This is a genomic window from Pseudoflavitalea sp. G-6-1-2 (assembly GCF_012927185.1).
Classification (GTDB): Bacteria; Bacteroidota; Bacteroidia; order Chitinophagales; family Chitinophagaceae; genus Pseudobacter.
Map to the genome: position 1 here is coordinate 1,326,439 of NZ_JABBGB010000001.1, position 57,671 is coordinate 1,384,109.

The 57,671-nt window shown below is 46.1% G+C and carries 55 protein-coding genes (2 of these 55 only partly in view); 35 read left to right on the forward strand and 20 right to left on the reverse strand.

Annotated elements, in window-relative coordinates:
* Both HHL16_RS05595 and HHL16_RS05600 read left to right on the forward strand, forming a co-directional pair.
* On the forward strand, positions 1-498 hold the end of the coding sequence (locus HHL16_RS05595; RefSeq protein WP_169424149.1) for a TonB-dependent receptor. Its footprint begins 2,601 nt before the window's first position; only the last 498 of its 3,099 coding nucleotides appear in the window; its start codon lies off the left edge, out of view; its stop codon occupies positions 496-498.
* A 20-nt stretch (positions 499-518) separates the two neighbouring features.
* Positions 519-1,907, forward strand: coding sequence for a RagB/SusD family nutrient uptake outer membrane protein (locus HHL16_RS05600; RefSeq protein WP_169424150.1), 1,389 nt, complete (start codon positions 519-521; stop codon positions 1,905-1,907).
* A 220-nt stretch (positions 1,908-2,127) separates the two neighbouring features.
* Here the strand turns inward: HHL16_RS05600 and HHL16_RS05605 are convergent, their stop codons facing one another.
* The 4 genes from HHL16_RS05605 to HHL16_RS05615 form a co-directional block, all read right to left on the reverse strand.
* Positions 2,128-3,681: an Rne/Rng family ribonuclease gene (locus HHL16_RS05605; protein ID WP_169424151.1), complete on the reverse strand. Its 1,554-nt coding sequence runs from the start codon at positions 3,679-3,681 to the stop codon at positions 2,128-2,130.
* Between the two features lie 175 nt (positions 3,682-3,856).
* Positions 3,857-3,952, reverse strand: coding sequence for an AURKAIP1/COX24 domain-containing protein (locus HHL16_RS24945; RefSeq protein WP_218827573.1), 96 nt, complete (start codon positions 3,950-3,952; stop codon positions 3,857-3,859).
* Positions 3,953-3,993: 41 nt separating this feature from the next.
* Positions 3,994-4,842 carry a tetratricopeptide repeat protein gene (locus HHL16_RS25295; protein WP_169424152.1) on the reverse strand — a complete coding sequence of 283 codons (849 nt, stop codon included), beginning with the start codon at positions 4,840-4,842 and terminating at the stop codon, positions 3,994-3,996.
* A 25-nt stretch (positions 4,843-4,867) separates the two neighbouring features.
* A complete protein-coding gene (locus tag HHL16_RS05615) occupies positions 4,868-5,188 on the reverse strand; it encodes an HU family DNA-binding protein (RefSeq protein WP_169424153.1) in 321 nt (106 codons plus the stop codon).
* Between the two features lie 301 nt (positions 5,189-5,489).
* Here HHL16_RS05615 and mutY point away from each other — a divergent pair, with 301 nt between their 5' ends.
* From mutY to HHL16_RS05650, 7 genes are all read left to right on the forward strand, one after another.
* A complete protein-coding gene (mutY, locus tag HHL16_RS05620; RefSeq protein WP_169424154.1) occupies positions 5,490-6,560 on the forward strand; it encodes an A/G-specific adenine glycosylase in 1,071 nt (356 codons plus the stop codon).
* A 137-nt stretch (positions 6,561-6,697) separates the two neighbouring features.
* A complete protein-coding gene (locus tag HHL16_RS05625) occupies positions 6,698-7,147 on the forward strand; it encodes a single-stranded DNA-binding protein (RefSeq protein ID WP_169424155.1) in 450 nt (149 codons plus the stop codon).
* Between the two features lie 101 nt (positions 7,148-7,248).
* Complete coding sequence (gene gldE, locus HHL16_RS05630; protein ID WP_240965811.1) at positions 7,249-8,598, forward strand: gliding motility-associated protein GldE; 1,350 nt, start codon at positions 7,249-7,251, stop codon at positions 8,596-8,598.
* Positions 8,595-9,176, forward strand: a complete 582-nt coding sequence (gldD, locus tag HHL16_RS05635; protein ID WP_169424156.1) for a gliding motility lipoprotein GldD — start codon at positions 8,595-8,597, stop codon at positions 9,174-9,176. Before gldE ends, gldD begins: the two co-directional genes overlap by 4 nt.
* 68 nt (positions 9,177-9,244) lie before the next feature.
* Positions 9,245-9,844 carry a DUF3109 family protein gene (locus HHL16_RS05640; RefSeq protein ID WP_169424157.1) on the forward strand — a complete coding sequence of 200 codons (600 nt, stop codon included), beginning with the start codon at positions 9,245-9,247 and terminating at the stop codon, positions 9,842-9,844.
* Between the two features lie 5 nt (positions 9,845-9,849).
* Entirely contained in the window at positions 9,850-11,232 is a 1,383-nt protein-coding gene (locus tag HHL16_RS05645; protein ID WP_169424158.1) for a LutB/LldF family L-lactate oxidation iron-sulfur protein, read from the forward strand.
* Positions 11,233-11,421: 189 nt separating this feature from the next.
* Positions 11,422-12,744, forward strand: a complete 1,323-nt coding sequence (locus tag HHL16_RS05650; protein ID WP_169424159.1) for a polysaccharide deacetylase family protein — start codon at positions 11,422-11,424, stop codon at positions 12,742-12,744.
* Here the strand turns inward: HHL16_RS05650 and HHL16_RS05655 are convergent.
* The 3 genes from HHL16_RS05655 to HHL16_RS05665 form a co-directional block, all read right to left on the reverse strand.
* On the reverse strand, positions 12,732-13,676 hold the full coding sequence (locus HHL16_RS05655; protein WP_169424160.1) for an EamA family transporter: 945 nt from the start codon (positions 13,674-13,676) through the stop codon (positions 12,732-12,734). The genes HHL16_RS05650 and HHL16_RS05655 overlap by 13 nt on opposite strands.
* Positions 13,677-13,709: 33 nt before the next feature.
* Entirely contained in the window at positions 13,710-15,230 is a 1,521-nt protein-coding gene (purH, locus tag HHL16_RS05660; RefSeq protein WP_169424161.1) for a bifunctional phosphoribosylaminoimidazolecarboxamide formyltransferase/IMP cyclohydrolase, read from the reverse strand.
* A 120-nt stretch (positions 15,231-15,350) separates the two neighbouring features.
* A complete protein-coding gene (locus HHL16_RS05665; protein ID WP_169424162.1) occupies positions 15,351-17,489 on the reverse strand; it encodes a ComEC/Rec2 family competence protein in 2,139 nt (712 codons plus the stop codon).
* A gap of 695 nt (positions 17,490-18,184) precedes the next feature.
* Between HHL16_RS05665 and HHL16_RS05670 the strand changes: the two genes are divergently transcribed.
* The 4 genes from HHL16_RS05670 to HHL16_RS05685 all read left to right on the forward strand — a co-directional run bounded on the left by HHL16_RS05670 (position 18,185) and on the right by HHL16_RS05685 (position 21,915).
* Positions 18,185-18,697, forward strand: a complete 513-nt coding sequence (locus tag HHL16_RS05670; protein ID WP_169424163.1) for a hypothetical protein — start codon at positions 18,185-18,187, stop codon at positions 18,695-18,697.
* An 806-nt stretch (positions 18,698-19,503) separates the two neighbouring features.
* A complete protein-coding gene (locus tag HHL16_RS05675) occupies positions 19,504-20,220 on the forward strand; it encodes a hypothetical protein (RefSeq protein ID WP_169424164.1) in 717 nt (238 codons plus the stop codon).
* A 218-nt stretch (positions 20,221-20,438) separates the two neighbouring features.
* On the forward strand, positions 20,439-21,269 hold the full coding sequence (locus HHL16_RS05680) for an ATP-binding protein (RefSeq protein WP_169424165.1): 831 nt from the start codon (positions 20,439-20,441) through the stop codon (positions 21,267-21,269).
* A complete protein-coding gene (locus tag HHL16_RS05685) occupies positions 21,259-21,915 on the forward strand; it encodes a response regulator transcription factor (RefSeq protein WP_169424166.1) in 657 nt (218 codons plus the stop codon). Before HHL16_RS05680 ends, HHL16_RS05685 begins: the two co-directional genes overlap by 11 nt.
* Positions 21,916-22,006: 91 nt before the next feature.
* On the opposite strand, the gene carB is transcribed toward HHL16_RS05685, so the two are convergent.
* Entirely contained in the window at positions 22,007-24,829 is a 2,823-nt protein-coding gene (gene carB / locus HHL16_RS05690) for a carbamoyl-phosphate synthase large subunit (protein ID WP_169424167.1), read from the reverse strand.
* A gap of 190 nt (positions 24,830-25,019) precedes the next feature.
* Positions 25,020-25,235 (reverse strand): hypothetical protein, encoded by a 216-nt coding sequence (locus HHL16_RS05695; protein ID WP_169424168.1) that lies wholly within the window; start codon positions 25,233-25,235, stop codon positions 25,020-25,022.
* Between the two features lie 287 nt (positions 25,236-25,522).
* Between HHL16_RS05695 and HHL16_RS05700 the strand changes: the two genes are divergently transcribed.
* The 6 genes from HHL16_RS05700 to HHL16_RS05725 all read left to right on the forward strand — a co-directional run bounded on the left by HHL16_RS05700 (position 25,523) and on the right by HHL16_RS05725 (position 30,585).
* Positions 25,523-27,232 (forward strand): peptidoglycan DD-metalloendopeptidase family protein, encoded by a 1,710-nt coding sequence (locus HHL16_RS05700; RefSeq protein WP_169424169.1) that lies wholly within the window; start codon positions 25,523-25,525, stop codon positions 27,230-27,232.
* Positions 27,233-27,438: 206 nt separating this feature from the next.
* Positions 27,439-27,903, forward strand: a complete 465-nt coding sequence (gene bcp, locus HHL16_RS05705) for a thioredoxin-dependent thiol peroxidase (protein ID WP_346766832.1) — start codon at positions 27,439-27,441, stop codon at positions 27,901-27,903.
* Positions 27,904-28,220: 317 nt separating this feature from the next.
* Positions 28,221-28,598 (forward strand): hypothetical protein, encoded by a 378-nt coding sequence (locus HHL16_RS05710; RefSeq protein WP_169424171.1) that lies wholly within the window; start codon positions 28,221-28,223, stop codon positions 28,596-28,598.
* Positions 28,599-28,603: 5 nt separating this feature from the next.
* Positions 28,604-29,062: a hypothetical protein gene (locus HHL16_RS05715; protein WP_169424172.1), complete on the forward strand. Its 459-nt coding sequence runs from the start codon at positions 28,604-28,606 to the stop codon at positions 29,060-29,062.
* An 11-nt stretch (positions 29,063-29,073) separates the two neighbouring features.
* The gene (locus HHL16_RS05720; RefSeq protein ID WP_169424173.1) at positions 29,074-29,628 is read left to right on the forward strand and encodes a YceI family protein; all 555 of its coding nucleotides are present in this window, start codon (positions 29,074-29,076) and stop codon (positions 29,626-29,628) included.
* Between the two features lie 57 nt (positions 29,629-29,685).
* Positions 29,686-30,585 carry a DUF5777 family beta-barrel protein gene (locus tag HHL16_RS05725; RefSeq protein ID WP_169424174.1) on the forward strand — a complete coding sequence of 300 codons (900 nt, stop codon included), beginning with the start codon at positions 29,686-29,688 and terminating at the stop codon, positions 30,583-30,585.
* Here the strand turns inward: HHL16_RS05725 and HHL16_RS05730 are convergent.
* Positions 30,571-30,948: a hypothetical protein gene (locus HHL16_RS05730; protein ID WP_169424175.1), complete on the reverse strand. Its 378-nt coding sequence runs from the start codon at positions 30,946-30,948 to the stop codon at positions 30,571-30,573. The genes HHL16_RS05725 and HHL16_RS05730 overlap by 15 nt on opposite strands.
* 123 nt (positions 30,949-31,071) lie before the next feature.
* Positions 31,072-31,839 (reverse strand): biotin--[acetyl-CoA-carboxylase] ligase, encoded by a 768-nt coding sequence (locus tag HHL16_RS05735; protein ID WP_240965821.1) that lies wholly within the window; start codon positions 31,837-31,839, stop codon positions 31,072-31,074.
* A 126-nt stretch (positions 31,840-31,965) separates the two neighbouring features.
* On the opposite strand from HHL16_RS05735, the gene rsfS reads away from it, so the two are divergent.
* The 8 genes from rsfS (at position 31,966) to HHL16_RS05775 (ending at position 39,690) form a co-directional block, all read left to right on the forward strand.
* Positions 31,966-32,355: a ribosome silencing factor gene (rsfS, locus tag HHL16_RS05740; protein ID WP_240965825.1), complete on the forward strand. Its 390-nt coding sequence runs from the start codon at positions 31,966-31,968 to the stop codon at positions 32,353-32,355.
* A 131-nt stretch (positions 32,356-32,486) separates the two neighbouring features.
* The gene (ftsH, locus tag HHL16_RS05745) at positions 32,487-34,583 is read left to right on the forward strand and encodes an ATP-dependent zinc metalloprotease FtsH (protein WP_169424178.1); all 2,097 of its coding nucleotides are present in this window, start codon (positions 32,487-32,489) and stop codon (positions 34,581-34,583) included.
* 47 nt (positions 34,584-34,630) lie between these two features.
* Positions 34,631-35,215 carry an LUD domain-containing protein gene (locus HHL16_RS05750; RefSeq protein WP_240965836.1) on the forward strand — a complete coding sequence of 195 codons (585 nt, stop codon included), beginning with the start codon at positions 34,631-34,633 and terminating at the stop codon, positions 35,213-35,215.
* 20 nt (positions 35,216-35,235) lie between these two features.
* Positions 35,236-35,574 carry a gamma-glutamylcyclotransferase family protein gene (locus HHL16_RS05755; protein ID WP_169424180.1) on the forward strand — a complete coding sequence of 113 codons (339 nt, stop codon included), beginning with the start codon at positions 35,236-35,238 and terminating at the stop codon, positions 35,572-35,574.
* 52 nt (positions 35,575-35,626) lie between these two features.
* The gene (locus tag HHL16_RS05760; protein WP_240965837.1) at positions 35,627-36,460 is read left to right on the forward strand and encodes a UDP-2,3-diacylglucosamine diphosphatase; all 834 of its coding nucleotides are present in this window, start codon (positions 35,627-35,629) and stop codon (positions 36,458-36,460) included.
* A 4-nt stretch (positions 36,461-36,464) separates the two neighbouring features.
* Complete coding sequence (locus tag HHL16_RS05765) at positions 36,465-37,298, forward strand: hypothetical protein (protein WP_169424181.1); 834 nt, start codon at positions 36,465-36,467, stop codon at positions 37,296-37,298.
* A gap of 50 nt (positions 37,299-37,348) precedes the next feature.
* Complete coding sequence (locus HHL16_RS05770) at positions 37,349-38,443, forward strand: mechanosensitive ion channel domain-containing protein (protein ID WP_169424182.1); 1,095 nt, start codon at positions 37,349-37,351, stop codon at positions 38,441-38,443.
* Between the two features lie 62 nt (positions 38,444-38,505).
* Entirely contained in the window at positions 38,506-39,690 is a 1,185-nt protein-coding gene (locus HHL16_RS05775; protein WP_169424183.1) for a hypothetical protein, read from the forward strand.
* 16 nt (positions 39,691-39,706) lie between these two features.
* On the opposite strand, the gene HHL16_RS05780 is transcribed toward HHL16_RS05775, so the two are convergent.
* Both HHL16_RS05780 and HHL16_RS24955 read right to left on the reverse strand, forming a co-directional pair.
* Positions 39,707-40,177 carry a thioredoxin family protein gene (locus HHL16_RS05780; protein WP_169424184.1) on the reverse strand — a complete coding sequence of 157 codons (471 nt, stop codon included), beginning with the start codon at positions 40,175-40,177 and terminating at the stop codon, positions 39,707-39,709.
* An 87-nt stretch (positions 40,178-40,264) separates the two neighbouring features.
* On the reverse strand, positions 40,265-41,683 hold the full coding sequence (locus tag HHL16_RS24955; RefSeq protein ID WP_240965839.1) for a MerR family transcriptional regulator: 1,419 nt from the start codon (positions 41,681-41,683) through the stop codon (positions 40,265-40,267).
* A 385-nt stretch (positions 41,684-42,068) separates the two neighbouring features.
* Here HHL16_RS24955 and gyrB point away from each other — a divergent pair, with 385 nt between their 5' ends.
* A complete protein-coding gene (gene gyrB, locus HHL16_RS05790; RefSeq protein WP_169424185.1) occupies positions 42,069-44,048 on the forward strand; it encodes a DNA topoisomerase (ATP-hydrolyzing) subunit B in 1,980 nt (659 codons plus the stop codon).
* A 449-nt stretch (positions 44,049-44,497) separates the two neighbouring features.
* Here gyrB and HHL16_RS05795 read toward each other — a convergent pair whose 3' ends face one another.
* Complete coding sequence (locus HHL16_RS05795) at positions 44,498-46,747, reverse strand: hypothetical protein (RefSeq protein WP_169424186.1); 2,250 nt, start codon at positions 46,745-46,747, stop codon at positions 44,498-44,500.
* A 207-nt stretch (positions 46,748-46,954) separates the two neighbouring features.
* Between HHL16_RS05795 and HHL16_RS05800 the strand changes: the two genes are divergently transcribed.
* The gene (locus HHL16_RS05800) at positions 46,955-47,158 is read left to right on the forward strand and encodes a hypothetical protein (RefSeq protein ID WP_169424187.1); all 204 of its coding nucleotides are present in this window, start codon (positions 46,955-46,957) and stop codon (positions 47,156-47,158) included.
* 278 nt (positions 47,159-47,436) lie between these two features.
* Here HHL16_RS05800 and HHL16_RS05805 read toward each other — a convergent pair whose 3' ends face one another.
* From HHL16_RS05805 to HHL16_RS05830, 6 genes are all read right to left on the reverse strand, one after another.
* Positions 47,437-48,636 carry a DUF1501 domain-containing protein gene (locus HHL16_RS05805; protein WP_169424188.1) on the reverse strand — a complete coding sequence of 400 codons (1,200 nt, stop codon included), beginning with the start codon at positions 48,634-48,636 and terminating at the stop codon, positions 47,437-47,439.
* A gap of 21 nt (positions 48,637-48,657) precedes the next feature.
* Positions 48,658-50,103: a DUF1800 domain-containing protein gene (locus HHL16_RS05810; RefSeq protein WP_169424189.1), complete on the reverse strand. Its 1,446-nt coding sequence runs from the start codon at positions 50,101-50,103 to the stop codon at positions 48,658-48,660.
* Positions 50,104-50,273: 170 nt separating this feature from the next.
* Entirely contained in the window at positions 50,274-50,918 is a 645-nt protein-coding gene (locus HHL16_RS05815; protein ID WP_169424190.1) for a hypothetical protein, read from the reverse strand.
* A 19-nt stretch (positions 50,919-50,937) separates the two neighbouring features.
* Positions 50,938-51,594, reverse strand: a complete 657-nt coding sequence (locus tag HHL16_RS05820; protein ID WP_169424191.1) for a hypothetical protein — start codon at positions 51,592-51,594, stop codon at positions 50,938-50,940.
* Positions 51,595-51,818: 224 nt separating this feature from the next.
* Positions 51,819-53,087, reverse strand: a complete 1,269-nt coding sequence (gene serS / locus HHL16_RS05825; RefSeq protein ID WP_169424192.1) for a serine--tRNA ligase — start codon at positions 53,085-53,087, stop codon at positions 51,819-51,821.
* A gap of 56 nt (positions 53,088-53,143) precedes the next feature.
* Positions 53,144-53,593 carry a GNAT family N-acetyltransferase gene (locus HHL16_RS05830; RefSeq protein WP_169424193.1) on the reverse strand — a complete coding sequence of 150 codons (450 nt, stop codon included), beginning with the start codon at positions 53,591-53,593 and terminating at the stop codon, positions 53,144-53,146.
* Positions 53,594-53,717: 124 nt separating this feature from the next.
* On the opposite strand from HHL16_RS05830, the gene HHL16_RS05835 reads away from it, so the two are divergent.
* From HHL16_RS05835 to HHL16_RS05860, 6 genes are all read left to right on the forward strand, one after another.
* Positions 53,718-54,062: a hypothetical protein gene (locus tag HHL16_RS05835; RefSeq protein ID WP_169424194.1), complete on the forward strand. Its 345-nt coding sequence runs from the start codon at positions 53,718-53,720 to the stop codon at positions 54,060-54,062.
* Positions 54,063-54,085: 23 nt separating this feature from the next.
* Positions 54,086-54,784: a peptidylprolyl isomerase gene (locus tag HHL16_RS05840; protein ID WP_169424195.1), complete on the forward strand. Its 699-nt coding sequence runs from the start codon at positions 54,086-54,088 to the stop codon at positions 54,782-54,784.
* A gap of 13 nt (positions 54,785-54,797) precedes the next feature.
* A complete protein-coding gene (locus tag HHL16_RS05845) occupies positions 54,798-56,543 on the forward strand; it encodes a DUF885 family protein (protein ID WP_240965842.1) in 1,746 nt (581 codons plus the stop codon).
* Positions 56,544-56,582: 39 nt separating this feature from the next.
* Positions 56,583-56,963, forward strand: coding sequence for a glycine cleavage system protein GcvH (gene gcvH / locus HHL16_RS05850; protein ID WP_169424196.1), 381 nt, complete (start codon positions 56,583-56,585; stop codon positions 56,961-56,963).
* 92 nt (positions 56,964-57,055) lie between these two features.
* Positions 57,056-57,604, forward strand: a complete 549-nt coding sequence (locus tag HHL16_RS05855; RefSeq protein WP_169424197.1) for a sigma-70 family RNA polymerase sigma factor — start codon at positions 57,056-57,058, stop codon at positions 57,602-57,604.
* On the forward strand, positions 57,601-57,671 hold the 5' end (the start) of the coding sequence (locus HHL16_RS05860) for an anti-sigma factor (RefSeq protein WP_169424198.1). It continues 730 nt past the right edge of the window; the window shows 71 of its 801 coding nt (coding positions 1-71); it begins with the start codon at positions 57,601-57,603; its stop codon lies off the right edge, out of view. Before HHL16_RS05855 ends, HHL16_RS05860 begins: the two co-directional genes overlap by 4 nt.

A 57,671-nucleotide genomic window follows, 5' to 3' on the forward strand; every position in this document is an offset into this window, starting at 1 on the left:
TTCATTTATGGTATGAGAAACACTTTCAGCTACAAAGGATTTGATCTGGAAGTTCTGTTGCAGGGTGTGCAGGGTAATGATATCTATGCAGGGGCAGGGCCTTATATGTCGCACAACGGTTATGGATACGACAACCAAACAGTGGATCAATTGAATTCCTGGAAACAAAAAGGTCAGGAAACCATGGTGCCAGAAGCAAGGCTTGGTTATAACAATGGTTCCAGCCAGTCCAGCCGTTATATTTCAAGTGGATCTTATCTGCGACTCAAATCAGTAACGTTTGGATACAACATTCCAAAGATCATGCTGAACAGATGGAAGCTCGATCGTATACGCGTATATGTGAGAGGGCAAAACCTGGCTACCATTACCAATTACAAAGGATGGGATCCTGAAGTGAATGCAGACTTCAACGCTACCAATATCAATCAGGGTGTTGACTTCTATTCTGCACCTCAGGCCAGGGCGATCATCTTTGGATTCAACATTGGATTATAAAAGCAATTAACAGCAGAATCATGAAAAAGAATATCATCATATATAGCCTGGCTGCGCTTTCACTTACAATGTTGGCAGCCTGCGAAAAAACACTGAACGTAAATCCGATCAACGATGCGGAAGAAGAGCTCGCGGTGCGCACCAGTGAAGATGTAGAGGCCATCCTGATCGGAGCTTACTCTGACTTGGGAGATGCCGATGTGTATGGCGGAAGCCTGTTTGTTGCAGGAGAATTGCTGGCGGGAAACAGAGAGACCGACTGGACCGGCACCTTTGAAACTTACACAGACATATACAACAAGGATATCAAAACAGTCAATAATGAGGTTACCAATATATGGGGTAACAGTTATCGCGTCGTCAGTGATGTAAATATTGTACTCGCAAATATTAATCTTGTAGCGCCCCTGAAAAAAGCTAAGGTGGAAGGAGAGGCCAAATTCATTCGCGCTTGTTTGTATTTTGATCTCGTGAGGTTGTTCGGCAAAGCATGGCAGGATGGTGATCCTACCAAAAACGACGGAGTACCGCTTGTATTGAAGCCATACAAAACACCGCTGGATGATGAAGATCTCCCTTCACGCGCGCCTGTTTCCGCAGTGTATGAGCAGGTGATCAAGGATCTTACTGATGCAGAGAATCTTCTGGAAGTGCCTGGTGAGGGCGATTACTTTGCCAACAAAATAGCTGCTCAGGCCATGCTGGCGAGAGTTTATCTGCAAAAGGGAGATTATACCAATGCTGCTGCTGCTGCCAACAGGGCTATCGAAACAAATGATGCAGAAGGACCATTTAAACTGATGTCAACGTATGCTGCAGCTTTTCCTATCAATGATAACAGGGCTGCGATTATTGGCAATACTGCGGAAGATATATTTGCCATTCAGGTATCGAATACTGATGGAGTGAATGACTTTTTCACCTATTTATCTTTCAGAGGCAGAGGGGATCTCAATATGACTCAGTTATTCATGGATCAGTTTGAAGCCAACGATGATCGCGCAAAGAGTTATGATAAAGAACGCACCAATGTATTCTATACGCTGAAGTTCAACAATCCATTTGCCAGTGTTCATATCATAAGGTTAGCCGAAGTCTATCTTACAAGGGCAGAGGCCAATTTCAGAAAGGGGCAAAGTTTAGGGGCAGATCCTGTAGATGATATCAATCTTATCAGGGAGCGCGCTAAACTTGATCCACTGGATGCTGCTGATCTTACACTTGATAAAATTTTGCGCGAACGGAAACTGGAACTGGCATTTGAAGGTTTCACACTGCCGGATATTAAGAGAACCATGGGAACAACCGGTTCCTTTGCATGGAATGCCAATGAACTGGTACTTCCCATCCCCGACAGAGAAAGAAGGGTGAACAAGAACCTCAGCCAGAACCCTGGCTACGGCAACTAATACTCTCTCAGACAATAAACAAAAAGCGTGTACCAGCCGGTACACGCTTTTTGTTTGCCTTTGCACAGTTACTTTCCCAACCTGCACAGTTACTAATACGGTGTTGTAAGGCTATTGCCGGTACTATAACTTTACTTCCGTACATATACTTTGTACAGGGCTGGTTCATTGTATATAATACGACCGGGCGACCTTATGGTCGCCCGGCTTTTTTATTTTATCAGAGTTTGATCTCTTCGTCGTGTTTATCGAAAAAGTGGAATTCTGTGAGATGATAGTTGGAGTTTTCTCTCACTTTTACTTTGCGGCCGTATTTGAAACGCCATTTCCACTGGCGCGAACTGAACCATCTTCCCTTTGTAAGGTAGGCGTACATGATAGGATGCACAGCCAGCATAAGATCTTTGTGCTGATGCGTAATGAGATAACTTAAATTCTTTTCGATCTCATCTTCCAGCAATAAGGTGGATGATATTTTTCCGGTTCCGGCGCAGGTAGGACAAACTTCCTGAGTATTGATATTCACTTCAGGTTTCATGCGCTGCCTGGTGATCTGCATGATGCCGAACTTGGAGATGGGGAGCACGGCGTGCTTGGCCCTGTCGGCTTTCATGAATTCTTCCATGGCATCGAGCAGCTTGCGTTTGTTTTCCGGCAGTTTCATATCGATGAAATCTACCACAATGATTCCGCCGAGATCGCGGAGACGCAGCTGGCGTGAAATTTCTGCTGCTGCTTCGAGATTGGTCTCCAGTGCATTCAGCTCCTGGTTATTTCCAACACTCTTGTAGCCGCTGTTCACGTCGATTACATGAAGCGCTTCTGTATGTTCAATGATGAGGTAGGCTCCGCTGGGGAGATTCACTGTTTTGCCGAAGGCAGCTTTCACCTGTTTGGTGATACCGAACTGATCGAAAATAGGCAATCCGTTATTGTAGAATGATACGATCTCTGCTTTCTCCGGTGCAATACGCTGGATGTAATTCCGGGTATCGTTGTAGAGATTGCGATCGTTCACTACGATGCGGTTGAAATCTTCGTTCAGCAGGTCGCGCAGGATGCTGGTGGTCTTCGTCTGTTCGCTCAGGATCTTTGCGGGAGCAACTGCTCCTTTAAGATTGGCCTGAATGGTTTTCCAGGTTTCTACCAGCATGCTGAGGTCTTCGTGCAGTTCTGCAGTATTCTTTCCTTCGGCAGCGGTACGCACAATCACACCAAAATTCTTTGGCTTGATGGCTTCCACAATCTTTTGAAGGCGTTTGCGCTCATCGGCGGAATGTATTTTCCGTGATACAGCTACAACGTCGTTGAAGGGAGTGATTACTACAAAACGTCCGGGAAGTGAGATCTCGCAACTGAGGCGGGGACCTTTGGCCGCTATGGGCTCTTTGAGGATCTGCACCAGGATGTTGGGCTTTCCGCTGAGCACTTCATTGATCTTGCCGGTTTTGATGATCTCCGGTTCTACCTGAAAGGTTCCGAAATCAAAGCCGTCGGCCGAATTGTCGTTGATGCCTTGCTGGGTGAATTTGAGCAATGAACGCGCATACGGACTCAGGTCTGTATAATGCAGAAATGCATCTTTCTCAAACCCAACGTCTACGAAGGCTGCATTCAATCCGGGTATCAGTTTCTTAACTTTCCCAAGATAGAGATCACCTACAGCAAAACTGCCATCCGCTTTTTCGTGATGAAGTTCTACCAGCTTCTTGTCCTCCAATAGGGCTATTTCAACCCCCTGGGGAGCAGCATTAATAATTAATTCCTTATTCAAGCGTAACTACTTTTACCGTCTTACCAATCACCACTACAAGGAAGGTTGCTGAAGCGGTATTAGTTGTCAGAAATCAGATAGGGCGGGAATTGATTAATTGACAAATAATGAGTTCAGCTAAAAGGAAGAAGGAATGGGCCGGTGATCGCCGGCCCTGTGCAAAAAGAAAAAACTCTTAGCGATTTTTCTTCTTATGACGGTTCTTTCTCAGTCTTTTCTTACGCTTATGCGTAGCGATCTTATGACGTTTTCTCTTTTTTCCACAAGGCATATAACACCAATGAATTAAAGTTAATAAATGATTTTTACTATTTATTGTTTCAGCGCTTTGATACGCTTGTCAATATCTGCTATGATCTCAGGGCTGCTGAGTTTTTTCTTTGCGGCTTCGTACCACCTGATGGCATTGGCTTTATCGCCCTTGCCTTCGTAGATATCAGCCAGCATCAGTACTGCTTCGAGGTTTTCTGGTTCTTTGGTTGCTACGATGGTAAGCCTTTCAATGGCTTTATCCACCTGACCGGAAACCACACCACCCATTCCGAGCATGAACTGTGCGTACATATTGTTGGGATCCCGCTCCGCAACTTCACGGATTTTCATAATTCCTTCCATCGGGTTGCCTCCTACATTCGCAAAAAGGTAGCAGCTTCCCAGACCAACTTTCAACGAATCGTTGTTGGGATCCAACAGTAATGCTTTGTCAAACAACTCTTTAGCCTGTACGGCCATCCAATCTCTCAGGGATGGGTCAGGCTGACGGCGAACCCCGTCCAAAAAGAATTGGGCAGCAAAGGTGAGGTTTTTTTGAGAATTTTCCAATTTAGCTGCTTCAGACGTATAATACGCGAAAGGAAGAAGGGCATGAGCCGAGTCTCTCCAGAAGTTTGCCAGCTGGCGAAAAACCTTTATCTGCTGCTCCTTTACATCTCCACGAACAACAGAAGCTTCCAGCCGGGCAATGTATTCCTGCTGGGATACAGTAAGTTTTTGTTTGGATGCGGAAAGAATGGAATGAATGTCGATCGCAGTAGTAGAATCCTGCTTTGAAGCCACGACAGGCGTTCCAGCCTTTTTAGGAGGAACTGTTCTGCCAAAAAAATAAATGAGGCAGAGGAGGGCCACTCCGCCACCTACAACGATGAGCTGCTGCTTTTTCACGTCTGTGACATTTTAGGCAGCAAATTTACATCTCATCGTCGGGGTTTGGTTGATCTTCTTTAACTGATTGTAACTTTTTAACTTCTGCAACAAATTCTTTTGCAGGTTTAAAAGCAGGAATGTAATGTTCAGGGATGTGCACCGCGATGTTCTTCTTAATGTTGCGACCAATTTTGGCTGCTCTTTTCTTTGTGATGAAGCTCCCAAAACCGCGGATGTAGATGTTTTCCCCTGCGGACAAGGTGTCTTTCACTTCCTTGAACATGGTTTCCAGCGTAACCAGTACATCAACCTTGGGAATACCTGTTTTTTCAGATATTTGGTTAACGAGGTCTGCCTTTCTCATGTCGTTTGATTTTTAAACAGTTTAAAAATTTTTTATAGGCTACTGACTGCGCTTAGGGCAATCCGCACTAAATCAATTCTTTACCCAAATTAAATGTTAATTCGCACATTTGCAAGAAAAGTCTAAATTATTGATTATGAATTTTCAACATCCCAAACACTAAAAAGTTTACGGATACACTCATTTTCAATAAGTTATTTATCATAACTTGTGCATCTGCAAGGGTTTCCGCTTAGTATCAGAAAGTTCAAAACGGGAATCTCCGGCAGCTAAAAACCACAAAAAAGAAAACCATTTTCGGATGAAAGCAGATTTTACCCGGAAATTATTGCAATGGAATAAAGAAAGCAATACGCGATCTATGCCGTGGAAAGGTGAGCGCGATCCCTATAAGATCTGGCTCAGCGAAATCATTCTGCAGCAAACCCGCGTTGAGCAAGGGCTGGCCTATTACCATAAATTCATAGAAAATTTTCCCACTGTTCACGATCTTGCCAATGCCCCCGAACAGGAGGTGTTCAAATGCTGGGAAGGTCTTGGCTATTACTCTCGCTGCAAAAATCTCATCGCCTCCGCCAAAAAAATCTCGCAGGAGCTGAAAGGTGTATTTCCTTCCACATACGATACCATCAAAGAGCTGAAAGGAATCGGCCCATATACCGCAGCTGCCATTTCATCTTTTGCCTTCAATGAAAACAGAGCCGTGGTCGATGGCAATGTGCAGCGCGTAATTTCACGTTACTTCGGCATCTCTACTCCCATCGATACAACAGCAGGGAAAAAATTGTACCAGGAATTGGCGCAGGCATTGATCGATCCGTCGCAACCCGCCATTTACAATCAGGCCATCATGGATTTCGGCGCCGTGATCTGCAAACCTCAGTTACCCTTATGCGCAACCTGCATTCAGAACCCCGAATGCGAAGCATATAAGCATAACCTGGTTAAGCAACTGCCCGTGAAAGAAAAAACGCTGGTGAAAAGTACGAGGTGGTTGTATTATTTTATTATCGTATCCGAAGGTTGCATGTACATCAGGCAAAGAACCGGCAGGGATATCTGGGAAAACCTCCACGAATTTGTGCTGCTGGAGGCTGAAGGCCCCATCGATACAGCATTTCAGGATCTTCCCTTTCTGAAAGATCTGCTTCATGATAACCCGTTCACGGTTCAGCATATCAGTAAGATGTACAAGCAGCAACTCACCCATCAAACCATTAATGGACAGTTTATTACTGTTCATGCATCGAAACCCCTGCCCGACAATTCGGGTTACTTCTCCGTAGCACAGGCTCAATTAGCGGCCTATCCTTTTCCGAAATTCATCAATATGTACCTGCAGGAAACATCCTCCCCGGCACGATTATTTTAGCAGCAGAAAAACAATCTAACCCGCATCCATGTTAACCCGTAGAGCGGCCAAATAATTGTGATAATATCTCTGAAAAAAATTAACTTTAAAAGCAATTAAAAACCGACAGGCGATTATTAACACTCAAACTTACTATTATGCGCGGTGTAAACAGGGTAATGCTAATAGGAAATTTAGGACGGGACCCGGATGTACAGTACCTGGAAGGTAATATCGCAGTAGCCAAATTCCCGCTTGCCACAACCGAAACATTCAAAGACAGGGCAGGTAAGCTTATCTCCCAAACAGAATGGCATACGGTGGTACTATGGCGCGGATTAGCAGAACTGGCACAGAAATACCTGCATAAAGGAAGCCTGGTGTATATCGAAGGCCGCCTGCGCACACGTAGTTGGGAAGATAAAGAAGGTAACAAGAAATTTGCCACAGAAGTGGTGGGAGACAACCTTATCATGCTCGACAAACGCTCTGACAGCAACGCACAGAGCCCGCATACACCTCCCCATGGCGACAGCGCTGAAGGTTTCGGTAATCACGATGTTCCCCCACCACCCATGCAGGAGCCATCGCAGGACCTGCCCTTCTGATCCCCTTTTCCGATACAAGTAATATCTTTACGTCCACAACAAGGCCACTATCAACGCCGTTGTTCTGTGGTGCACGCTATTGATCATTCAAACCCTTTGATTTGGATAACCTATCGACGCTGCTTTTTTCCGGATTCGCGTTCAAGCCCATCATGCTGGCAGTGAGCGCTCAATCCACAACAATACAGGGAGTAGTTATCTTGCTGCTGCTGGTACTGAGCTTTCTGGTATCGGGAGCAAAACTGGCATTCTTTTCACTCACTTACCGTGATGTGAATATGCTTAAAACCAAGCAGGATGCAGGCTGGAAGCGTATCGCAACCCTGCTCGAAGATCCCCGCAATCTGCAGGCATCTCTCACGGTTGCCAACGCACTCATCAATATCGCTATTATCATCCTCTGCAATTACCTCATCGATGAGATACTTGTTTTTGAACATGCCGAACTAACCTTCTGGCCTGTTTTCTTTCGCTATCTGGTGAAAGTGGTGGTGATCGCTTCGCTCATCATCCTCTTCGGAGAAGTGCTTCCCAAGATCAGGGCCACTCAGAATAACCTGCGCTCTGCCTACGAAACTTCCTTTCTGGTAGAAGTGCTCTACTACATTTTCAGAAGAGTAGGCGGATGGGTAATCAGCCTATCCGACAGTGTTGAGCAGGCCTTCGGCGGAAATACCGCCCGCGCCAACAGCCAGCAGCAACTCGAAAAAGAAATCCGTGCAACAGTGCTTGAAGAGAACGAACAAAAGATACTAGCAGGCATCTACTCTTTCGCTGAAATAACCGTTAAGCAGGTAATGCGCACCCGCCTCGATGTGAGCGGTGTGGAATACGGAACCAGCTTCGGAGACCTGAAAAAGAAAGTGCAGGAACTTCATTACTCACGCCTTCCCGTTTACAAAGGAAGTCTGGACGATATTGTGGGAATGGTGCACACAAAAGATATCATTCCGCATCTCAGAGAGCCTGAAACCTTCGACTGGCATACATTGCTGCGTCAGCCCTATTTTGTGCACGAACAGAAGTATATCGAAGACCTGCTCGGAGAATTTCAGAAAAAACATATTCACTTCGCTGTAGTGGTGGATGAATTTGGAGGCACCAGCGGCATCATCACCCTCGAAGACGTAATGGAAGAAATTGTAGGAGAGATCAAAGACGAATTCGATGAAGAAGAAAGCAGCAACAAAAAAATAGACGACCATACTTTCCTCTTCGAAGGAAGCACCATGATACACGACGTTTGCCGCGAAATGGGCCTCAGCGCCGATACCTTCGACAAAGTAAGAGGTGAAAGCGATTCGCTCGCCGGCCTCGTACTCGAACTCGCCGGTGAGATCCCCAAAGTAAACGACACCATCAATGTGGGAGACTTCGACTTCCTTATTCAGGAAATAGACCGAAACCGTATCAAAAAAGTGAAAGTAGTGGTGAACCCACACGTAATATGAAACCAGTAGCCCTCCTCAGCCTCATTGCCTTTTTTGTGATCAGCTGTAACAGTGAGTTTACACCCAAGCGAAAAGGATATTTCAGAATCGATTTTCCCAAACATGAGTACCGTGTTTTTGATCAACCCGGTTATCCCTACACATTCGAATATCCCGTGTATGCCAGTGTGGTAAAGGATTCTACGTACTTCGAAGCCCAGCCTGAGAATCCATACTGGGTTAACATAGACTTCCCACGGTTCAATGGCCGCATCTATATCAGTTACAAACAGATCAGTAAAAACAACTTCACTCAACTGGTGAACGATGCTTATACCATGACCTATAAGCATACTTCCAAAGCCACCGAAATAACGGATTCGGTTATGCGAACCAATAACAATGTTTCCGGTATTTTCTTTGAAGTAGGAGGCAATGCTGCTACTGCCAAGCAATTCTTTCTGTCCGATTCCACCAAAAACTTTCTTCGCGGAGCACTCTATTTCGATGCCACACCGAATGAAGATTCACTGTCGGTAGTGAATAATTTTCTGCAGGAAGACATGAAACACCTGATCAACAGCCTGAAGTGGAAATAAAGGGCGTAACCCTTAGACTGCCAGCACAATGCAGAATTCCGTAGATTTGCGCTATAAAACTCAATAGTGTGATTGCAGTAGACAATGTTCTCATCAGCGACGCGATAGCGCAGGAACAGTTTGTATGCGACCTCTCCAAATGCAAGGGTGGTTGCTGTGAAGAAGGCGACGCCGGCGCTCCGCTCGAAGAAGCCGAACTCGAACTGATGGTAGACCTTTACGATAAAATAAAGCCCTACCTCACCGAAGCCAGCATCGCTGAAATAGAGAAGAAAGGCAAATACGTTTACCACCGCGAATTCGGATGGGTTACACCAACCCTCGGAAACGACAATGAGATCTGCGTATACGGCACCCGCGATGAAAACGGCACCATCAAATGCGCTTTCGAGCAGGCTTACTACGATGGCGTGATCGGATGGAAGAAACCTATCAGCTGCCACCTGTATCCCATTATCCAGAAGACCGGCCGCAACGGCGGATACGACCATATGAACTATGAACCCCGTGAGGTGCTCTGCAAACCCGCCTGCACACTCGGCAAGAAACTGAAAGTGCCCGTGTACCAGTTTCTGAAAGAGCCCATCATCCGTAAATATGGCGAAGCCTTCTACGAAGCCCTTGCCAAGGTAGCACAGGATTATTTTCCCGCTAACAAAAAAGCATAGCAACAATGAGCGATATCCTTTCTTCATTCATGGCCAAGAGCACCATCAAGGCTGCTGACCTTGAACATCGCCGCAAGGTGGCTTTCAATATCAGCCGTTACGATGCAGTAGTGCCTGTTGGCAAACAACAGTTCCACGATGTGCATCTCGCACGCGAAAGAGCCAAGAATGTGAAATGGCGTGCCATTGAAATGCTCGATACCTATCTCGAAGAATTTGAGTCGAACATCACCCGCAGAGGAGCTAAAGTGATCTGGGCAGAAGATGCCAAACAAGCCCTCGAAGCCGTGATGAAGATCTGCGAAGAGAAGAACTGCAAAACCATTGTGAAGAGCAAGAGCATGGTAACCGAAGAGATCCATCTCAACGATTACCTGGAGAAGAAAGGCATCGAAAGCGTTGAAACAGATCTCGGAGAATACATTCAGCAACTGGATGGAGAACCTCCCTATCATATCGTAACACCTGCCATGCACAAGAGCAAGGAAGATGTTGCCAAACTTTTTTACGACAAGCTGGGAACCGCTCCCAATCTCAGTCCCAGCGAACTCACCCTGATCGCACGCGAAAAGCTCCGCACAAAATATGTGGAAGCTGAGATCGGAATCACCGGAGCAAACTTCCTCATTGCAGATATCGGGGGCATCGCTGTTACGGAGAACGAAGGCAATGCAAGATTAAGCGCTTCATTCCCCAAAACACATATCGTGATTGCAGGAATCGAAAAGCTCATTCCCAGCATGACCGATCTCGCACTGTTCTGGCCGCTGCTCGCAACTTACGGAACAGGACAACGCATCACAGTGTACAACACCATCGTTACTGGCCCTAAACAAGCGAATGAAGTGGACGGTCCGGAAGATATGTATGTGATACTGCTCGACAATGGCCGCACCAATATTCTCGCCAACGAAAAAACAAGAGAAAGCCTTTACTGCATACGTTGCGGTGCCTGTCTCAATGCCTGCCCGGTGTACAAGAACATTGGCGGACATGCATATGGCACCACTTACAGCGGACCTATCGGATCGGTGATCACCCCTCAGCTCAAAGAGATGGGAGACTGGAAACACCTCAGCTACGCATCATCACTCTGCGGAAACTGTACCGAGGTTTGCGCCGTGAAGATCAATCTCCATGAACTGTTGCTCGAAAACAGACACGAAGCTGTTGAAGAAGGCGCTGCTACTTTCTCGGAAAAGTTCGCCTGGAAAATATGGAAGAAAGCCAGCCTCAGCCGTAAGATGATGAACATGGGCAATCAGAAAATGAAGAACTGGGCAGTGAACAAAATGTTCAAAGGGTGGACCGCACATCGTGCCCCACTCGATTTCCCCGCCAAAACATTCAACGAACTCTGGAAAGAGAAGTACGAACCGAAGAAATAAATCCGTCAATTACACTTCGGGTTATCACATCTGAAAGGCTTTATGGGTGCGGGTAACCATAGTATGTGTAATGTTTTTAATTGAACAAGTTCAACTGTTCTTGATTTAAAGCAAGGACGACGTGATTAACTTATCTTTTTTCAATACTCCTGTAGGATTATCCACACACTTTTATATTTTGTGTAACTGATGCTGCTGCTCTACACCCATACTGTTACACCCCGTTTGGAATACATTGTCGACTTCATTGGACGCGAATTATTTGACGAACCGATTGAAGTTACTTCGAGCCGGGCCGGGTATAATGCGAGCACACAGCCGCGTATAAACTACTCTGCACAAGCGTTTTCGGAGAATGAGTTTTTCATAAAACATACCGATCTGTTATTCGAGAAAGGGATCACTTCACAAAACATCCAGTGTTTTGAAGTGAATGGCAACAAAGCTTTCTTTGAAACATCGGGCGATTTTCCATTCGACATTTTTGCCGCAGCATTCTACTTGCTGAGCCGCTACGAAGAATATCATCCCCATGAAAAGGATATGTATGGCCGTTATGCCCATACCAATTCACTGGCTTTTCGGGAAGGTTTTTTACATCTTCCATTGGTGAATATTTGGCTCGATGATTTCCGGAAAGCATTGCAGCAGAAGTTTCCCCAGCTGCGCTTCAAGGGAAAGAATTTCAAATGCATCCTCAGTTATGATATCGATATGGCCTACTCCTACAGGCATAAAGGGTTTAAGAGAACCGTGGGAGGATTTGCCAAAAGCCTGAAGCAAGGCAACTGGCAGCAGATGAAAACGCGCTGGCTGGTGCTTCGCGGAAAACAAAAAGATCCTTTCGATTGCTTCGAATGGCTCGATGCATTGCATCTCTACTGCCGTCTCAAACCGTATTACTTTTTCTTAGTTGCGCGCAAGCAACTCGGCTACGATAAGAATACACCGCTCGATGTAAGGCAGTTCAAGAGTCTGATCGAGTATTATGCGGCGAGCTACAAAGTAGGATTGCATCCCAGCTGGCAATGCGGCGATGATGCTTCTTTATTTCAGCAGGAACTGGAATGGATGGAAGAAGTAACCGACAGAGCCATCATCCACAGCCGTCAACATTATCTGAGATTTACACTTCCCAAAACATACCGGCAAATTCTGAATCTCGGCATTCAGAAAGAATTCTCCATGGGATATGGAACCATCAATGGTTTCAGGGCATCTGCCTGCTCCTCCTTCTACTGGTACGATCTCGAAAAGGAAGATGCTACCACACTGATGATATTCCCGTTCTGCTTCATGGATGCGAATGCATACTACGAGCAAAAGTATACGCCTGAGCAGGCCTATGCAGAACTGCTTCAATTCTATGAAGCAGTAAAAAAAGTGAATGGGGTACTCATCACCATCTGGCACAATTCCATCCTCGGAACAGATGCAGATTTCAAAGGCTGGAGAGAAATGTTTGAACTGTTTATGAAAGAAACGGTTTACTGGGATGCTTACTGCGACTGATTTTCCGGCTGATTCCTGAATGCCCGGTTGATCATGTTCACACCCACCAGAATAATGGCGCCACCGATGCCAATGAAGATCGTGAGCTTTTCATCGAACATAATTGCCCCCAGCAAAATAGCTACTATCGGATTGATATATGCGTAAATGCTCATCTGCTCTGTTGGCAGACGTTGCAAGGCATAGAGGTAGGCTGCAAATGAAATTACCGAACCAACGATGCATAAGTAGGCCATAGCCCACCACGATTGCCAGGGGATATCGGCAAATGGAATAGCTTTTCCGGTTGCCAGAGATACGCCTGTAAGACAGATCCCCCCGATGAGCATCTGCAAACCCAAACTGAAATACGGATTGAAAACCGTGGCCTGTTGCTTGGTGTACAATGTTCCCAATGCCCAGCTCCATGAACCGATGAAAGAAATGAGAATGCCGAAACGGAATTCCGGATTGAAGAAGTCTGCCAGGTGCTCATAGAAGATGCAGCAGACACCTGCAAACCCAAGCAGCAGGCCAACAATGGCCTTGATGGGAAGTTTTATTTTGGAGAACACCAGATGTATCACAACAATCCAGAGCGGGAAAGTGGCGGCCATGATAGCCCCAAGTCCGGCAGGAATATATTGCACGCCCCATGTGGTGAGGCCATTGGTGAGAATGATATTGAGAAGGCTGAGAACCAGAATCGGTCCCCACTCTTTGCCTTTGGGAAGCGGCATTCCTTTGATGAGGAAAAATGCAATATAGAGGAGTCCGCTTACGGTTTGCCTGATGCCCGACATCTGCAATGCAGGCATATGCATAACGCCGATTCGCGATACCACCCAGTTGGTACCCCAGAAAAAGCACACCCATATCAGGGCAGCAACTGCCCAGAAATGGGTGCCTTTATGTTGAAGACGCGGGGCCTTTAATTTTATAGATGCACGCATGGTTTATAGATAAGGGTGTGCACCGAAGAACTCCTAGTGCTTGAAATGGCGCGTGCCAGTCATCACCATTGCCAGCTTGTGTTCTACGCAATAGTCGATAGAATCTTTATCACGAACAGAACCTCCCGGCTGAATGAATGCTTCGATACCAGCGGCATGGCTGATCTGTACGCAATCATTGAATGGGAAGAAAGCATCACTGGCCAGTACGGCGCCTTTAAGTTCAAAATTGAATTGCTTAGCTTTTTCGATGGCATGGCGAAGAGCGTCGATACGGCTGGTTTGTCCGCATCCTTTTCCAATCAGTTGTTTGTTCTTCACCAATGCGATTGCATTCGACTTGAGGTGCTTGCACACGAGGTTGGCAAAAATGAGGTCAGTCTTCTCTGCTTCTGTGGTTGCTCTTCCTCCTACATCTTCCCATTTGCTGTAATTGCCTTCGTCGGTTTGCTGAACCAGCACACCATTGAGAACGGCTTTATATTCTTCTTTCTTTTTCAGCGTGCTGATCTGTTGCAGCAGAATTCTGTTCTTTTTGGAACGGAGCACTGCGAGTGCATCCTCGTCGAATGCGGGAGCGATCAGTACTTCAAAGAAAATTTCGTTGATGGCATCGGCTGTGGCTTTGTCGATGGTTTTGTTGCAAACCAATACACCGCCGAATGCGCTCTCAGGATCACCGGCAAGACCGGCATCCCATGCTTCTTTCACAGTTGCGCGTGATGCGATACCACAAACATTGGTGTGTTTGATGATAGCGAACACTGCAGAGTTGTCGCCGCTGAACTCGTCGATCAGCTGAACGGCAGCATCCACATCAACAAGATTATTGTAAGAAAGTTCTTTGCCATTGAGCTGGTTGAAGATCTTGTTGAGATCTCCGTAGAAAACACCGCTCTGGTGCGGGTTTTCGCCATAACGCAGGCTGCGTGGGTTAGGATATGATTCTTGAAAATACGCTTCGTGCGTTGGGTTGAAATATTTGGAGATTGCTACATCGTAGTGGGCAACGATCTCGAAGGCGCGGGCAGCGAGCTGACGGCGTTGTTCGAGCGTGGTGCTTCCGGATTGCTCGCGGATGAGTTGCTCTACGTAAGCGTAGTCTGTTTTTGCTGCAACCACTACCACGTCTTTGTGATTCTTGGCTGCGGCGCGGATCATGGATGGTCCGCCAATATCGATCTTTTCGATGATAGCTTTTTCGTCGGTAGTGCTGGCAACGGTTTCCTCGAATGGATAGAGATCTACGATCACGAGATCCAGCTCAGGGATTTTGTACTGCGCCATTTCCTGCACATCGGTATCGAGGTCACGACGACCGAGGATGCCACCAAATACAGATGGGTGCAGTGTTTTCACACGTCCTCCGAGAATGGAAGGATATGTAGTGAGATTTTCTACAGGCACCACGGGAATGCCCAGTTTTTCAATAAAGGCCTGTGTTCCGCCAGTTGAATAGATGGTGATGCCTTGTTGGTGCATTTGCTGAACCAGAGGCTCGAGGCCATCTTTATAAAAAACGGAGATCAGCGCTGATTGAATTTTTTTGGTCATAACATTGATTGATGCGTTCGAAAATGGATGCAGGTAAGCAATCGTAGGCTCCCGATAAGGCAGAAGACTGATTGGCAATACTTTCTGCGAGGGTGTTTTAAAAGAAGGCGCAAAGGTAATTCAATAGGCATTCAAAACAAAAGCGCCCTTTTCAATAGTTGCATAACAGGCGATTCCGAGTTGCCGGCAGCGGGATTTCCAGTGTTGAACGGTTCGGAAACTGTTGGAGCCGTCCAGCACCAGGGTTTTGCAGGGGAGTCGGTTCAGCAGCAGTATGGGGTCCACAGCTGGGTTGCCGGAGATCAGCAGCAGATCTACCGGAGTGGGCGGAATATGGTGCCGGAACGGAAAACCGGCGTCAGCAGGCAAATCCTTTGCTGCAAAACAGCTGTCGATGATGGCTACCGATCGGTTTCCCATTTGAATGGAATGTGCCGAGCGCTGAAGTCCGGGTAAAGAATCTGCCTTCGTTACTCCATAATAATTTCTTGCGGGCAGCAGGGTGTAGTAACAGGAATTGAAATCGGTTTCTGTTGAAGTATCACCAGCTGCCACTAACCGGTTACCCATAATGCAGTCGATGCCTGTTTTCTTTTGCAGGTGATACACCACAATCAGTTGCTGTTTGCTTCTCATCCACGCATTGAAAGCTCCGATGCCCCAGAACACAATCATCAGAATAATGGCAGCAACAAGCGCCCGCTTCTGTTTGCGCAAAAAGCAAATGCTCATTGCTGCAATGGTAGCATACAAAATATAAACCTGCGTCAGACTGAGCTGCAGGTTGGTGATGCTGGCAAACGGTATGGTATCCATCGTTTCAACAACTATGTTCATGCCTTTGATCAGCCAGGCGAGCAGCGTGCCGGTGGCCTTTGCAAGAAACGGAATGAAAGCAACAAGACAGAGGAATATCTCTCCAAGCAGAATGATGCTCGATAGCGGAATGGCAATGAGGTTGGTGATCAAAAAGAATACAGGGAACTGATGAAACAGAAAGAGACTAACAGGGAAAGTGAGTATCTGGGCAGCGAGTGTGGTGGAAGTAAGTTTCCAGATGGTATCCTTCCACTTGCTGCTGAAGCTGCGCAACTGATAGATGGGTTGCTGAAACAGTGCTATGCTGAGCACGGCAGTGTAAGACAACTGAAAGCCTGCATCCCAGATCCAGTAAGGGTTGTAGCATAGGAGCAGAAAAGCGGATGCAGCCAGAGAGTTGTAAATGGATGTCTGTTTCACCAGGCTGTCGCCGATGGCGAGACAGGAAAACATCACCGCCGATCTCAGCACAGAGGGCGAGGCGCCGGAAAGGATGGAGAACAACCAAAGGCCGGAGATGATGAATACCGGTCGCAAGATCCTCATCGATTTTTTGTTCGCAAGTGGCTTGCAGATGGCTGCGAGCAGCAGATAAATGATGCCGAGGTGTAATCCTGAAATAGCGATCACATGAATAACTCCGGTGTTGGAGTAGGATTGAATGAGCTGCTTATCGAGATCATCTTTATAGCCGATGAGCAGCGCTTCTGCGAGGCCAGCTTCTTTTGCTCCGGGTATATGGGTAGAGAGGATGCCGATTATTCTGTCCCGCAATTCGAATAGATGTTTTCGAAAGATTTCACGGTGCTGAATGGGTCGGTCAGTGATGATGAAGTCGGCATCTGTGAGAAAAACCTGATGATGAATTCCTTCTTTTTTCAGGTACTCCTGATAGTTAAAAGAACCGGGATTGCCCGTTGCTTTCACGGGTGATATTCGTTTGTGAAAAGCAATGCCAGCCCCGTACTTTAACTGGGCAGCTTTGATGCTGTTCTTCTGAAAGTAAAGCAGCATGCGGGTTTGGAAGGGAGCGGGTTGTTGATTTTCATCAAGAATCTGTCGAATTGCTACTACAGTTTTTAAAGAATTGCTCTTTTGAGACAGTGGTTCCTGAATTACAGCAGTAAATGAATGCAGGGTGTCGGAAATACGAGGCAGGGCAGGTGATTGCAGGGAAGTCATTGTTTGCTGCATGCGCAGCGCGCCTGCGGAAAAAAGCAACAGGATGCTGGCAATGGAAAGTACGGGCCTGAATCTGAACAATACTGCGATAGACGCTCTGGGAAGAAGCAGCAATACTCCGATTGAAATGAGTGCCAGCGTTATGGCAAACCACCAATGCAGATCGCAGTAATGCTGAATAATGATGCCTGCAACAGCAGGGATAAGCATGCGTAGGAAGGGAGCTTGTTTCCAGGCAAGAATGGGTGCATCGATCATACTAAACAAAACGTGTTTGAGTTAAAAGATGATGCTGAACCTGAAAGAATGGGGAGTGAATGGGAGTATACGGAAGCTGGTTATACCCCGCTTGAGGCGGGGCAATATACTAAACTATAAGAAAGGTTGAGATTCAATAGCTCAGAACATTAGATACCAGCTTAACCCGAAAAAGAAAAAAAGAAAAGGATAAGGATAAGGCCAATGGTTGGTTTAATAATTTTTAGTGCGACAGCGTGGTTTTTTACGGATATCGGAAAACCCTTTGAAAAAAATTTCCTCAAGTTTTGTTAGTGCCAAGAACTTGAGGAAATCTGTCGGCGGGCTTTCACAGGAGTATTGGACTTTGAAAAACGGGATGATAGCAACTCTCCAGTATCTAATATCAGACAAAATCCGGAGTCTGTGGCAGAATGCTGCTTTTATTAGGTACGGGTTTTTGGACGTTGAAAAGACGGTGCGAAATGCCCCGTTTTTATACGGTGTATTTCCGTGTTGTTTTTACGGTATTATAGCGATTGTTTAAACGTATTTTTGAGTTTTCTAACCACTTGAAACGTTGAATAACTTCACCTTATGGATAATGTTAATTTGTAATCATTTGACTAACACTCATTTGTAGCCGAAATGCTGTCTGGTTACGGGTATACTTTTACACTCGTAATTCAAATATTCAATTTTAAACCCCCCTGACTATGACAGCGATTGAAACAAAATCCTTACAAGTAGCTAAAGTTGGCAAGTACGTTGATACTAACCATGTAAACACTTTGATTCGTAATTACAAACAGGAGAGATGGAGGCAGAACAGTGAATCGATCGGCAAAGAAGATACTTTAAGCGTTAGATATACATTGGAGGAGCTGGAAGAGTTTATTGCGAAGGCGAAACGCTCTGGTGCGAATGGAATTAGACTTTATTTTGGCGTTTATCCGGAGAATTATGCGCCAAATCCGTTGATGTCTAAGCAGCAAACTGTGGTGTTTGTAGCGACTAAGAATACCGATTTGGAAGATGGCGGTTATACGGAGAAAAATGTATATGTGCAGGCTGAAGATCGTGCAGAGATCCTGGCTTATAATTATGGATCAATTTGTCCTATTTGGTGCGGAACGAAGAAACCAATGACTGAGGGAGATGATGATGGTTTCGGTGGTCTTGGTATTACTATCGTTGATCGGGGTGAAAAGGGGCTTACAATAATATAGTCACAGAAGTAATCTACTTGAGACCTTTACATATTAATTGTAAAGGTCTTTTTATTTATAAGAAGTCAAGTGGATTTAGAGTATATTAGATTCCAAATGAGTCTTTCCCCTTCCGTCATACTCGAAATTATTTGTTTCCTAATATCATTGAGTATCTATTTTCAAAAGAATACATCATTTGCATTAAAACTATTTCCCTTATTTCTATTCATTACAGCAGTTTTAGAGGTAGTTGGTTTCCTTATGATGAAAGCTGGTATACGGAATGTCCTTTTATATAATCTGTTTGGGATCTTATCAGTAGATTTTTATTTATTCTATATAAGAAGTGGCATTGGTGGCAAAGCTAAAAGAAGAGCAATTCTTATTGCAATTTGGGTTTATCCATTTCTTGTCATACTCAATATGTTATTTGTCCAAGTTAACGTCTTCCATTCTATTACATATTCTATCGGTTGTTTGCTGATTGTAGCGGCATGTATTGCCTACTTTCTTGAGTTGTTTCAACTAAAGCGCTCCATCAATCTATTAAGGGAACCCGCTTTTTGGATTTGTTCCGCCTTACTCTTTTTCTTTACCTGTACTTTACCGTTTATTGGAATGCTTAACTACTTAATTAAGGTATCGCCAGAAATAATTAATAATCTTGGAGCAATTTTGGTGGTTATCAACTTCCTACAATACTCTTTGTTTTCTATAGCATTTCTATGTAGGTTAGGGTGGGATAATAAGTAATAATATCAATATTATTGACTATTTTGGTATTATCCTAATGCCTTATTTCCGTTGCAACTCAAACCAAACGGATGTATTATTACCTTCTATCTTTTGCTTACATGAGCGTGTTGTTGTTAAGCTTTATTGCAAGTTTGCAAGCTTATTACAATAAGAATACTCCAGTCTACTTGAAGCTTTTTGCGCCTTTTTTGCTATTCACTATTTGTGTTGAAAGTGCTGGTTATATCCTAAATGCTATTTATGAAGTGGGTAATACTTTTGTTTATAGCTATTTTCTTCCTGTTATGTTTATTTTTCATATGTATGTAGCATACAATATTCTCAAGAATAGAATTCTTCGAAACATTATTGTTCTTAGTAGCTGCATTTACCTTTTAGTTTTATTGGGATACTTTTTGTTCCGAAAAAATGCAGGGTTTCCATATTACAATTACTATGCAGGCGCAATTATGATCTCGCTATGCTATATTTCTTACATCATACAACTTAGGCATTTCCCTATTTCAAAAACGCCAAGAAGGGAACCGGCTTTCTGGATAGCCGTTGGTACATTGTTTTATTACGGAGGATCATTAACTATTTGGATAGGTGAAAGAATGTATCCTTTCTCGCCTGAAGCTTTAGTTGTCTTAACTACAATGTTAATGGGTCTCAATTTTTTTCAATACTCATGCATTGGCCTGGCATTCCTCTGCAAAAAAGTTTTCAAAAAGAAAAACATCCCCAATCTTGACTGGGCCGAATTCTCCGACTACTCTTCCGACCGCAACAAAAGCTATATCTAAGCCCTTCTCCAGCCACCCATCCCTTCCCATTTAATATTATTAATTCTCCATACACATCCCCTCCACTCCTCCCTCTTTTCCAAACTTCTCCCCACCCGGTAATCCTTTACCAAAATAAATAAGTATTTTGTGCCTTAAGCCTTATCCTGCTCTGAGCGATTCCGGGATTTTAACCCTTGCAAACATTTACCTAAATTCATTTACCATTCCTGTTGTTTATGGATAACCAGGGTCAGGAGATTTATTTCATTATCATAATTGGTGGTTTACTGGCTCTGCTACTGGTAGGTTTCATTGTTACAATCCTGTTCACTTACCAGCGCAGACAGCACCAGCAAGAGCAGGAACTGACCCGCCTGAAAGATCTCTATGAACAGGAAGCACTCCGTTCCCAACTCGAAATCCAGGAAGAAACTTTCAAGATGCTGAGTCAGGAATTGCACGACAACATCGGACAATCCCTCTCAGTGGTTAAACTTTCACTCGCCATCCTTCCTGTTGACAAACAACACGAAGCCTGGGAGCCCATCCAGAACGCCAGAGATATTCTCAATAAAGCCGTACTCGACCTCGCTGGCCTGAACAAAAGCCTGCATACCGACCGCATCGCACAGATCGGACTGGTAGAAGCCATCAGCTTCGAGGTAGAAAGTCTCCGCAAATCTAGACTCGTGGATGTTGCGTTCGCAGTAAACGGCTACGAACAATTGCTGGATGAACAAAAATCTGTAATGCTCTTCCGGATATTTCAGGAAATGCTCAATAACACCCTGAAACATTCGCAGGCATCCAGGATAGAAATATCCCTCAGCTTTACAGAGGATAATCAATTTATTCTGCTGCTGGCAGATAACGGAGTAGGGTTCGATATCGATGCAAAAAGAAATTCTGTATCTTCTTCCTCCGGAGTTGGACTTAAAAGTATCTTCAACAGGGCAAAACTGGTAGGCGCCGACATCGATATGCACAGCGAAATCGGAAAAGGTACTACCACCACCATTAAAATGATGCTTCCACCCGAAAGCGAAAGTGATAACCATGACAGGTGATAAAAAAATATTGGTAGGAATTGCAGATGATCATACTCTGTTGCGCAATGCACTCGCGCGACTGGTAGGCTCTTTCGAAAACTATTCGGTGATATTCGAAGCAGGTAACGGAAAGGAAGTAAAAGAAAAGATCGCGAAAAGTGTTTTGCCGGATATCATCCTGCTCGACGTGAACATGCCCGATATCGACGGCTATGAAACAGCGAAATGGATCTTCAAAACTTATCCGCACGTTAAGATCCTGGCGCTCTCCATGTTCACAGATGAAAGCATCATTATCCGCATGCTCCGCCTCGGTGCAAAAGGATACATCCTCAAAAATGCAGATCCTGAAGAACTCAAGCTGGCATTGGATTCTGTAATGCACAAAGATTTCTATCTCTCCGATTATATTTCCGGTAAAGTGATCAGCGGACTTCATAAAGACATCGATCTGCCTGAAGAACCCGTTGTGCTGAATGAGAAGGAAAAAGAGTTCCTGCAATGGGCCTGTTCTGAAATGACTTACAAAGACATCGCACAGAAAATGTTCGTAAGCCCAAGAACAGTGGATGATTACAGAAACGCACTCTTCGAGAAACTCAAAGTGAAATCGAGGATCGGGCTGGTGCTTCATGCCATCAGGCACGGTCTCGTTGAAGTATAGGCCCAGACTAATTTATATCGTTCCCGCCAAAAATATTGAAGGGGTTGCATTCATCAGAATACAACCCCTTCTCATTTTATTCGGTCAGTACCTATTTGCTGAGGTACATGCTTCTGTCTTTATACAGCTGGCGGAAATAAGGATCGCGCAGGTCTTTGATGAAACGGATGGCTTCGCCGGTTGATTTCATCTCAGGTCCGAGTTCCTTGCTCACTCCGGGGAATTTCTCGAAGCTGAACACTGGTTCTTTGATTGCGTATCCATTCAGGCGCTTCACGAATTTGAAATCGCGGAGCTTATGGCCGCCGAGCATGATCTTGGTAGCCACATTCAGATACGGGATCTGATATGCTTTTGCGATGAACGGCGTAGTGCGCGATGCCCTTGGGTTGGCTTCGATCACATACACTTTGTTGTCTTTGATCGCAAACTGGATGTTGATCAGACCGCGGATATTCAGTTTGAAAGCGATCTTCCTTGCATACTCTTCCATAGTTGTAACAATCATCGGAGAGAGATTGAACTGAGGAAGAACCGCATTGGAGTCGCCGCTGTGGATACCTGCAGGCTCAATGTGCTCCATCACACCCATGATGTGAACTTCGTCTCCATCACAGATGGCGTCGATCTCGGCTTCCTGACAACGATCGAGGAAGTGATCGATCAGGATCTTATTGCCGGGGATATGTTTCAGCAGGCTTACCACTGCTTTTTCAACTTCTTCGTCGTTGATCACAATCCTCATTCTCTGTCCACCGAGTACATAGCTAGGACGCACGAGTACGGGATATCCTACCTTATTGGCTACTTGAACGGCTTCGTCTACTGTGTAGGCAGTTCCGTAGTCAGGGTAAGGAATCTTCAGTTCTTTCAGCATGTCGCTGAAACGGCCGCGGTCTTCCGCGATGTCCATATTGTCGAATGAAGTTCCGATGATCTTAATTCCTTTCTGAGTAAGGCGCTCTGCGAGTTTCAGGGCGGTTTGTCCACCAAGCTGAACAATCACACCTTCTGGTTTTTCCAGTTCGATGATCTCCCAGAGGTGTTCCCAGAATACAGGCTCGAAGTAGAGTTTGTCGGCCATGTCGAAGTCGGTAGAAACCGTTTCAGGGTTACAGTTAACCATGATGGCTTCGTATCCGCATTCTTTCAGTGCCAGCAGGCCGTGTACGCAGCAGTAGTCGAATTCGATACCCTGTCCAATACGGTTGGGGCCCGATCCGAGTACGATTACTTTCTTCTTGTTGGTAACCTTGCTTTCGTTGCTGTTTCCGTTCTCGAAAGTAGAGTAGAAGTAAGGGGTCTTGGCCTCGAACTCCGCGCTACAGGTGTCAACCATTTTGTAAACGCGGGTGATATTGGCTGCTTTCCTTTTCTCGTAAACATCCTCGTCTTTACCGTCCTGCATGATGAGGGCGATTTGCTGATCGCTGAAACCAAGATCCTTGGCGGTTTTCAGCAGCTCGATGGGGAGGTTGTTGAGCTTGTATTTTGAAATTTCTTTTTCGATGTCAACGATCTTCTGGATCTCATTCACAAACCAGCGGTCGATTCCGGTGGCTTTTGAAATGGTTCCTACAGAGATGCCATCCATGAGGGCGTCCTTGATACGGAAGATGCGATCCCATTTCGGAGTTTTGATGTATTCGAGCAGTTGCTCTGCGTGCATCATGCTTTTGCCGTAGTAACCGAGACCAACTGCGTTGTTCTCAAGGCTCTGGCAGGCTTTCTGAACGGCTTCTGCAAAGTTTCTTCCGATGGCCATTACTTCACCTACGCTCTTCATCTGAAGGCCGAGGGTGTCGTTGGAACCTTTGAACTTGTCGAAGTTCCAGCGTGGCATTTTCACGATCACGTAGTCCAGTGCCGGCTCGAAATAAGCAGAAGTGGTTTGGGTGATCTGATTTTTCAGTTCATCGAGGGTATATCCGATAGCCAGTTTCGCAGCGATCTTGGCAATGGGGTAACCGGTTGCTTTGGAAGCGAGCGCAGATGAGCGGCTCACGCGTGGGTTGATCTCAACGGAGATCAGCTTTTCCGTAGCGGGGTCCATAGCGAACTGAACGTTACATCCGCCGGCGAAGTTGCCGAGGCTGCGCATCATGAGGATGGCCTGGTTACGCATTTCCTGGAAGGCAGTGTCGCTGAGCGTCATGGCAGGAGCTACCGTGATGGAGTCTCCGGTGTGAACACCCATTGGGTCTACGTTCTCAACGGTACAGATAATGGCAACGTTGTCGTTTTTGTCGCGCAGGAGTTCCAGCTCATATTCTTTCCAGCCGAGGAGGGCTTTTTCTACCAGCACTTCGTGGATGGGAGAGGCTTTGAGACCTTTGTCCAGTGCGGCTTCCAGCTCAGATTTGTCGTGTACGAAACCGCCGCCTGAACCACCGAGGGTAAATGAGGGGCGGATAACCAGCGGGAATCCGATTTCCTGTGCAAATTCTTTTCCTTCGAGAAGTGAGTTGGCCACTTTTGAATTGGCTACGGGTACTCCGATCTTCAGCATCAGCTGGCGGAATTTCTCGCGGTCTTCAGCGGTGTCGATCGCTTCAACGTCTACTCCGATCAGTCTTACATTGTATTTTTCCCAAACGCCGAGTTCATTGGCCTCTTTGGTGAGGTTGAGGGCTGTCTGGCCTCCCATGGTGGGAAGAACGGCATCGATCTGGTTTTCTTCCAGAATCTGTTCGATACTTTCTACTGTCAGTGGCAGTAGGTACACCTTGTCGGCCATCATGGGGTCAGTCATGATTGTTGCCGGGTTACTGTTGATCAGAATTACCTTAATTCCTTCTTCCCTTAGGCTGCGGGCAGCCTGGGAGCCGGAGTAATCAAATTCACAAGCTTGTCCGATGATGATGGGCCCTGATCCGATAATGAGCACTGACTTAATAGAAGTGTCTTTTGGCATTTTTAGAAGAACTTGTTTTTTTCTAAACAAATTGCGCAAAAGTAAGGCAGCAGCAGGAATTTTGAGGATTAATTTTTGAATTGGCCGGATTAGGCGCTGAAATGAGGCGGGGGAGCCGGGTTTGGGGTATAAAAAAACCTCTACCTACCCGGCAGAGGTTTTATATGCAGGTTCTTACTTTAAGTAAATTTCAGTTGTTGTGAAAGGCAGCGATTTCGATATCGTCGAGTGCAACTCCACCCTGACGAACTACTTTACGCTGTTCGGCGATCTGGCGCTTTTCTTCAAAATTGCTTCTGATCTTGAAGATCCACTTCTGCTTCGCTTCACTGCCTTTGAAAATACCTACTATCGTTCCTACTGTTAATGCGAGTAATAAAACCGCGCTGTTAAATGTCTTTTTCATAACCTCAAGATTGTAGATTTAAACCATCATATTTCTTTAGACAATTTATATACGCCAAATGCTGTTCCATAGTTTAGAAAAATACATACAACTAAGTGGGTATTTTTTATTTCTTAACACGGCGAAAACCATTGTCTGACTGCATCTCCTCTTTATACCCAGATGTGTGCCGGGTAACCTCTTTTTCTTATTTTTAATGTTAGTTTAATATACCTCAACCTTTTCGGTTATACCCCCAACCTCTTTTCAGTAGTTTTGCATCTTCTTTGTTAAATAAATGTTGTGTAATGCGAATATTGGCGATCGTTTTTCTGCTCTGCAGTGAAGTGCTCTCTGCACAGGTTTTTGTACCGGCAGTTTACCCGAAAGGATATTTCAGAAATCCGTTGGATATACCGATGGATCTGAGCGGCAATTTCGGGGAACTCAGGCCCAATCACTATCACATGGGGCTCGACCTGAAAACGAAAGCCCGTGAGAACTTCGCCGTACACGCTGCAGCTGATGGATATGTGGCCAGAATCAAGATCGAACCCGCAGGTTTTGGCCGCGCGATTTATGTAAACCACCTCAATGGTTACACGACCCTCTACGCACACCTCAACGATTTCAACCCTGCTCTTGAAGCCTGGGTGAAAGAACAGCAGTACAAACAGCAATCCTGGCGTGTTTTTCTCGACCTGCCTGCCAATCTGTTCCCGGTAAAGAAAGGAGACCTTCTCGCCTACAGTGGCAACACCGGAGGCTCACAGGCTCCACACCTGCATTTTGAGATCAGGCGCAGCACGGACGACGTAAATCTTAATCCCCTGCTCTTCGGAATGCCGCTTGCAGATAATGTTGCTCCCCGCATTCTCCGCATGGGGATCTACGACAGAACTAAAAGCATCTATGAACAAACGGCAAAGCTGTTTCCGGTTAAATCCACCGGAGCTAATAAGTACCAGGCTTCGCCGGAACTGATAACTGTGAGCGCTCCAATAGTTAGTTTCGGTATCGGCGCTTTCGATACCCATACCGGGTCAACTAACCTGAACGGCATTTTCGAATCGATTCTATATGTGGATGATCAACCTGTTACGGGCTTTCAGATGGACAATATCAGCTACAACGATACCCGTTATCTGAATGCGCATATCGATTACAAGACCAAGGCCAATGGCGGCCCCTGGCTGCAACAGCTTTTCGATCTGCCCGGATACATCAATTCCATCTACAAAAAGGTTAGAACCAATGGCACGGTGGACCTGAGTGATGGCGCCATTCACACTATCCGCATCGATGTAAAAGACACTTACCTCAATACCGCAACGCTCGAATGCCGTGTGCAGTACAAGGCCGGAGTAGTGGCTGCACCTGTGGCTTCCGCCAATAACCAAATGTTCTATCCGCTCATGCTCGACGGTTTTGAGCAGGAGGATTGTGAATTTTTCATTGGCGAACGTTGCCTCTACGATTCTGTACACATCCGCTATAACCGGGCAGCTGCCAGCGCAAAAGCTGTTTCGGCCCTGCATCAGATCGGAGCCAGTTATATCCCTTTGCAGGAAGCCTATCTTATCCGCATCAAACCTTCCCGTGTGCTTACTTCCGCGGAGCAACAGCGCACCGTGATGCAATGGTTCGCTGGTTCCAAAAAGGATGTACAAAAAGTAGAATGGCAGAATAACTGGGCTTCCGCCCGCTTCCGCGACTTCGGCAGTTATCAGCTGCTGGTAGATCAGGAACCACCGCAGATTGTGCCGATAGGATTTACCGACGGAGCTGATCTCAGCAAGGCCACCAGAATTGCCTTCACCGTAAAAGACAATTACGACAAATTCAAAAACGTGCGGCCAATGCTCGATGGACAATGGCTTCGCTTCACCAACGATAAAGGCAGAACCTTCATTTACCGTTTCGATGAAAAATGCCCTCCCGGAAAACACACGCTGACCATTTACGCGGAGGACGAAGCAGGCAATGCCACTACCAGCACTTACAATTTCACGCGCTAGGAACATAGTTGCCCCGATCTGAACAGAACGGGATCGAAATTGTTTTTACAGCAGCACAGCTATAATCCGGTAATGAAACGGCTTGAGGGGAAGGGGTTGAGTAAATACCTGAAACACTATAGCTAATTGCTGAGAGCTTAACACATGGCCAATTGTACGGGTGATCGATGGTTACCGCGCACAGGCAGATAAACAACACGAATATGATCTTACAGGAAGGCGATAAGGCGCCAGCATTCAAAGGACAGGACCAGAACGGCAACCTCATTGCCCTCAACGATTTCAAAGGACAAAAAGTAATTCTCTATTTCTATCCGCAGGATGATACGCCTACCTGTACCGTGCAGGCATGTAATCTGCGGGATAATTTCGCGTTACTGAAAAAAGAAGGCTTTGTTGTGTTGGGCGTTAGTCCGGACGATATTGCCAAACACAAGAAATTTGAAACCAAATTCGGACTCCCCTTCAGCCTGATTGCAGACCCTGAACATACCATCATCGACAAGTATGGGGTTTGGGGCGAAAAGCAACTCTACGGCAGAAAATATATGGGCCTTCATCGTACCACATTTCTGATCGATGAGAAAGGCATTATCAAAAAAGTATTTCTCCGGCCTAAGAACAAACAGCATGCAGAAGAAATAGTGAAAACCTGGAATGAGCTGAAGTAACTGAAAAATTATTCGACCGGAAGGAAACCCTTCGGGCAATTTCAACGTAAAAGTTCCGGGCTTTCTAAAGTGTAACAGAATATAGCGGCAAGCACCGCGTAATTCTGAAGGGTTATTACTTTGTTTATTGGGTTTGGTAAAAAATCCCTGTTCTTTTCAGAGCAGGGATTTTTTGTTGGGTACGGATCGTTAATCCAAAACTGAGCCTAACCAGAATGTAACAGTTATTAGTACACGAAAAAAGAATTTTGTTTTTTACTTCAGGCAACCTTCTCTTTTGCACCGACGTACAATTAGCAGGAATAAATCTTTAACCAATGACTAAGCGAATTGTAATTCTGCTTGCAATCGGCATGATTGTACTTGCCAGATGCGGCAGCAAAAAAGATGCGATGCCCAATCCAAATCCCGGCCCAGGGCCCGGCGGTGGTGGCATTGACTGTAACGGAGTAACCTCCACCTTTTCCGGTACAGTAAAACCGATTGTTCAGGCGAATTGCCTAAGCAGCGGTTGCCACGATGCAGCCAGTACCAATGGTCCGGGTGCGTTGACTACCTACGAAAAAGTGCGTGATGCATCTTCCCGGATACGCGCTGTGGTTATTGCCAGAACAATGCCCAAAGGTGGCAGCCTCACTGCCGACCAGATAAAAAGCATAGTATGCTGGATAGATAATGGAAGCCAGAATAATTAACCTACATGATTATCCGAAAAAAAAGATTGCTGATAATCTGTCTGCTTGCACTGATCGGCTGTCTGCTGGTCTATGCTTACAAACAATACCAACGCACCAACCAGAGTCTCCGGGAAATTCGGCCAAACGAAACAGTGGACGCTGCCATATTGATTCGCGAACTCTCCGGCGACATCCACCAGCTGGAAAGCTGGCAGGGAAAAGGCGTACTGGCGGTGCGTGGTATTGTGAAGTCTATCGACAGTTCCAATAGAAATGTTTACATACTGATGGGCGATACCAGCCAACCTACATCCATCCGCTTTTCAATGGATGGTCAATGGACCGACTACACGCTTATTCATAGCGGAATGTCTGTTACACTTAAAGGAATGCTGAACGGCTACAATAAAGACCAGACCGGATTGCTGGGCGACGAAATCATTTTCAACCGGGGCGTATGGATGCAGCAACCAGACAAGTAAAACGAAACACTATGAAAAAGATACCAGCCCTTATTTTTCTGCTCATCGCTGCACTCCCCTCTGCCTGGTGCCAGGGGAAATTCTATACACGCACAGGCAATATCTCTTTTGTTACCAAAGGAGTGCTCGAAACTGTTAAGGCAGAAAACAAAACCGTTACCTGTGTGCTCAACAGTCAGACGGGTCAGCTTCAATTCTCTGTGCTCATGCGGGGCTTTGAATTCAGAAAAGCCCTGATGCAGGAACACTTCAACGAAAACTATGTGGAGAGTGAAAAATATCCCAATGCTCAATTCATCGGGCAGATCACCGGCACTCCATTGCCAGATCTCTCAAAGGATGGAACCTATGCTGCAAAAGTTGAAGGTAAACTCACGCTACACGGAATCACCCGCGATATTTCTACAGAAAGTACCATCATTGTAAAACAAGGGCAGGTACATGCAACTGCTGCATTCAATATTCTGCTCAGCGATTACAAAATAAAAATACCTGCGCTTGTAAAAAACAGTTTGTCCAACACCGTGAACATTGCAGTAGCCTGCATGCTACAGCCACTGCAATAGACTCACGGTTAATTCACAAACATGACCTTCACCTTATAAGTTCTTTTTTGAAATCCCATGATCAAATACAACTTTATAACAGCTGCAATATTTTTGTTGATCGGCTCCCAGGCCATCGCCCAGGAGCCTGATCTGATCAGTCAATTGAAGCGCGACTCAACTGTTCCGCGTACTTATGTTACCAACGCATTCAAGTCTACCCGCATTATCAATAACCACTCCATAGAGTTTCTAGGTAAGGGGGTACTGGACCTGCGCATTCTTCACCGCTTTGGAACAGTGAACACGGGAATCAAAAATCTGTTCGGTCTCGATCAGGCGAATACAAGATTCAGTTTCGACTACGGACTAAGCAACCGGTGGATGATCGGAGTCGGCCGATCCTCTGTAGGGAAGGAGCTGGACGGATTTGTGAAATACCGCCCCGTATGGCAATCCAATGAGCCCGGAGGCTCACCGGTAACAATAGTACTTGTTTCGGGTATGGTAGTGAATACGGCGCCCTGGGCATTCCCCGAAAGGAATTATGACTTCAAAGACAGGATCTCCTATTATCATGAACTGATCATCGGCAGAAAATTCACAGAAGCATTTTCACTGCAGGTGAATCCGATGCTCGTTCACAGAAATCTCGTACCTGGTCTGGATGATCACAACAACACATTTGCATTGGGGATCGGATCGAGGCTCAAACTCACCAAACGCACAGCCATTATGCTGGACTATGAGCCGGTGCTCTCCGGAAGGCAGGCTGGCACCAAAGACATGATCGGTATCGGTTTCGATATTGAAACCGGCGGGCATGTATTTCAGTTGCATTTCAGCAATGCTACCGGCATGAATGAAAAAGCATTCATTACTCAAACTGCCGATGATTTCTGGAAAGGCGATATCCGCTTTGGCTTCAATCTCTCCCGCGTATTCACAGTAGGCAAAAAAAACTCATCGCTTCACTAAGAGCAATATCACGGCAATGATACCTCCCATCTGGAATGCGAAATAGGTAAACATCCACTGAAGGGTTTCGATATTAGGGCTCGGCGGTACAGGCTTTTGTTCAATGGCCTCATGCAGCCCCGTGTTCAGAGAGAACATATCCCGCCGGAACTGATCCAGATTCGTTTCCATGAGAAACTCCCAGTCTTTTCTGTCGGCAATATCTTCATGCAGCAGATCCTGCGACCAGCTTTGCTTTTCAGCAGCGACTATGTCCTGCATTTCGTGAGAAATGAGGGCTGACTGTTCTTCCGTCAATTGAAGCTTTGATCTGCATAATTCGAATACACGAAGATCAAAAGGTTGATTGGTGGTCTCTTTCATGGACTTTCGTTTCTGATGGTTTAATGACAGGGTAAAGGTGATGGAGAAACGAAAAACAGCAAGGGGAAAAATAACGGTGTTTTGCGTTATTTTTCCCCTTGCTGTTCGAAGAAAATTTCATATTCATCCCAATACCCACTCAACTTCCCCCACATCGAAATATCGGTCTATCACATCTTTTGTATGCAACTGTCCATTTGCCGTAACCCCGCTCACCCGCGTTGAAAACACACCGTTCTCCTTCTTCAGTCTCACCTCTTCATTCAATTTATACAATGCGTCATGATACGCCGGCATCAGCTTCTCCAGCTCACCCGACACTATCACCTGCCACCACTTTTCCTGAAACGAACATAATTCCGCAGCCATCGTTTCCACCTCAAATGTCTTTCCTGTTATCTGTTTCAGCGAAACCGGATTCTTCGTCCCCTCTCCGAAACTCGTCTGGTTAATGTTTACCCCCATCCCTACAATGGCCCATTGCCATTGCGCATTACCGGGTTCAAGGCGGTTCTCGATCAATATTCCAGCTGCCTTTCTGTCACGCCAGTAAATATCATTGGGCCATTTGATGCGCGTTTCGTCACCCGCATATTTTTTAAAGAAATCATAACAGGCCAAAGCCATGGCTGCCGACAACAGAAACTGCTGATGGAAAGGGAGTTCCGCGGGCCTGATCACCGTGCTCATCATGATATTTTCACCCGGTGTTGTAAGCCAGGTGCGGCCCCGCTGACCCTTTCCTGCGGTTTGTTCAAGCGCAAAATAGGCGGAACCATGCGCCGCAGCACCACTTACGGCCTGTGCCATGGCATAGTTGTTGGTACTGTCAATCGAAGCAAGTACCGTTAAAGGCTGGCCAATAGGCCCTGAGATAGCAGGATGTGGCAAAAGATTACTATTTTTGACAACAACGAAAATAGGCATTAACAGTGAACGTTTCGGCGTCTGCGCTGTTGTAGATACTAGCGGTAAAAATTGATCATTAAAAAGTACAGATTATTGGAACAACTTTCAATGTTAGCTACCCGTCGTAAGAGTAACAGTGTAGCAAGGTTAACAAAGAACTCTAAGATCATCAAAGCTATCATCCACGCCATTCAGGAAAAGAAAGGAAACAACATCGTTTCTCTTGACCTCCGTAAAATTCCCGAAGCAGTTGCTGATTTCTTCATCATTTGCGATGCCTCCAGTACCACGCAGGTAAAGGCTATTGCAGATTATGTTGAAGTGCACCTGAAAGATGAGCTTGGTGAAATTCCCTACCATCACGAAGGACATCAGGCCTCTCAGTGGGTGATCACCGATTATGTAAATGTGGTAGTGCACGTAATGCACTCCGAAACCCGGAAATTCTACAGGCTCGAAGAAATGTGGAGCGATGCCGTAGGTGAAGATCATACCTGATTCTCCAGGTAAGGTTAAGGTATCCGGTAAAAAAGATCGCTGGAAAAAACAAAGTTTCCCGTGATCAGGTTGTTTTTTGAACTATTTTGTCCTATAATTATTAATAAGCAAACAAGAGACACAACTACAATATGTCACAGGACGAGCAAAGACAGAACGAACGAAACTTCCCGCCGCGCATGCGCCCGAAGGATGACGCCAATGGTAACCGCAAAGGCCCGAAATTCAATATTTACTGGGTATGGGCCATCATCTTCGCCGTGCTGGTAGGATTCCAGTTATTCGGATCCCTTACCCCCGATACCAAGGAAATCAATCAGATTGAATTCTTCAAAATGCTTCAGGCAGGAGATGTGGACCATGTGACCACTATCACCAATAAAAACCGCGTTCGCGTTTACCTGAAAAAAGAAAGCGTTGAAAAGTATAAAACACAGCTTTCCAAAAACAGCAAAGCCAGCATCGAAAAAGGACCACAGTTCGATTTCCCTGTAATCAAGGCTGAAGAATTCGATAAGAAACTGACTGACTATTACGATAAGAATCCCAGTCAACAGCAAATTGTAAACAATCCCGTTCAGGAAGGCGAATGGTTCGGATCTCTGATCCAGCTGCTGCTGCCACTGGTGGTGATCATCCTCATCTGGATCATGCTCATGCGTAAAATGGGCGGCGGTGCAGGCGGCGGAAGCGGTCCCGGCGGAATTTTCAATATCGGCAAATCAAGGGCTACCCTCTTCGATAAAGGAACAAAAGTAAATATCACTTTCGCCGATGTGGCCGGCCTCGACGAAGCCAAGGTAGAAGTGATGGAGATCGTAGACTTTCTGAAGAACCCCAAAAAATATACAGCACTTGGCGGTAAGATCCCCAAAGGAGCGCTGCTGGTTGGTCCTCCCGGTACCGGTAAGACCCTCCTCGCCAAAGCAATGGCAGGTGAAGCACAGGTTCCTTTCTTCTCCATGAGCGGTTCCGATTTCGTAGAACTCTTTGTGGGTGTGGGTGCCAGCCGTGTTCGCGACCTCTTCAAACAGGCACGTGAAAAAGCACCATGTATCATCTTCATCGATGAGATCGATGCTATCGGTCGTGCTCGTGGCAAGAATGCCATGATGAGCAACGATGAACGTGAAAGCACGCTCAACCAGCTTCTCGTAGAGATGGATGGTTTCAGCGGCGAAAGCGGAATCATCGTACTGGCCGCTACCAACCGTCCCGACGTATTAGACACTGCGCTGCTGCGTCCCGGCCGTTTCGATCGCCAGATCTCTATCGACAAACCAGATCTCAAAGGCCGTGAGCATATCTTCAAAGTTCACCTGAAGCCAATCAAGATCTCCGAAAAAGTAGACATTCATAAACTCGCCGAACAAACCCCAGGTTTTGCCGGTGCAGACATCGCCAATATTTGTAACGAAGCCGCACTGATCGCTGCCCGTAAAGGAAAGCAGGCTGTTGAAATGGAAGATTTCCAGGATGCAGTAGACAGAGTGATCGGCGGTCTCGAAAAGAAAAACAAGATCATTTCTCCCGACGAGAAGAAGATCATTGCTTATCACGAAGCAGGCCACGCCATCTGCGGCTGGTTCCTCGAGCACGCTTACCCGCTGCTGAAAGTAACCATCGTTCCACGCGGTGTTGCTGCCCTCGGATATGCACAGTACACGCCGAAAGAACAATACCTGTACAATACCGATCAGCTGATGGATCAGATCTGCATGACGCTCGGCGGACGTGCAAGTGAAGAGATCTTCTTCGGCAAGATCTCTACCGGTGCACAGAACGACCTTCAACAGGTTACCCGCATCGCGTACAGCATGATCACTGTATATGGTATGAATGATAAAGTAGGTAACGTGAGTTTCTACGACCCCGCTGCTGAAAACTCATTCACCAAACCATACTCAGAAGAAACTTCCAAACTGATCGATGAAGAAGTAAGGAAACTTATCGACGTAGGATATGTAAAAACAAAACATCTGCTCACCGAGAAAAGAGCGGAAGTGGAAAAACTCGCCGAAGCACTGCTCGAAAAAGAAGTACTGTTCCAGAGCGATGTAGAAGCACTGATCGGTAAACGTCCTTACGGTGAAAAGAAAACACTGGATGTGGACGGAGATCCTGAGCATCATTCCGGAAACGGAGCTATCAGCGAAGGAGTTCCACCTTACGACAGCAACGTTACCAATCACCCGGTACAGTCCAACGAATCTGAACAGCAATCATGAATGTATCAGCATCAAAAGAGAACATTTTAAAGAAAATACGGAAGGCGTTGACCCAATCAACGCCTCTTCCTTTTCCACAAAGTGAGGGCAACAGTTCTGTGTATCATCCATCACAGCAGGAGCTGGAAGTGGAGTTCGCAGAACAGTTCACCAAGCTCACGGGCAAATTCATTTTCTGTCTCAGCTGGCAGGAACTGGCTTTGCAGCTCGGCATGGTAGCTGCCCATAATAACTGGCAGCATATCTATTGTCAGGAAACCGAACTGGCTCAAACACTCGCCACCAACGGGTTTGCGCCGCAACCTTACGATTCGCTCGCCAGCTGCGATGTGGCCATCACCACCTGCGAAAGCCTTATCGCCCGAACAGGTTCCATTGTGATGAGCGCTGCAGGCGCCAGCGGCAGAACCGTAAGTGTTTATGCGCCCATTCACGTTTGCATTGCACGAACCAATCAACTGGTGTACGATGTAAAGGATGGCATTCAGCTGGTAAAAGAAAAGTACGGAGCACAGCTTCCTTCACTCATCACTTTTGCAACAGGCCCAAGCCGCACTGCCGATATTGAAAAAACATTGGTGGTAGGTGTGCATGGTCCCAAAGAAGTGTATGTGTTTCTTGTAGACCAGTAACCTTATCAAACCATTAATCAATGAACCAGAGCATCCATCATCTTTTCGTGTATGGATCGTTGTTGAGCGGCTTCCAGCATCCGGCCTATGCCTACATCAGCCGGTACTTTACGCTCGTATCCAAAGCCACTGCTAACGGACATATTTACGATATAGGAGAATATCCCGGCGCAGTGCCAGCTCCGGCCCCGGCACTGATCAACGGAGAATTGTACGTAGTTAATCACAGCGACGAATTCTCCTTCGCCATCAAACAACTCGACGATTATGAAGGTTTTCTCGTTGAACCCGGCGAAATACCTTTGTTCCGCAGAGAAACAGTGGATGTTACCCACGATAACAACAGCACATCTGCCTGAATCTACTGGTACAACCGCGATGTATCAGGAAGCACCCTGATACCCAACGGAGATGCGCTTACCTATTGGAAACAAAAATCCTGACCCGAAATATTGCATGCAGTTACCTCCCGATAAAAAAGTATACTTTCTCTCCGACTTCCATCTCGGAGCGCCCAATGCTGCAGAAAGTCTCGAACGCGAAAAAAAGATCGTGGCATTTCTCGAAGAGATCCGCCACAAAGCAGCAGTGATCTTCATTGTAGGAGATATGTTCGATTTCTGGTACGAATACCGCACTGTTGTTCCCAAAGGTTTCGTACGGATACTCGGCAAACTCGCTGAACTCACAGATGCAGGCATCCCCATCCATTTCTTCGTAGGCAATCACGATATGTGGATGACAGACTACTTCCAGAAAGAACTCAACATACCCGTTTACTTCGAACCGAAAGAATTTCAATTCAACGGAAAGGAATTTTTGGTAGGTCATGGTGATGGTCTCGGTCCTGGTGATTACGGCTATAAATTCTTAAAGAAAGTTTTCCGTAATCCTGTGTGCCGCTGGCTCTTCGGCATTCTGCCTCCGTACATCGGCATGGGAATTGCCAATTATTCCAGCAGAAGAAGCAGGGCTGTAACCGGACAAGTAGATGAAAAATTCTTCGGCGAAGAAGGCGAGTGGCTCATCACTTACTGCAAAGAAGAACTGCAGAAAAAACATTACGATTACCTCGTGTTCGGCCATCGTCACCTTCCAATAGATTATACACTGAATAACGGCAAGAGCCGCTACATCAATCTTGGTGACTGGATCAGGTACTACACCTATGCAGAATTCGACGGAAAAGATATGCACCTGATTACGCGATATGCTGAGCTTGAAGAAAAAATCATCAGACAATAGCACTATGCTGAAATCCGCTGTCATCGCATGTTTCATATTGATCGGTCAGCTCGCTGCCAGCGCGCAGACTGTGGGTGTTCATCAGCTGAGCGATACCAGTTTTAAGATACAGCTGATTCTGAAGGGCGATTACACCGACTTCAATGTTGATAATCTCGGCAACCTTTATGTAGTAAATCAAACGGGTCAGCTGAAGAAGCTGGGCCCAAACGGAGATTCACTTGCGGTGTTCAATAATGTGCGTCAGTACGGGAAGATCCATTTCATCGACGTGAGCAATCCACTGAAAGTATTGCTGCACTTCAAAGATTTTGGAACCGTAGTAGTGCTCGATCGTTTTCTCAATGCGCGCAACAGCATCGACCTGAGAAGGCAACAACTTTTTCAGGTAAAATCAATCGGACAATCATACGACAACAACATTTGGGTGTACGATGAACTTGAAAGCAAACTGAAACGCATCGGGGAAGATGGAAGAACCATCGATCAGTCCGCTGATTTCAGACAGCTCTTCGATTCAACGCCATCGCCCTCTTTCATTGTTGATCAGAATAAACTGGTGTATCTCTACGATCCCACGAAAGGCGCCTACCTGTTCGATTATTACGGCACTTTCAAGAACCGTATCCGTTTTCTCGGCTGGACAGATTTTATGGTGATCGGCAATACCATTCTTGGAAGGGATGAAAACATCCTGTACAAATATGAACCCGGTTCGCTGAACCTGCAGGAATACCGCATTCCGCCTGAAATGCAGCACGCCAGAAAGATCAAGATCACCCCCGCCAATATCTACCTGCTGCGCGATGGTCAGCTCGAAGTGTATTCCTATCGCTGATCACTTTACTGAATACGTTAACTTTGTAAGGATCAATAACTACGCGGCGCATGAATAAATTTCTGGATTATGTTATTCTCGACAATACGATAAGAAGCTATTGCATGGTAGCAGGCACCATCCTGCTGGTAGTTTTTCTGAAGAGAATTTTATCGAGATATATTGCAGGGTTACTGTTCAAAGTAGTGCGCAAGATTGCGAGAGGCATCGATAAAACCTCTTTCGTAAATCTGGTAGTATCGCCACTGGAAACTTTTCTGCTGCTGGTAGTGAGCATCATCTCGCTCGACAAACTCAACTTCCCCGCGGTACTTAATTTCAAGGTCTATAAAATTACCTTACATAGCCTCATCGATGGTATTGCAGTAATTGTAGTGATCATAACATTCATCTGGCTGTTGCTGCGCATCATCGATTTCATTGCGTTGATATTGCATCAGAAAGCAGAGCGTGAGCACGATCAGCAGGATAATCAACTGGTAGTGTTCTTCAAAGATTTCTTCAAAGTGATACTGGTGATAATGGGCATTCTGATGGTGCTGAAATTTGCGTTCAGTTATCCCATCACAAACCTCATCACTGCACTGAGTATCGGCGGTGCGGCTATCGCACTTTCAACGCGTGAGAGTCTGGAGAACCTGATTGCCAGTTTCATCATTTTCATCGATAAACCTTTCATGGTAGGAGATATCGTGAAAGTGCAAACCATCACCGGCACCGTTGAAAAAATAGGACTGCGCAGTACGCGCATACGTACCGATCAGAAAACATATGTTACCATGCCTAACAAGCAGATGGTGGACAGCATCATGGATAACTTATCGCTGCGTACACAACGAAAGGGTAATGTGCAGCTTGAGTTGTCTTCAGATACATCCCGCGAAACCCTCCACCAGCTTGTATTAGCGATCGAAAATATTTTGCAGGCTAGAAAAGTTCAGGTAGAAAGCTCTGCTGTGTTTCTCTCAGATATCATAAAAAACTCATTCATAATACAGGTTGAATTTTTCACGGCTCCTGTGCCTGTGGCGGATTTCAATGCTATCCGTCAGGATATTTACTTCTCCATCATCGATCTGCTCGATGAAATGAATATCAGACTTGCAGCCAAAGAGTATGAGATAGTTGTAACAAAAGAGGCGTAATAATTTTTTAACGCATAGGGGTAAGAACAAATCACGTTGTCATATTTCCAAATACTGATAACATGAAGGTTCGTAATTACACAACCGGCATTCCAGGACGGAAGGTCGTGGTGGCTGCTCTGTGCTTACTGGTAACGGGTAGTGTACAGGCACAACAGGAAAACAATACCAAAAACAATAACAAAGGTGGCAGTGGTGGTGCACACATCGGATTTATATACCCGGTGAGTACTCACGGTAACCAGGCGGGTAAATCCACCAACAGTTTTTCTTTCCATGTATTGGGAGGACTGAGCCTCAATGAAACCGGATTCACTTTGTCCGGTCTCGGAAGCGTAATTAAAGGCAATGCAAGCGGCGCGCAGTTCGCAGGATTGCTGAATAACGTACAGGGACAAGCGTCGGGAGCGCAACTGGCGGGACTTTACAATTATGCGAAATATAATTCCGGTGCACAGCTCGCTGGTTTGTTCAATTCTACCCAAAAATCAAGTGGCACTCAAATAGCAGGATTCGGCAATTTTTCTAAAGGTGATTCGGCCAACGCTGGCGATCTGCAATTATCCGGCTTTCTCAATCTTCATCAGAATGTAACGGCACAGATTGGAGGGTTCGCCAATAAAGCAACCAACGCAGAATTTCAGATGGCAGGTTTTCTCAACAAAGGCAAAGATGTGAATGTGCAGGTAGCAGGCTTTCTGAACATCGCAAAAAAAGTAAAAGGAGTGCAGGTGGGCTTTATCAATATTGCCGACAGCAATGCCAATCCTGTAGGTATCATCAATATTGTGAAAGGTGGCGAAATGGGCATCAGAGTGAGTGTGGATGAGCTGGGTACACCTATGCTTTCATTCACATCAGGCGGTAAGAATTTGTATGGAGCACTTGGTGTTGGGTTCAATTCCAAAACAAAGAATACCATGTACGCGCTGGAGGGAGTGATAGGCATGCATTTCGACGTGTCTGAGTTTTTCAGACTGCATGGCGAAGTGGTTACTACAGTGCTGGATGATTTCAAGAAAGGAGACTTTCACCGGAATTCGATCAGGTTTTTCCCTGCATTCAGAATCGGCAATCAGCTGGAAGTGTTCGCAGGGCCGTCGATCAATTTCGTGAGTTACGATATCGCATCCGGCAAAGGAGATGCATTGGTGGAGCATGTATTTTGGAGTGAGAAACGCAACAATGGCAGATTCCACGGCATGTACATTGGTGCCACCGGAGGCATTTCATGGAAGTTAAAGTAAGCAGTGGGGTTACTGCTTACTTGACTCCTGAAATAATTTCACTCAGTTCTTTGTCCCACTGACCGGTTTTGCCATACTCTACAACACGGCCTGCTTCTTTTCCATCTTTCAATACAATGATGGTTGGAACATTGGTGATGTTGAGTGCTTCCGTGAGATGACCGATAGTTTTTTTGCTATGGTCAACGCCGATCAGTGTTACAGTTTCCTGATTAACACCCGCTGCATCGAGCAGTTGAAAGAACTTTGGAAGAATGTAGCGGGTATCGCCACACCAGGTACCACCGAATACGATGTACTGAACCTGATTGGCTTTAGACTTTACGCCGGCAATTACAGGAGCAGACGGTGAATAACCAGCCTGATTCTGCTGATACCATTTGAAGGCGCTGTCTTTCGCCAGCAGGTCGCGGTGAATAATTCCCTTGAGAATTTTGCGATCCCCTTCGCCGCTTACCTCGTATTGGGTCTGGGCGTATGTGCTCATAGTGATGACCAGTAAAAGGACAGATAATAAGGACTTCATAGACTATACAATATTATTAGTCTACAAATCTAGTAGAATTTATCCTTTTTACAAAGAGGCTTTAATTTCGAGCAGGAAACCCTTGATCTGCTGCAGGCTCTGGATCATTTCGAAGCGCTCACGGGCCTGTCTGTTCTTCTTCAGAAAATCTTTGGCGCCTTCGATGGTGAGTTTTCTTCTTCTGAGCAGGTCGTAGATCAGTTCGAGATTTTTGATATCAACCGGGCGGAAATGGCGGTCGCCTTTTCTGTTCTTGCGTGGTTGGATTATATCGAATTCGTTCTCCCAGAACCTAAGCAGGCTCTGATTTACACCGAACATGCCGGCTACTTCTCCGATGCTGTAGTACTGGCGGCGGAAAAGTGTGGAGTCTTCGGGAATATGTACATGGCTGGCCTCTGCATCCAGTGATTTGAGGGATTTGCGGCCGCGTGTAGATTTCTTTATCTGAACAGCTTCTTCGCTGCTATCGGTTTCTTCGTCGTGGAGAGAAGAAATATCTTCCTGCATTATGAAGTCTTCTTCAGTTGCAGATTCAACAGGGGCTGGCTGTTTGCTCACTGGTTCAGCAGCTTTGGCTGCAGGTGATGCATTCCGTTGGGTAACGGGATTTTCCTGTGAGTCAGGTACAACACCCGATGTAAACTGATTGGTGTCGGTTGAAATTTTTTCAGCTTTAACCGGAGCTTCGGGTTTGGCAGCAGCAACAGGTTGTTCTGTTGCTTCGGTTTGCTGCACCGGCGTCTGCGCTATTGGTTGTGTGCTGCTTTTTTCTGTGCGTTGCTTGTCGGCTTCTGCATAGATCTGTTTGGGAGGAAGCAGTGGCCCTCTGTTGCTGCTTGCAACCGGAGTTGCAGGTTGTGCAACCGGCGCTTCCTGCATAGGTGGAACGGTTGGTTCTTCAGCTGGCTCTTCCTGCAATTGGAAGAGCACGGGTTCTGTTGTGGCATAACCGCTTTTCTTTTCTTCCTCTTCTTCTTCGATCACTTCTTCAATTGCTTCCAGCTCATCGGTCTCCATTTCAGCTGCGATTGGTTCTGCGGAAATGGCTTGAACAGGATTTTCAGCAAGAGGGAGTTCTTTGCTGCTTTCGTCGGCAGATTCAGGTGTTTTGTCTGAACTGTTTTCGGAAGGAATATTGTGGATTACTTCGCTATCGTTATTCGGATTATTTTCACTTATGGGCGAATTGAGGTTCATCTCTCCGATGTAAGGCATTTCATCTTCATGAGCATCCGGGATGGATGTCTGAATTACCTGAGGTGTTTCGGGTGCTGCTGCTTTGGCTGTTTTTTCTTCGCTTTTTTCTCCGCCGTTCTGTAAGTTGTTTTCCTGTTCTGAATCACCAGCATCCGCTTTGGGTGCGGGTTTCATGGTCTTGATACGGAACCCTGCGGCCGGTGTTTCCTTCTCCGGCTCGGAATCTCCGAAATCAAATCCCATCTGGTTGTATTGTTTCTTATCCATAATTGTAAGCAGAGGTTCTCAACTAAAAATCATCAAAATTCGTGCAGTAAAAGTACGAACAAAAGAAGTGCCTCCTGCTGCAATGAGCGCTATACGCAGAACTGTGGAAAAGTTGCCCTGATATGTCCGTATCCAATGCCCGGAAAATTGATTCAGAGAACCAAAAAACAGTATCACAAAAGGCCGAAAAACTCACCCGGATACCCCGTTTCAGTCCCTCGTTGAGACATAAAACTGCAAGGCCTGCATAACCTGTGAAAGCACTGTTATAAAGTGGTAAAAAAGTGGATAAACAACGCTTTAAAAACCGTCTCAAAGCCTTAATTTTCGTACATTTGCAGGAATTCAACATTTTAAAACTGCAGAAGAATTTTCTGACGAATTTATGGATACAGAAACAACAGAAATCCTTAGTCCCAACAACAACGGATATGGTGCGGATAGCATACAGGTTTTAGAAGGTCTGGAAGCAGTGCGTAAACGCCCGGCGATGTACATTGGCGATGTTGGCGAAAAAGGGCTGCATCACCTGGTGTATGAGGTGGTAGACAACTCTATCGATGAAGCACTGGCCGGATACTGTAAGAATATCACCGTTTCCATTCATGAAGACAACTCAATTTCTGTGCAGGATGATGGCCGTGGTATCCCTACAGGCATCAACACCAAAGAAAAGAAGAGCGCACTGGAACTGGTTATGACCGTTCTCCATGCCGGTGGTAAATTCGATAAGAATACCTATAAAGTTTCCGGTGGTCTGCACGGTGTGGGTGTGAGCTGCGTAAACGCATTGAGCACTAAACTCCATGTAACTGTTCAACGTGAAGGAAAGATCTTCGAACAGGAATACAATATCGGTATACCTCAGTACGAAGTACGTTCCATCGGCACCAGCGATATCACCGGTACACACGTTCATTTCTGGCCCGATGCATCCATCTTCACTACCACACTCTACAAAAAAGATATTCTCGAAGGCCGTCTCCGTGAGCTGGCTTATCTGAATAAAGGCATCAACATCATCCTCAACGATCTTCGTGAGCTGGATGAAAACGGCGCCCACTACACCAAAAATTTCTACAGCGAAGGCGGTATCGTTGAGTTTGTGGAAATGCTGGATAAGAATGCCGGAAGATCGAGCCTGCTCCCCGCTGTAATTACTGTAGAAGGCCGCGATGAAGCTTCTAACGTTGCCGTTGAAGTTGCCATGACTTACAACGACAGCTATCATGAGCACATCTACTCCTACGTAAATAATATCAATACCATCGAAGGAGGTACGCACGTATCCGGCTTCCGCCGTTCACTCACGCGCGTATTCAAAAGCTACGGCGATAAGAACAACCTGTTCGAGAAAGCCAAAGTTGAAATCGAAGGTGACGACTTCCGTGAAGGCCTCAGTGCAGTGATCTCCGTGAAAGTGCCGGAGCCTCAGTTTGAAGGTCAGACTAAAACAAAGCTCGGAAACAGCGATGTGATGGGCGTTGTAGACTCAACCGTTTCAAGAGCGCTCGAAAGATTCCTCGAAGAGAATCCGAAAGAAGCTAAAAATATCATCTCCAAAGTGATCCTCGCTGCTCAGGCTCGCGCCGCAGCACGCAAGGCACGCGAACTGGTTCAACGTAAAAGTGTACTCAGCGGTGGTGGTCTCCCCGGTAAACTGGCCGACTGCTCCGACAGAGATGCTGATAAATGCGAACTCTTCCTGGTCGAAGGAGACTCGGCAGGTGGTACGGCCAAACAAGGCCGTAACCGGAACTTCCAGGCCATCCTGCCTTTGCGTGGTAAGATCCTCAACGTTGAAAAAGCGATGGAGCATAAGATCTACGAGAACGAAGAGATCCGCAATATGTACACCGCACTCGGTGTAACTGTAGGAACTCCGGAAGATCCAAAAGCGCTCAACCTCGCCAAACTCCGTTATCACAAGCTCATCATCATGACGGATGCCGACGTGGATGGTAGCCACATCGCAACTCTGATTCTTACCTTCATCTACCGTTACATGAAAGAGATGGTTGAACAAGGCTATGTGTACATCGCCCAACCACCGCTCTATCTGGTGAAAAAAGGTAAAGAAGCGCAATACGCCTGGAACGAAGAACAACGCAAGGCATTGGTTGAACGTCTCGGCAACGGAAAAGAAGACAGCGTAAACATTCAACGATACAAAGGTCTTGGTGAGATGAACGCAGATCAGCTCTGGGAAACAACCATGAACCCAGAATCCCGTACACTCAAGCAAGTGACCATCGAATCTGCTGCTGAAGCAGACCGTATCTTCTCTATGCTCATGGGTGATGAAGTAGCGCCACGCCGCGATTTCATCGAAAGCCATGCGAAGTATGCGAAGATCGACGTATAATTTTTTTACAACTGATTATATGCAAGGCTGCCTGTTCGGGCAGCCTTTTTTTGTGCTTGTGGATTTGATTTTATTGCGCAAATGGATATGCTTTGGATGTGAGAAAGCTGCCAGGCAGAGTAGCGTCACAGATGAGCTTTAGTTTGCAGGATATCACAGTAGAATAATATTGAGCTATGTACTCAACAGCTTTCCAGATCTCCAAAGCATACCCATTAGCGCTGACCCCGCTGGAGGTGTAACAGATGAAGGTGTGTTAAATGGGAATACGGCCAACACGCACTTTCAGCGATTGGCTGGTTTGGGGTAAGGTATTTACGGCCTTGAAAGCTGTTGCGTGAAAGATCAGTTATGTTCCAAAGCTCTATCCTCCTTACGTGCGTACATCTGTGATGCTACTCTGCCCGGCAGCTTTCGCGACGGAAATGACTTACCCCGAACCAGCCTGATCATTTCTCTCCGCGTTTTCGCCGTACTATCTCCGGTTCTGTAACAAAGAAAAACTGATGCAATACAGTAGCAGTTGTGTGTATTTTCCCATCCTTTAATATTGCTTTGGAATAGACAGGTTGCAGGCTGGTAAATGATCCCGTCATTTTTTGTACTGATGAGCCGGAGGTAACGGAAATGCTTACCTGTATTCCGGAACCGCTGCGGCTGCTGTCTTTCCACACTGCATATACCGATTTCCGGGGATCGGACTGATGGGTGAATTTAATCACGAAAAGCCCGCCGCTACTGGAGTCTATCACTTGCCCATTGCCATATTCAAACAGCGCCCGGCTGATTCCCTGATCATAGAAATAATTATCCCAGTACTTCACAGAATCGATCTGCCAGTTCTTATTGTAGTAATACCAGAGGTAACCGCTGCCGCTGTAATTGGTATATCTGTACGAAGGGTTCGGCGCTTCATCATCCTTGAAAGCGTATTGCACCCGCTCGGCCTCTGAAGTAGCCGCCCCCATTAGCTTTGAGCTGATGAGAAATATGCCGAGACTTTGTGGTGGCGTGTACCTGTCGTACTGCACCACTCCAAAGATGGTAGTGTCATACATGCCATTTTCCGTGCGCGTGCGCAGGAAAGATTTGTCTGCTCCATATTCATTGATAGTTACAGGAATATAACCGCGCCACTCGCGGTAAATATCGTTGAGCGATTGGATGGCATCCTGAAAATATCCTTTGTCTGAAGGAAAAGTGATATGGCTCCCAGGCAACTCCGATGTAAACGGACCAACACCTTTCTTTATACTGCCCGGATAAGAATGGAATCCTACATAATCAATCGGGGGATGCGCAGTATTGTAGGCGTATTGCAAAAACTTTATCACCGCACGCTGATACTGAACATCGATACCAGCCGTGGCAGGCAGATAGATTTTGAAATTGGGATCAGCGTTCTTCACGCCGAAACCCTTGTCCCATTTGTTGTTCCAGCCATCAATGGCCATCAGCATCATGCAGCCCGTTCCGATAGGATCGAGCCAGTAATTGGGAAAATACACACCATTGAATTCATTCCCCGGCTCTATGCCCCAGTGAGTGCCGGTGGCTTTTACATGCCCGTTTTTCTGGCGTGTGTACCGGTCGTCGGCGTTGGGATTACTGCCATAAGCGTAAGCAATGCTGTACATATTTTTGCCGAGTGTGCGATAACTGAGCGGATCCCGCCGGTCGGCCGCAGTATCGTCAACAGGTCTCCACGAAGTAGATTTCGTTTGATTGAAAACGTGAGTTGATGGCCCCTGCATCTGATAGTACATTCTTCTTCCGGGCATTACTTTCATGAGCACCGAATCGTAATACTCGGATGATGAAATGTCGCGCTGCGGCTGCAATACAAGCGTATCGTAATGAAAGCGGTTGGTTTGCTGCAATCCTTTTCGCATGATGGTAATGCTGTCGCAATCCTTCACCGGAAATACATTGTAAAAGTTGGAGCCCGTGAGATTGCGGATGGTGGCGCGATGTGCAGCTGCTTTGGCCACTGTGGTTTCATCTGCGTAATTGAAAGTGGTATCGCCGGTGCCGGTGGCTTCGCCATAGAAGATGATGCCGGTGAGATTGGTTTCGGGCGCCATCCAGTATCCTCCTTCTTTATAAAACATTTTTCTCCATCTGATGCTGGCCAAAAAATACTGAACGGTGGTATCTCCTTCCCACACTTTCTTCCATTCGTATTTACCTCCTTTGGTGATGATGCGGAGGGTGGGTGTTGTGTTATTCGTATACTGATAAATGTAAGAGGCAGACCGGGCGCTGTCGCCGAGTGTAATGTCTACGGTATCTTCAACAGGATTGGCAGGAGAGGTGCAAACCCATATTTCGCGGAGCCGGTACCGTTGCTGAAAATTGCCGCCGATCAACCGGTGACGACGATAACCATAATAATCTTCTGCCCCGATAGAGGTATTGCCACTGGTACTGTCGGGTATCAGCAACTGATTTCGCGGATCTGCTTTGCTGTCGAAATAATTAAATGTGGAATAAGCTGCACGCCCCCAGGCACCACTGAAATCCACTATCATATACGGGTTCAGCGATATTTTCTGAATGCCAATGTTATGATTATCAGTGCTGAAATTCTTGCTGACAGCCGCACTGCCATTAGTGGCAAATGAAGTAGTGGATTGGCTCCGCAGGCCATTGACCTGACAAATCAGCAATAGAAGTAGACAGAACTGGACAAATTTCATACTGACGGAATGATAGTTTTGAGGGGTCGAAGGTGAATATCCTGGTTTTTTTTGTGCGTAAGTTTTTGTGTAAAACACGTTCAAAATCAATGCGCATAGGCATTATATTGAAAAAAAACGTATATTTAGTTGTGCTTTGGTCCTTCTTTGGAGAACTTTTTGTAAAGTAACAATATTCAATTTACTAACCTCTTAAATGATTTGACTATGGCAGACATCAAGCTCACTGCATACAACGTAAAAACTAAAGAAAAAGGCGTTGAAATTAAAGACGCGGTGATCACTAAAACTGCAAAGGGCGCCTACATGGCACAGGGAAATGATGGTAAAGGCAATAAACTGACTACCCTGCTTGGCGAAGAAAAAGCACTTGCAGCTATCAAAGCAGGCGTAGCCAAACAAGGCTGGTAATCTCCTCCCGTTAAAAGAGACCGACAACTGATTGGCCGGAACAGGTTATTGCAGGTGCAATACAAAACCTGAGTTGGCTGTTCAGTTGTCCTTTTTTTGCCCATACTCCTCCAAAACAAAAAGCCTTCCTGCATTTCGTAAATAAATACTCCACACAGAAAAGGCTTTAGGTAAGCACAATTACGTGATAAGGTAAATTTCTTGAAACCGGTGTAGCTGAGGAAAGGAAAAATGGCGAATGCAAAAAGTTGGTACTTAAATATAGGATTTTTTTATCATTAAATAAAATCCATGTAGTCGAACTTTCTGCCGAGTATCGCCTGGTCGTTTGCTCCCAGCCATTTGTTGAGCAGGGTGGCATACACATTTTTGAAATCTACACTGTATTGCAGATCCCCGTTTTTGAGATTGCCGAGATCCGGCATGGCATTCAGCAGTCCTTTCTGTTTCAGCGCACCGCTGATGAAGAACATATTATTCGCAGTTCCATGATCGGTTCCGCCGCTGGCATTCTGCGCAACTCTTCTGCCGAACTCGGAGAAGGTCATCAGCATCACATCCTGAAAGCGGTTGTTCTGCTGAAGGTCTTTCACGAAGGCCGTGATGGCTGCATTCATTTCGGTGAAAAGTCTGTTCTGCTGTCCGCTCTGGCCAACATGCGTATCGAAACTGCCGAGTGAGAGATAATACACTTTGGTGTTGATGTCGGAGAAGATAAGCGATGCAATTGTTTTGAGGCTATTGCCGATATCTGTTGTTGGATAGCTTGTAGATGTAGGATGGATGCGGCTTTGCTTGAAAATGTAATCTGCACTGCTCATGGTCTCCGCCATGGTTTTGTACAGATAGTCCACGGGCTGTTCGCCGCTTTCATCCTGATGATTTTTGATTACTTCCCTGAAATATTTTTCATTGGATGTATTGAAGAGCCTGCGCGGATCTTTCATTGCAAGTCCCTTCACGTGCTCGCCTTTCATGGCCATGCTGAGCATATCGTCGAGCTCTAATGCCTGTGTGGGTTTGTCGCAACCGGCACACTGCGCATCGAGATAGCGGCCGAGCCATCCGGTGTACACAAATTTATCGCTGTCGCTGGCGCTATGCCAGATATCCATGCTGCGGAAATGCGAGCGGTCGGGATTGGGATAACCTACGTTGTTGAGAATACCGAGACTGCCATTGTCGTAGAGGTCTTTCAGTCCGGTGAGTGCAGGGTGCAAACCCGCTTCGTCAGTGAGTTGCAGCGCTGCTTCCCTTTCGATGCCGAGTTTGGGACGTACTTTATAATAGATATCGTTTCGAACAGGAATCACCGTATTCAAACCATCATTGCCGCCGCTGAGCTGCAGTATCACCATCACTTTATTGCCGGGAGGAACAAAGCCGGGTGTTTCAAAAGCTTTCATGAATTTGGGCAGCATCATCGATGCAGTGGCCAGTGATCCGATCTGTAGAAATTCTTTTCTTTTCAAAAGCATGGTATAGCTGTTTGATGCGGTTTAACAAAGTTGGTATTCTGGTGTGCTCATCAGCTGAATGGTAGCAGTTCTGATGTAACTGTCTCTGGTGCTGCTGTCGGAGAATTTGTCGAGTACCGTTGTGCTTACGCCATTGCTGGTTTGCAGTACGGTATTGCTGATGGCTGTGAGCAGTTTTTCTCTTGGTATCTTTTCGAATAATTTCGTATAGGCATCCCAGTTGACTATTGCGGAAATGATTTGTCCGCCTTTCTTTGGCGCCTGTTTGGGTTTGTCTTTCATGCCCATCATCTGATCGTCATCGTCTTTGGGTTGCAGCGCCAATGGGTCTTCGGCATAGATCATTTGCGGAATGCGGAGGCGGAGCATAAGAGATGAGCTGTCGATCCAGTTTGTTCCTCCGGGCCATCCGGCTACGTTGGGCGGATAGAAAAGTTGCTGGCCAAGCAGTCGCTGCAGCGTTATCTGCACTTCTTCATTGCTGATCTGCATGGGGATGGCTCTTCGTATGCCGGCGATCAGCAGTACGGGCGATTTGATGATGGAGCCTATATTGCGATGATCGTAGAACCAGTCGCTGCTGAAAATATCCTGTAAGAGAGCAGAGATATCGTATCCGTTTTTGTAGAAACGGTCACTCAGCCATTTGATATTGTTCTCGTCTTCTTTTTCATTCACGTAATAACGATAGATCTTACGCGTAATGTATTGCGCGGTTTGCGGATGTTCGATGAGAATATTGAGCACATCGTCTCCGTCGAAATTGCCTGATTTTCCGAGTATGGTTTTTCGGCCGGTATCGTGCTGTCCCTTGCGGAATACGAAGTTGCCGGCAGGATCTGTTCCCCATCCGGTGAAGGCGCGCGCGGCTTCTTTGATATCTTCCTCGGTGTAATTGCCGCGCCCCATGGTGAAGAGCTCCATCACTTCGCGCGCGAAGTTCTCATTGGGATGATCTTTCCTGTTCTGATTATTGTTGAGGAAGTTGATCATGCCTCCGCTTTTGCTTACAGCCCGGAGCAGGTCTGGAAATTTTCCGAGTGCATTGGTTCGAACTGCGTCGAGCAATTGTTGCTGATGCAATATGTTTTGTGAACGGCAGGCAAAATGTCCATGCCAGAAGAGGGCTGCTTTTTCACGAACCTGATCTTCACTGTTCACCATCTGATTGAGCCAGGTAAGATTGAGTGCACGGATCTCTTCGCGGTATCTCTCGCGGAGGAGTTTTTTATCTTCCTCGCTCAGTTGCCGTTTGCTTCTGATCACTTCGCTCAATCCCATGTAAAGGGTCTTCACATCAGCATCTGCCACATCGATGTAAGGCGGCAGTTTCGACGAGTCTTTGAACAGATTCTTCAGTAACTGTTTGTTGGAAATGCCTTCGAGTTCTTCTGCAGAGAGTGTGCCGGGACCGAAGCCTGCTCTCCATAATAAATGCTGGTTCCTGAGCTGCGTGGAAATTCCCATGAGGAAAATGGTTTTGCGTTTGACTGATGGGTATGCCGGAAGTTTAACAAGCTGTTGGGAAAAGGATGAAATGATCGCTGAGATTGAATTGCAACAATGATGCCTGTAAAAACAAAGAGAGAGCCGATACACAGCTCCCTCTTTGTTGAAGAATATTTGTAATGTGTAGATCACTTATTGCCTAAGAGAAAGCGGATGCCTATTGAAAAGTTGTTGACGTTATTAAGGCTGGTATTGAGATTCAGATATTTTGTCTCACCAATTTTCCGGTCTGCAATATTGAATTCTTCTCCTTTGCTATACTGAAAATTGAGTAGCGGGATAAAGCTTGCTTCAATTTGTATGGTTTTGGTGGCGGCATACGATATGCCTGGAATAACTGTTAAGTTGAAAGCCTGTTGTTTACTGCGCCATACCAGTTCCGATTCAGGAAGGTATTCTGCAGAATAAAATCCTGCACGGGCCTGGCCGAATGCGTAAAACCTTGGCAGCACATTCCAGTACTTCCGGGCAAAAAGTCCGCCCCCATAAGTATTTCTTTTGGTCTTATTCCCTTCACTACCCGAACTTACTTGTCCGAAAGTGACATCTGCCCCAAGTATAAGATTGTCTTCAATGGCGATACCCCAGGAGGGTGAAAGAGTTAAGAAATTTACTTTTACTTCTGGCCGGTTGGGAGTCTGTTCATATCTAAATTTATCTGTTCCGAATCCCAGTGATCCGCCAATCAGATGTGTACCTTTTTTGATCTGGGCTTGCGCAGATAAACAGAAAGAAGTGATGGCAATGGCCATCAGTGCATATTTTATTTTCATGATCTGAAATTTGAAGGGGTTACTTGGATAAGAGAAGTTTGAAGCCTACTGTAAAGGATGCGGCATTGTTAAAGCTGCTGTTGAAATCAAAAGCACTTTTTGAACTGATCTTATTTCCGTTATTTTCTCTTACACGCGTGTTGATGTAGTCGATAGTAAGCAGATTCATGAAAGTGCTTTCAAGGTGTACTTTTTTGCTGACAGCAAATGACACTCCCGGAAAGAAAGAGAGGCTCACCCTATGCTCTTTGCTCTGGATTTCAGGAAATGCTTCATTATTTGTTAATCCTTCCTTTGCATAGCGATAACCTAATCTTCCATTACCAAAAAGATAAAGCCGGTTTGCAATCCCCCAATATTTTCTGATGAATACACCCGCACCATATGCATCGGAATCGGGCGTTCTTAGGTTCGAATTTTTGTAAGTAATTTTTCTGTTGTCGTAGCTAAGATCGCCACCCACTACGAGATTGTCCTTGATAGCAATGCCTACTGAAGGGGCGGCTGTGATGAGGCGGTTGATTGTTTTTTCTCTATTGCCTGTTACTGAAGTGGATTCTGACCGGCTATATCCAAGGGAGCCTCCCAATAATACAGATCCCTCTTTGATCTGCGCCTGCGCATAAGTACAGGCAATACTACTCAATACTGCAAACAAGAGTAATTTTCTTTTCATAAACGGGTTTGTTTTTTATGAGCGCAAATATGCAGCAATACAACACTCACAGTGACCAATACCCTGTTAAATTCGACAATAAAAATTGTAAATTTTTCGAAAGACGATTTTTTGAAAAGGCGCAATAAAAAAGTGCGACGATTCAATTCGTCGCACTTACCATTTATTTTGTTGCACTTTATTTCGATTTGATCACAGTTACCAAACCGAAAAGAATGCTGCTGTTAAATATTCTTAAAACCGAGATAGCTATGCAGCACTTCGGGTAATTCAATTCCTTCTGCTGTTTGGTTGTTCTCCAGCAGGCATGCAAGAATCCTTGGCAATGCGAGTGAACTTCCATTGAGTGAATGTGCCAGTTGATTTTTTCCTGCACTGTCTTTGAAACGTACTTTCATGCGATTTGTCTGATACGCTTCAAAGTTAGATACAGAGCTTACTTCGAGCCATTTCTCCTGCGCTGCTGAATATACTTCGAAGTCGTATGTCTGTGCAGATGCAAAGCCCATATCACCTCCGCAGAGATTGAGAATGCGATACTCAAGATTCAGAGACTGCAACAGCAATTCTACATGCAGTACCATTTCTTCGAGTACCTGATAGCTCGTTTCAGGATGTACCAGTTGAACGATCTCTACTTTCTCAAACTGATGCAGGCGGTTCAATCCACGAACATCTTTACCGTAGCTTCCGGCTTCACGACGGAAACAGGGAGAGTAAGCAGTCATCTTTATCGGCAGATCTGTTTCTTTCAGCAGTTCATCACGATAAATATTCGTTACCGGAACTTCAGATGTTGGAATGAGATAGAATTTATCTTCATTTATATAATACATCTGTCCTTCTTTATCGGGCAATTGTCCGGTTCCGAATGCAGATGCTTCATTCACCACAAACGGAGGAACGATCTCCGTATATCCTGCTTTTGAATTGTAGTCGAGGAAATACGCAATCAGTGCGCGCTGCAGTCTGGCGCCTTTTCCGAGATAAACCGGAAAGCCGCTTCCGGTGATCTTATTGCCGAGCTCGAAATCGATGAGCTTGTGTTTCTTCGCGAGATCCCAGTGAGGAACTGCTGTTGCAGGAAGTACAGGTCTTTTGCCACCCACACGAACCACCACATTCTCTTCCGGTGTTCTTCCTTTGGGAACATTGGCTGAAGGGAGGTTAGGCAATTTCACAATAGTGTCTTCCAGTTCCTTTTCTACGGATGCCAGTTTTTCCGATATCGGCTGGAGGCTTTCTTTCAGAGAGGGTACTGACTGCTTGAGTTTTTCAGCTTCTTCTTTCTGACCTTTTGCCATTAACTGACCGATCTCCTTGGATGCGCTGTTCACTTTCGCCTGGTTGGTATCGAACTCCAGCTGAAGTTTTTTGCGTTCATCATCCAATGCTAAGATGGTGTCTACCAGCGACAGCTCCTGGAAATGCTTAACGGTCAATCGCTCTTTTACCTGTTCTGTGTGCTGTCTGATAAAGGGAACCTGTAGCATTATTCAAATGATTTGCAACAAAGATAATTGCTGAGGCTGCATTTTTTGCAGAACCCTTACTGCGACTGCTTCATTTTTTTATAAATACCGGGAATGGCGCGTTCCATGAACCGATCGGGGAGCGCCAGCTCCGTAAACCCGAACTGGCGGTAAAGCCCATGCGCATCGCGGGTTCCGAGCATAAAGCGGCGGATATTCTGCAGGTCGGGATGATTGAAGATCACCTCCATCAGCCATTTGCTGAGGCCGCGTCCGCGGTAGGTTTCATCTATAAAAACATCTGCGAGATAGCCGAATGTGGCTTTGTCGGTGATCATCCGGGCGAAGCCCACCTGGCGTTCGTTGTGATACACACCGAAACACATGGCGCCTTCAATGGATCGTTCTACAAAAGATCTGGGGATCTCTTCGGCCCAGTATGTGCCCGAAAGCACACTGTGAACATAGTCCACATCGATCTTTTCCTTGTCGGTACTGATGGTGTAATCGTCTTTGGTCCAGGTCATAACCCATACATTTTCACTAAAGTTAGCAATTGGGTTGGTATCAGCCTTTGTCCGATTCATATCATATTTTAACTAATGAGATGAGCGGGAGGGCCGATCCGGAATACTGCCTATCTTTGCAGCTATGCAAGTACAGGATGATCTGATGACACGCTGGTGGACGCTCGAAGCGAAGCTGGTAGAAAGGTTTGGGAAGAAGCCTGACATGGAGACTATTCTCTTTCTGATAGGTATTCAGGAATTTGGTGAGCCACGCGAGAAATTCACCAAAGAGCAGAAGCAGGATCTGATGCATATCGCTGTCTGCGCTCTCATGTCGCAGAGCGGCTACTACGAACTGGAGGGGACCGACATTGATGGCTGGCCGCATTACAGACAACTGAAAAGTTTACCCGTAATGAATATGATAGAACAGGAGAACTTCATGAAAGATCATATCCTGCTCTATTTCGATCAGCGCGGTTTTTAATAATAGACCCCGTCCACAAAACCATGAACAGATTGCTTATGATGCTGGCCCTCGCACTGGGCGCAGCCGCTTGTAGTCCACGCCTCTCCAATGGCCTCCGTACCAGCGACCTCAACAAAGATGTTGAAATGGTCACTGATAAAGGAACCCTCATCATCAGGCTTTCTGACTCCACACCCATTCACAGGGATAATTTCCTCCGACTGGTAAAAGCAAAATATTACGACAGCATACTCTTCCACAGAGTGATCAATAATTTTATGGTGCAGGGTGGCGATCCCAACAGCAAGCGCGCGAAAGCCGGCGTTATGCTTGGTGAAGGCGGACCTGCATATACCGTTCCTGCAGAATTCAGGGCATCGCTCTTCCATAAAAAAGGAGTGATCGCCGCAGCCCGCGAAGGCGACGATACCAATCCACTCAAAGCCAGCAGCGGATCACAATTTTATCTTGTTCAGGGAAAAGTTTTCACGGAGGCAGGCCTCGATTCCCTTGAAACATACCGGCTGAGAAGAAAGATACCCGCCGATCAACGGGCTGTGTACAAAACAATCGGCGGCACGCCGCATCTGGATCTTAATTACACCGTATTTGGCGAAGTGATCAGCGGTCTCCCCGTGATAGACAGTATCGCCAAAGTAGCAACCAGCAGAGGAGAAGGCGGAGACAGACCCGTGCAGGATGTACGCATCCTCAAAGCCCGCCTGGTGAAACGACAATAAACCTGTACGCCATATGTTCCATCTCTCAAAGCAGATGACTGCCTGCATCGTCGCGGGCGGCATTGTCCTATGCGCATCCCCTAACGTATCCGCACAATCGAAAAAAGAAGAAGCATTGCTTCAGCAAACCAGCGAAGTGAATAACCTGATGGTGCAGTACAATGCAGACAGGGGAAGCCTCAGCCGTTTCTACGCAGTTCCTTTTTCTCCCGAACGCAGAGAACGTTTTGTGCAATTTCAGCAGGAGTATCTGCAGAAACTCGAAGGCATTGCTTACGATCCGCTTTCTGTAGGATCGAAAGTAGATTACCTGCTCTTCAGAAGAAATCTCAATAACCAGCTTCGTTTGCTCGATACAGAAAAAGCAGGGTATGATAAGATCAGCAGATTGCTGCCTTTCGCACCGGCGGTGTATCAGCTCGAAAAGCAACGCAGGCGCGGCCTCACGCAAGACGGAAAGAAGCTGGCCGCCGAACTGTTCGACTGGCAGAAACAGATCCGTCAGCAACTGAAACAACTTACTGCAGAACCAGAGATGGATATGGCCGATGCCGACATGGCCAGCGGCGCCACCAAAGGATTGCAGCAGGCGCTGAAATCTGTATATGATTTTTATTACGGCTACGATCCCGCCTTCAGCTGGTGGATACAGCAACCATACAAAACCACCGACAGTTTGCTCGGTGTTTATGCCTTTGCACTGAAAGCAAAAGGAAAGATCACCACAACACAAAAAGACGATGGCAGCGGCATCATCGGAAAGCCCATCGGGCGCGATGAACTGATCCGTCAGCTTCAGTACGAAATGATCCCCTACACACCCGAAGACCTGATCGAAATGGCCAATAAAGAATTCGCCTGGTGCGATCAGGAAATGCTCAAAGCCAGCAGGGAAATGGGTTTTGGCGACGACTGGAAAAAAGCGATGGAGAAAGTGAAGAACACCTACGTTCCAGAAGGCCGTCAGCCCGAAGCCATTCTCCGCTTGTACAATGAGAGCATCGCATTTCTGAAGAAGAATGAGCTGATCACCATTCCACCACTGGCCGAAGAAACCTGGAGAATGATCATGATGAGTCCGCAGCAGCAATTGATCAGTCCGTTTTTCTTAGGCGGCGAAGTGATCATGATCGCCTATCCTACCAACACCATGGAAGAAGACGAGAAGCTGATGAGCATGCGCGGCAACAACCCGCATTTCTCCCGTGCCACTGTGCATCACGAACTGATTGCGGGTCACCACCTGCAAGGCTTTATGGGAGACCGTTACAAAGCATACCGCAATTTCGATACGCCGTTCTGGATGGAAGGATGGGCCCTGTATCAGGAGTTCATTCTATGGGATAAGAAATTTCCGCAGTCGCCCGAAGACCGCATTGGCATGTTGTTCTGGAGAATGCACCGCTGTGCGCGCATCATCTTTTCGCTCAATTACCATCTTGGGAACTGGACGCCGCAGCAGTGTATAGACTTTCTGGTAGACCGTGTGAACCACGAGCGCGCGAATGCAGCAGGGGAAGTGCGGAGATCGTTCACCGGCGGTTACGGACCACTGTACCAGCTGGCCTATATGGTTGGTGGCCAGCAATTTTATGCCCTCAAAAAAGAACTGGTTGATAGCGGAAAGATGAGCTTTAAACAATTTCACGATGCCATATTGCGTGAGAACAGCATGCCTGTAGAAATGGTGCGGGCCATCCTTACCAATCAGGCTCCGAAAAAAGATTTTACCACCAGCTGGAAATTTTATGGCAAATAGGTTGCTTTTCTTAATCTTTGCAGCACTAAATTTTACGTCATGAATTTTCCTGCTAATCTTCGTTATACCAAAGACCATGAATGGGTTCTGCTTGAAGGAAATGTAGCCACAATTGGCATCACTGAATTTGCTCAGCGCGAACTGGGCGATATCGTTTTCGTTGATATCCCTACTGTAGGCAAAAGCCTCGAAGCTGAGGAAGTATTCGGAACAGTAGAAGCTGTAAAAACAGTATCTGACCTGTTTCTGCCAGTAGCTGGTACCATCAATTCACAGAATGAAGAGCTGGAAGGTGAACCAGAACTGGTAAACACTGATCCATACGGAGACGGATGGATGATTAAAATGACCGTAAAGAACCCTGCAGACGTAGCTGGATTGCTCGATGCAGCGGCTTATACAAAGCTGGTGGGCGAATAAATCCGGAAATAATCATATTTCGTATATAAAAGAGTGGTTTGCATATCCACTCTTTTTTTATTATATTGGGCTTGCTTAGCTGAAACTAATACTTGCCCACTACAAAAACATACACAGAGCAACAGCTCGTATCCTTGCTGAAAACCAGGGATAATCAGGCTTTTGGATATCTCTATGACCACTACTCAGGGGCATTATACACCATTATAGTACAGATTCTCAGTGATGTTGAACTGGCGAACGATGTTCTTCAGGAAGTATTTATCAATATCTGGCGAAAGATCGATAGCTATGATCATAACAAAGGACGCCTGTTCACCTGGATGCTGAACATCGCCAGGAACGCCTCTATCGACACACTACGTTCCAAAACCTATCAAAACGACCGCAAAAATCAACCCATGCCCGGCATGGTTGATGAGCCGATGATGCCCGGACAAGCATCACACCTGAATATCGACAATATCGGGTTCAGGAAAGTATTGTCTCAGCTGAAAGACGACCAGAGAATATTAATCGACTTAGCATATTTTAAAGGATATACGCACGAAGAGATTGCAACAATACAACAGATACCGTTGGGAACGGTAAAAACGCGTATCAGGAATGCATTGATTCAATTACGGGAATTTTTAAAGTGAACATAAAGGAATACATAGACAGTGGAATCGTAGAGTATGTAGTACTCGGACTTGCCAAACCGCAGGA

Excerpts from the sequence above, each read along its gene's own strand:
- rsfS (WP_240965825.1), top strand. The coding sequence starts at position 31,966 with ATGTTAGCTACCCGTCGTAAGAGTAACAGTGTAGCAAGGTTAACAAAG.
- serS (WP_169424192.1), bottom strand. The coding sequence starts at position 53,087 with ATGCTACAGGTTCCCTTTATCAGACAGCACACAGAACAGGTAAAAGAG.
- HHL16_RS24945 (WP_218827573.1), bottom strand. The coding sequence starts at position 3,952 with ATGCCTTGTGGAAAAAAGAGAAAACGTCATAAGATCGCTACGCATAAG.
- HHL16_RS05655 (WP_169424160.1), bottom strand. The coding sequence starts at position 13,676 with ATGCGTGCATCTATAAAATTAAAGGCCCCGCGTCTTCAACATAAAGGC.
- HHL16_RS05695 (WP_169424168.1), bottom strand. The coding sequence starts at position 25,235 with ATGAAAAAGACATTTAACAGCGCGGTTTTATTACTCGCATTAACAGTA.
- HHL16_RS05815 (WP_169424190.1), bottom strand. The coding sequence starts at position 50,918 with ATGAAAATAAAATATGCACTGATGGCCATTGCCATCACTTCTTTCTGT.
- HHL16_RS05670 (WP_169424163.1), top strand. The coding sequence starts at position 18,185 with ATGACAGCGATTGAAACAAAATCCTTACAAGTAGCTAAAGTTGGCAAG.
- ftsH (WP_169424178.1), top strand. The coding sequence starts at position 32,487 with ATGTCACAGGACGAGCAAAGACAGAACGAACGAAACTTCCCGCCGCGC.
- HHL16_RS24955 (WP_240965839.1), bottom strand. The coding sequence starts at position 41,683 with ATGGATAAGAAACAATACAACCAGATGGGATTTGATTTCGGAGATTCC.
- HHL16_RS05830 (WP_169424193.1), bottom strand. The coding sequence starts at position 53,593 with ATGACCTGGACCAAAGACGATTACACCATCAGTACCGACAAGGAAAAG.
- HHL16_RS05625 (WP_169424155.1), top strand. The coding sequence starts at position 6,698 with ATGCGCGGTGTAAACAGGGTAATGCTAATAGGAAATTTAGGACGGGAC.
- gyrB (WP_169424185.1), top strand. The coding sequence starts at position 42,069 with ATGGATACAGAAACAACAGAAATCCTTAGTCCCAACAACAACGGATAT.
- HHL16_RS05600 (WP_169424150.1), top strand. The coding sequence starts at position 519 with ATGAAAAAGAATATCATCATATATAGCCTGGCTGCGCTTTCACTTACA.
- HHL16_RS05685 (WP_169424166.1), top strand. The coding sequence starts at position 21,259 with ATGACAGGTGATAAAAAAATATTGGTAGGAATTGCAGATGATCATACT.
- HHL16_RS05795 (WP_169424186.1), bottom strand. The coding sequence starts at position 46,747 with ATGAAATTTGTCCAGTTCTGTCTACTTCTATTGCTGATTTGTCAGGTC.
- gcvH (WP_169424196.1), top strand. The coding sequence starts at position 56,583 with ATGAATTTTCCTGCTAATCTTCGTTATACCAAAGACCATGAATGGGTT.
- carB (WP_169424167.1), bottom strand. The coding sequence starts at position 24,829 with ATGCCAAAAGACACTTCTATTAAGTCAGTGCTCATTATCGGATCAGGG.
- HHL16_RS05650 (WP_169424159.1), top strand. The coding sequence starts at position 11,422 with ATGCTGCTGCTCTACACCCATACTGTTACACCCCGTTTGGAATACATT.
- HHL16_RS05700 (WP_169424169.1), top strand. The coding sequence starts at position 25,523 with ATGCGAATATTGGCGATCGTTTTTCTGCTCTGCAGTGAAGTGCTCTCT.
- HHL16_RS05715 (WP_169424172.1), top strand. The coding sequence starts at position 28,604 with ATGATTATCCGAAAAAAAAGATTGCTGATAATCTGTCTGCTTGCACTG.
- HHL16_RS05760 (WP_240965837.1), top strand. The coding sequence starts at position 35,627 with ATGCGCTTACCTATTGGAAACAAAAATCCTGACCCGAAATATTGCATG.
- HHL16_RS05770 (WP_169424182.1), top strand. The coding sequence starts at position 37,349 with ATGAATAAATTTCTGGATTATGTTATTCTCGACAATACGATAAGAAGC.
- HHL16_RS05720 (WP_169424173.1), top strand. The coding sequence starts at position 29,074 with ATGAAAAAGATACCAGCCCTTATTTTTCTGCTCATCGCTGCACTCCCC.
- HHL16_RS05845 (WP_240965842.1), top strand. The coding sequence starts at position 54,798 with ATGTTCCATCTCTCAAAGCAGATGACTGCCTGCATCGTCGCGGGCGGC.
- HHL16_RS05835 (WP_169424194.1), top strand. The coding sequence starts at position 53,718 with ATGCAAGTACAGGATGATCTGATGACACGCTGGTGGACGCTCGAAGCG.
- HHL16_RS05725 (WP_169424174.1), top strand. The coding sequence starts at position 29,686 with ATGATCAAATACAACTTTATAACAGCTGCAATATTTTTGTTGATCGGC.
- HHL16_RS05680 (WP_169424165.1), top strand. The coding sequence starts at position 20,439 with ATGGATAACCAGGGTCAGGAGATTTATTTCATTATCATAATTGGTGGT.
- gldD (WP_169424156.1), top strand. The coding sequence starts at position 8,595 with ATGAAACCAGTAGCCCTCCTCAGCCTCATTGCCTTTTTTGTGATCAGC.
- purH (WP_169424161.1), bottom strand. The coding sequence starts at position 15,230 with ATGACCAAAAAAATTCAATCAGCGCTGATCTCCGTTTTTTATAAAGAT.
- HHL16_RS05775 (WP_169424183.1), top strand. The coding sequence starts at position 38,506 with ATGAAGGTTCGTAATTACACAACCGGCATTCCAGGACGGAAGGTCGTG.
- mutY (WP_169424154.1), top strand. The coding sequence starts at position 5,490 with ATGAAAGCAGATTTTACCCGGAAATTATTGCAATGGAATAAAGAAAGC.
- HHL16_RS05710 (WP_169424171.1), top strand. The coding sequence starts at position 28,221 with ATGACTAAGCGAATTGTAATTCTGCTTGCAATCGGCATGATTGTACTT.
- HHL16_RS05780 (WP_169424184.1), bottom strand. The coding sequence starts at position 40,177 with ATGAGCACATACGCCCAGACCCAATACGAGGTAAGCGGCGAAGGGGAT.
- HHL16_RS05810 (WP_169424189.1), bottom strand. The coding sequence starts at position 50,103 with ATGGGAATTTCCACGCAGCTCAGGAACCAGCATTTATTATGGAGAGCA.
- HHL16_RS05730 (WP_169424175.1), bottom strand. The coding sequence starts at position 30,948 with ATGAAAGAGACCACCAATCAACCTTTTGATCTTCGTGTATTCGAATTA.
- HHL16_RS05800 (WP_169424187.1), top strand. The coding sequence starts at position 46,955 with ATGGCAGACATCAAGCTCACTGCATACAACGTAAAAACTAAAGAAAAA.
- HHL16_RS05675 (WP_169424164.1), top strand. The coding sequence starts at position 19,504 with ATGTATTATTACCTTCTATCTTTTGCTTACATGAGCGTGTTGTTGTTA.
- HHL16_RS05615 (WP_169424153.1), bottom strand. The coding sequence starts at position 5,188 with ATGAGAAAGGCAGACCTCGTTAACCAAATATCTGAAAAAACAGGTATT.
- HHL16_RS05840 (WP_169424195.1), top strand. The coding sequence starts at position 54,086 with ATGAACAGATTGCTTATGATGCTGGCCCTCGCACTGGGCGCAGCCGCT.
- HHL16_RS05820 (WP_169424191.1), bottom strand. The coding sequence starts at position 51,594 with ATGAAAAGAAAATTACTCTTGTTTGCAGTATTGAGTAGTATTGCCTGT.
- HHL16_RS05645 (WP_169424158.1), top strand. The coding sequence starts at position 9,850 with ATGAGCGATATCCTTTCTTCATTCATGGCCAAGAGCACCATCAAGGCT.
- HHL16_RS05755 (WP_169424180.1), top strand. The coding sequence starts at position 35,236 with ATGAACCAGAGCATCCATCATCTTTTCGTGTATGGATCGTTGTTGAGC.
- HHL16_RS05765 (WP_169424181.1), top strand. The coding sequence starts at position 36,465 with ATGCTGAAATCCGCTGTCATCGCATGTTTCATATTGATCGGTCAGCTC.
- HHL16_RS05805 (WP_169424188.1), bottom strand. The coding sequence starts at position 48,636 with ATGCTTTTGAAAAGAAAAGAATTTCTACAGATCGGATCACTGGCCACT.
- HHL16_RS05665 (WP_169424162.1), bottom strand. The coding sequence starts at position 17,489 with ATGATCGATGCACCCATTCTTGCCTGGAAACAAGCTCCCTTCCTACGC.